Annotated in this window: 48 protein-coding genes and 2 tRNA genes; 21 read left to right on the top strand and 29 right to left on the bottom strand. The window is 57.3% G+C overall.

Features of this window, described 5'->3' with window-relative positions; all coding sequences use genetic code 11:
- Window positions 1–214 precede the first annotated feature (214 nt).
- The 3 genes from Q9R35_RS15755 to Q9R35_RS15745 all read left to right on the top strand — a co-directional run bounded on the left by Q9R35_RS15755 (window position 215) and on the right by Q9R35_RS15745 (window position 2529).
- Window positions 215–291, top strand: a tRNA-Arg gene (locus Q9R35_RS15755).
- A 214-nt stretch (window positions 292–505) separates the two neighbouring features.
- Window positions 506–814 (top strand): DUF485 domain-containing protein, encoded by a 309-nt coding sequence (locus Q9R35_RS15750; RefSeq protein WP_042483839.1) that lies wholly within the window; start codon window positions 506–508, stop codon window positions 812–814.
- Window positions 811–2529 (top strand): cation acetate symporter, encoded by a 1719-nt coding sequence (locus tag Q9R35_RS15745; protein ID WP_045931018.1) that lies wholly within the window; start codon window positions 811–813, stop codon window positions 2527–2529. Before Q9R35_RS15750 ends, Q9R35_RS15745 begins: the two co-directional genes overlap by 4 nt.
- A 124-nt stretch (window positions 2530–2653) precedes the next feature.
- Here the strand turns inward: Q9R35_RS15745 and paaX are convergent, their stop codons facing one another.
- From paaX to Q9R35_RS15725, 4 genes are all read right to left on the bottom strand, one after another.
- A complete protein-coding gene (paaX, locus tag Q9R35_RS15740; RefSeq protein ID WP_042483845.1) occupies window positions 2654–3613 on the bottom strand; it encodes a phenylacetic acid degradation operon negative regulatory protein PaaX in 960 nt (319 codons plus the stop codon).
- A gap of 159 nt (window positions 3614–3772) precedes the next feature.
- The gene (locus Q9R35_RS15735) at window positions 3773–5242 is read right to left on the bottom strand and encodes a phospholipase D-like domain-containing protein (protein ID WP_063692373.1); all 1470 of its coding nucleotides are present in this window, start codon (window positions 5240–5242) and stop codon (window positions 3773–3775) included.
- 4 nt (window positions 5243–5246) lie between these two features.
- A complete protein-coding gene (locus tag Q9R35_RS15730) occupies window positions 5247–5483 on the bottom strand; it encodes a hypothetical protein (RefSeq protein WP_042483850.1) in 237 nt (78 codons plus the stop codon).
- A 367-nt stretch (window positions 5484–5850) separates the two neighbouring features.
- Window positions 5851–5926: transfer RNA gene (locus Q9R35_RS15725), tRNA-His, on the bottom strand.
- Between the two features lie 196 nt (window positions 5927–6122).
- On the opposite strand from Q9R35_RS15725, the gene Q9R35_RS15720 reads away from it, so the two are divergent.
- The 6 genes from Q9R35_RS15720 to Q9R35_RS15695 all read left to right on the top strand — a co-directional run bounded on the left by Q9R35_RS15720 (window position 6123) and on the right by Q9R35_RS15695 (window position 10812).
- Entirely contained in the window at window positions 6123–6749 is a 627-nt protein-coding gene (locus Q9R35_RS15720; RefSeq protein WP_042483855.1) for an L-threonylcarbamoyladenylate synthase, read from the top strand.
- A 161-nt stretch (window positions 6750–6910) separates the two neighbouring features.
- Complete coding sequence (locus tag Q9R35_RS15715; protein WP_042483858.1) at window positions 6911–7561, top strand: site-2 protease family protein; 651 nt, start codon at window positions 6911–6913, stop codon at window positions 7559–7561.
- 79 nt (window positions 7562–7640) lie between these two features.
- Window positions 7641–8546 carry a 4-hydroxy-tetrahydrodipicolinate synthase gene (dapA, locus tag Q9R35_RS15710; RefSeq protein WP_009457899.1) on the top strand — a complete coding sequence of 302 codons (906 nt, stop codon included), beginning with the start codon at window positions 7641–7643 and terminating at the stop codon, window positions 8544–8546.
- A complete protein-coding gene (bamC, locus tag Q9R35_RS15705) occupies window positions 8543–9676 on the top strand; it encodes an outer membrane protein assembly factor BamC (protein ID WP_063692371.1) in 1134 nt (377 codons plus the stop codon). Before dapA ends, bamC begins: the two co-directional genes overlap by 4 nt.
- 430 nt (window positions 9677–10106) lie before the next feature.
- Window positions 10107–10427, top strand: a complete 321-nt coding sequence (locus Q9R35_RS15700) for a sigma factor-like helix-turn-helix DNA-binding protein (protein WP_063692369.1) — start codon at window positions 10107–10109, stop codon at window positions 10425–10427.
- 10 nt (window positions 10428–10437) lie between these two features.
- Window positions 10438–10812 carry a DUF4880 domain-containing protein gene (locus Q9R35_RS15695; RefSeq protein WP_063692367.1) on the top strand — a complete coding sequence of 125 codons (375 nt, stop codon included), beginning with the start codon at window positions 10438–10440 and terminating at the stop codon, window positions 10810–10812.
- A 15-nt stretch (window positions 10813–10827) separates the two neighbouring features.
- Here Q9R35_RS15695 and bioD read toward each other — a convergent pair whose 3' ends face one another.
- Genes bioD through Q9R35_RS15675 form a run of 4 tightly spaced genes read right to left on the bottom strand, consistent with a single transcriptional unit; the run spans window position 10828 to window position 15223 of the window.
- A complete protein-coding gene (bioD, locus tag Q9R35_RS15690; protein ID WP_311220108.1) occupies window positions 10828–11520 on the bottom strand; it encodes a dethiobiotin synthase in 693 nt (230 codons plus the stop codon).
- Entirely contained in the window at window positions 11517–12857 is a 1341-nt protein-coding gene (gene bioA / locus Q9R35_RS15685) for an adenosylmethionine--8-amino-7-oxononanoate transaminase (RefSeq protein WP_199265493.1), read from the bottom strand. Before bioA ends, bioD begins: the two co-directional genes overlap by 4 nt.
- Before the next feature lie 6 nt (window positions 12858–12863).
- Complete coding sequence (locus tag Q9R35_RS15680) at window positions 12864–14030, bottom strand: 8-amino-7-oxononanoate synthase (RefSeq protein WP_197313740.1); 1167 nt, start codon at window positions 14028–14030, stop codon at window positions 12864–12866.
- Window positions 14027–15223 carry a cytochrome P450 gene (locus Q9R35_RS15675; protein WP_311220107.1) on the bottom strand — a complete coding sequence of 399 codons (1197 nt, stop codon included), beginning with the start codon at window positions 15221–15223 and terminating at the stop codon, window positions 14027–14029. Before Q9R35_RS15675 ends, Q9R35_RS15680 begins: the two co-directional genes overlap by 4 nt.
- A 339-nt stretch (window positions 15224–15562) precedes the next feature.
- Here Q9R35_RS15675 and Q9R35_RS15670 point away from each other — a divergent pair, with 339 nt between their 5' ends.
- Window positions 15563–16624, top strand: coding sequence for an HNH endonuclease signature motif containing protein (locus tag Q9R35_RS15670; protein ID WP_063692356.1), 1062 nt, complete (start codon window positions 15563–15565; stop codon window positions 16622–16624).
- A gap of 56 nt (window positions 16625–16680) precedes the next feature.
- Here Q9R35_RS15670 and Q9R35_RS15665 read toward each other — a convergent pair whose 3' ends face one another.
- From Q9R35_RS15665 to mutS, 4 genes are all read right to left on the bottom strand, one after another.
- The gene (locus Q9R35_RS15665) at window positions 16681–17925 is read right to left on the bottom strand and encodes a benzoate/H(+) symporter BenE family transporter (RefSeq protein WP_311220106.1); all 1245 of its coding nucleotides are present in this window, start codon (window positions 17923–17925) and stop codon (window positions 16681–16683) included.
- Window positions 17926–18069: 144 nt separating this feature from the next.
- On the bottom strand, window positions 18070–18297 hold the full coding sequence (locus tag Q9R35_RS15660; protein ID WP_311220105.1) for a hypothetical protein: 228 nt from the start codon (window positions 18295–18297) through the stop codon (window positions 18070–18072).
- A 98-nt stretch (window positions 18298–18395) separates the two neighbouring features.
- Window positions 18396–19586 (bottom strand): JmjC domain-containing protein, encoded by a 1191-nt coding sequence (locus Q9R35_RS15655; protein ID WP_042483884.1) that lies wholly within the window; start codon window positions 19584–19586, stop codon window positions 18396–18398.
- A 238-nt stretch (window positions 19587–19824) separates the two neighbouring features.
- Entirely contained in the window at window positions 19825–22461 is a 2637-nt protein-coding gene (mutS, locus tag Q9R35_RS15650) for a DNA mismatch repair protein MutS (protein WP_311220104.1), read from the bottom strand.
- 217 nt (window positions 22462–22678) lie between these two features.
- On the opposite strand from mutS, the gene Q9R35_RS15645 reads away from it, so the two are divergent.
- The 5 genes from Q9R35_RS15645 to Q9R35_RS15625 all read left to right on the top strand — a co-directional run bounded on the left by Q9R35_RS15645 (window position 22679) and on the right by Q9R35_RS15625 (window position 30837).
- On the top strand, window positions 22679–23791 hold the full coding sequence (locus Q9R35_RS15645) for a YncE family protein (RefSeq protein ID WP_311220103.1): 1113 nt from the start codon (window positions 22679–22681) through the stop codon (window positions 23789–23791).
- Window positions 23792–23803: 12 nt separating this feature from the next.
- Window positions 23804–25999 carry a TonB-dependent siderophore receptor gene (locus Q9R35_RS15640; protein WP_197313746.1) on the top strand — a complete coding sequence of 732 codons (2196 nt, stop codon included), beginning with the start codon at window positions 23804–23806 and terminating at the stop codon, window positions 25997–25999.
- A gap of 274 nt (window positions 26000–26273) precedes the next feature.
- Window positions 26274–27452: an efflux RND transporter periplasmic adaptor subunit gene (locus Q9R35_RS15635; protein ID WP_311220102.1), complete on the top strand. Its 1179-nt coding sequence runs from the start codon at window positions 26274–26276 to the stop codon at window positions 27450–27452.
- A complete protein-coding gene (locus Q9R35_RS15630) occupies window positions 27446–29404 on the top strand; it encodes an ABC transporter permease (protein ID WP_311220101.1) in 1959 nt (652 codons plus the stop codon). The genes Q9R35_RS15635 and Q9R35_RS15630 overlap by 7 nt, the downstream gene beginning before the upstream one ends.
- Window positions 29405–29436: 32 nt before the next feature.
- Entirely contained in the window at window positions 29437–30837 is a 1401-nt protein-coding gene (locus Q9R35_RS15625; RefSeq protein WP_311220100.1) for an efflux transporter outer membrane subunit, read from the top strand.
- Here the strand turns inward: Q9R35_RS15625 and Q9R35_RS15620 are convergent.
- From Q9R35_RS15620 to Q9R35_RS15595, 6 genes are all read right to left on the bottom strand, one after another.
- Window positions 30790–31554, bottom strand: coding sequence for a glucosamine-6-phosphate deaminase (locus Q9R35_RS15620; RefSeq protein WP_197313749.1), 765 nt, complete (start codon window positions 31552–31554; stop codon window positions 30790–30792). The two genes, Q9R35_RS15625 and Q9R35_RS15620, sit on opposite strands and share 48 nt — an antisense overlap.
- Window positions 31555–31686: 132 nt before the next feature.
- Entirely contained in the window at window positions 31687–33531 is a 1845-nt protein-coding gene (locus tag Q9R35_RS15615; RefSeq protein WP_311220099.1) for an ABC transporter ATP-binding protein, read from the bottom strand.
- A 386-nt stretch (window positions 33532–33917) separates the two neighbouring features.
- The gene (locus Q9R35_RS15610) at window positions 33918–35525 is read right to left on the bottom strand and encodes a gamma-glutamyltransferase family protein (protein ID WP_042483911.1); all 1608 of its coding nucleotides are present in this window, start codon (window positions 35523–35525) and stop codon (window positions 33918–33920) included.
- Window positions 35522–36550, bottom strand: coding sequence for a tripartite tricarboxylate transporter substrate binding protein (locus Q9R35_RS15605; protein ID WP_311220098.1), 1029 nt, complete (start codon window positions 36548–36550; stop codon window positions 35522–35524). The genes Q9R35_RS15610 and Q9R35_RS15605 overlap by 4 nt, the downstream gene beginning before the upstream one ends.
- Window positions 36551–36625: 75 nt before the next feature.
- Window positions 36626–37552, bottom strand: coding sequence for a LysR substrate-binding domain-containing protein (locus Q9R35_RS15600; protein ID WP_042483917.1), 927 nt, complete (start codon window positions 37550–37552; stop codon window positions 36626–36628).
- Window positions 37549–38547 (bottom strand): LLM class flavin-dependent oxidoreductase, encoded by a 999-nt coding sequence (locus tag Q9R35_RS15595; RefSeq protein ID WP_045931039.1) that lies wholly within the window; start codon window positions 38545–38547, stop codon window positions 37549–37551. Before Q9R35_RS15595 ends, Q9R35_RS15600 begins: the two co-directional genes overlap by 4 nt.
- 88 nt (window positions 38548–38635) lie before the next feature.
- On the opposite strand from Q9R35_RS15595, the gene Q9R35_RS15590 reads away from it, so the two are divergent.
- From Q9R35_RS15590 to Q9R35_RS15580, 3 genes are all read left to right on the top strand, one after another.
- On the top strand, window positions 38636–39244 hold the full coding sequence (locus Q9R35_RS15590) for a class I SAM-dependent methyltransferase (RefSeq protein WP_042483925.1): 609 nt from the start codon (window positions 38636–38638) through the stop codon (window positions 39242–39244).
- 529 nt (window positions 39245–39773) lie between these two features.
- The gene (locus Q9R35_RS15585; RefSeq protein ID WP_063692444.1) at window positions 39774–40586 is read left to right on the top strand and encodes a mechanosensitive ion channel family protein; all 813 of its coding nucleotides are present in this window, start codon (window positions 39774–39776) and stop codon (window positions 40584–40586) included.
- A gap of 208 nt (window positions 40587–40794) precedes the next feature.
- Window positions 40795–41730 (top strand): LysR family transcriptional regulator, encoded by a 936-nt coding sequence (locus Q9R35_RS15580; protein WP_063692321.1) that lies wholly within the window; start codon window positions 40795–40797, stop codon window positions 41728–41730.
- A gap of 25 nt (window positions 41731–41755) precedes the next feature.
- Here the strand turns inward: Q9R35_RS15580 and Q9R35_RS15575 are convergent, their stop codons facing one another.
- From Q9R35_RS15575 to Q9R35_RS15525, 11 genes are all read right to left on the bottom strand, one after another.
- Window positions 41756–42685 (bottom strand): acyltransferase domain-containing protein, encoded by a 930-nt coding sequence (locus Q9R35_RS15575; RefSeq protein WP_063692319.1) that lies wholly within the window; start codon window positions 42683–42685, stop codon window positions 41756–41758.
- Window positions 42686–42687: 2 nt separating this feature from the next.
- On the bottom strand, window positions 42688–43650 hold the full coding sequence (locus Q9R35_RS15570) for a triphosphoribosyl-dephospho-CoA synthase (RefSeq protein ID WP_172805345.1): 963 nt from the start codon (window positions 43648–43650) through the stop codon (window positions 42688–42690).
- Entirely contained in the window at window positions 43640–44344 is a 705-nt protein-coding gene (gene mdcG, locus Q9R35_RS15565) for a malonate decarboxylase holo-[acyl-carrier-protein] synthase (protein ID WP_063692317.1), read from the bottom strand. The genes Q9R35_RS15570 and mdcG overlap by 11 nt, the downstream gene beginning before the upstream one ends.
- Window positions 44344–45057, bottom strand: a complete 714-nt coding sequence (gene mdcE, locus Q9R35_RS15560) for a biotin-independent malonate decarboxylase subunit gamma (RefSeq protein WP_063692315.1) — start codon at window positions 45055–45057, stop codon at window positions 44344–44346. Before mdcE ends, mdcG begins: the two co-directional genes overlap by 1 nt.
- Window positions 45054–45956 (bottom strand): biotin-independent malonate decarboxylase subunit beta, encoded by a 903-nt coding sequence (locus tag Q9R35_RS15555; protein WP_311220097.1) that lies wholly within the window; start codon window positions 45954–45956, stop codon window positions 45054–45056. Before Q9R35_RS15555 ends, mdcE begins: the two co-directional genes overlap by 4 nt.
- Window positions 45953–46303, bottom strand: a complete 351-nt coding sequence (mdcC, locus tag Q9R35_RS15550) for a malonate decarboxylase acyl carrier protein (protein WP_063692310.1) — start codon at window positions 46301–46303, stop codon at window positions 45953–45955. Before mdcC ends, Q9R35_RS15555 begins: the two co-directional genes overlap by 4 nt.
- 34 nt (window positions 46304–46337) lie before the next feature.
- Entirely contained in the window at window positions 46338–48020 is a 1683-nt protein-coding gene (gene mdcA, locus Q9R35_RS15545) for a malonate decarboxylase subunit alpha (protein WP_063692304.1), read from the bottom strand.
- Window positions 48021–48077: 57 nt separating this feature from the next.
- On the bottom strand, window positions 48078–49358 hold the full coding sequence (locus Q9R35_RS15540) for an amidase (protein WP_311220095.1): 1281 nt from the start codon (window positions 49356–49358) through the stop codon (window positions 48078–48080).
- Between the two features lie 9 nt (window positions 49359–49367).
- The gene (locus Q9R35_RS15535; protein ID WP_042483948.1) at window positions 49368–50777 is read right to left on the bottom strand and encodes a short-chain fatty acid transporter; all 1410 of its coding nucleotides are present in this window, start codon (window positions 50775–50777) and stop codon (window positions 49368–49370) included.
- Between the two features lie 558 nt (window positions 50778–51335).
- On the bottom strand, window positions 51336–52106 hold the full coding sequence (locus tag Q9R35_RS15530) for an IclR family transcriptional regulator (protein WP_042483953.1): 771 nt from the start codon (window positions 52104–52106) through the stop codon (window positions 51336–51338).
- Between the two features lie 145 nt (window positions 52107–52251).
- On the bottom strand, window positions 52252–53100 hold the full coding sequence (locus tag Q9R35_RS15525; RefSeq protein ID WP_086060130.1) for an RNA methyltransferase: 849 nt from the start codon (window positions 53098–53100) through the stop codon (window positions 52252–52254).
- Window positions 53101–53208: 108 nt separating this feature from the next.
- Between Q9R35_RS15525 and Q9R35_RS15520 the strand changes: the two genes are divergently transcribed.
- Genes Q9R35_RS15520 through Q9R35_RS15510 form a run of 3 tightly spaced genes read left to right on the top strand, consistent with a single transcriptional unit; the run spans window position 53209 to window position 56529 of the window.
- The gene (locus Q9R35_RS15520) at window positions 53209–54000 is read left to right on the top strand and encodes an inositol monophosphatase family protein (RefSeq protein ID WP_042483955.1); all 792 of its coding nucleotides are present in this window, start codon (window positions 53209–53211) and stop codon (window positions 53998–54000) included.
- A 58-nt stretch (window positions 54001–54058) separates the two neighbouring features.
- Window positions 54059–55642 (top strand): TerC family protein, encoded by a 1584-nt coding sequence (locus Q9R35_RS15515; RefSeq protein ID WP_311220094.1) that lies wholly within the window; start codon window positions 54059–54061, stop codon window positions 55640–55642.
- A gap of 26 nt (window positions 55643–55668) precedes the next feature.
- A complete protein-coding gene (locus Q9R35_RS15510) occupies window positions 55669–56529 on the top strand; it encodes an undecaprenyl-diphosphate phosphatase (protein ID WP_063692300.1) in 861 nt (286 codons plus the stop codon).
- Window positions 56530–57300 lie beyond the last annotated feature (771 nt).

Genomic DNA, 57300 nt, shown 5'->3' with positions numbered 1-57300 from the left:
AAAAATACTACCTATAATTATTTTTCTTACAGTATTGACACTCTGACCAGAGTGCTGCTTATCTAAAACAGATTTTCAGGCTAGAATATTCGATTGTCCTTTTCAGGTCTGTTTTTTTTCAAAAAATGGGCCTTGAAATCGGTCCTTATTCCGTACGGGCCGTTATCTCGGACCTTGCATTGCTTGGCAGTTTTGACGATGCCACCATCACCTGGCGGGTGTAGCTCAGTTGGATAGAGCACAGGCCTTCTAAGCCTGGGGCCGGGGGTTCGAACCCCTCCACCCGCGCCAATCTTGCTCCCATTTCCTGCACGTTTTCCTACTCCTAGGCATTACCCTGAGCCGATGCATTTAGTAAGTATGGTGTAAGTGTCGGGCTCTAATGTTCACCGCATAGACGTCGGCAGGCGTCTTCATAGCGCCGTTTTCAGCCTTTTTTGGGCTGGGCCGGTTCAATAAGATACGCCAGCAAAACAAGGCGTTCAGAACAATGCGGAGACAAACTATGCAAGACCCTCTTGTAGGTCGGATTACGGCCAATCCTCGCTATCAGAATCTGGTCAAGACCCGGTTGCGGCTGGGCTGGATGCTCACCATCGTCATGCTGGTGGCTTACTACAGTTACATCGGCATTATTGCTTTCGACAAGGAATTGTTTGCAGAGCGCTTGGGTGATGGCGTCATGACCTTGGGTATTCCTATTGGTTTTGGAGTCATTGTGTTGGCCGTCGTGATTACAGGCATTTATGTCTGGCGCGCCAATACCAAGTTTGACCAGATGGCCAAGGAAGTCCTTGAGGAGGTGCGTAAATGAAGCATTCCTATCTTCGTTCCGGCCTGGCTCTGGGCCTGATGCTGGCCAGCCCCGCCTTGCTGGCGGCTGGCGGCGACCTGGGCGAGCTGCAAAAGCAGCCGACCAACTGGACTGCGATTGGCATGTTCGCGGTCTTTGTGCTGGCGACCTTGTGGATTACCAAATGGGCGGCTGCCCGCACCAAGTCGGTCTCTGACTTCTACACGGCAGGTGGCGGTATTACGGGCTTTCAAAACGGCCTGGCCATTGCCGGTGACTATATGTCTGCGGCTTCCTTTTTGGGTATTTCGGCTGCGGTGATGATCAACGGCTACGATGGCCTGATCTATTCCATCGGCTTTTTGGTCGGCTGGCCCATCATTACGTTCCTGCTGGCAGAAAAGCTGCGTAACCTGGGCAAGTTCACCTTTGCCGACGTGGCGGCTTACCGCTTCCGCCAAGGTCCGATTCGCGCCTTTGCGGCTTCGGGTACGCTGGTTGTGGTTCTGTTCTACCTGATCGCACAGATGGTCGGTGCCGGCCAGTTGATCAAGCTGCTGTTTGGTCTGGAGTACTGGGTTGCCGTGGTGCTGGTGGGCGTGTTGATGATGGTCTACGTGCTGTTTGGCGGTATGACAGCCACGACCTGGGTGCAGATCATCAAGGCTGGTTTGCTGCTGTTCGGTGCTTCCTTCATGGCCATCATGGTATTGGCACAGTACGGTTTTTCCCCTGAAAAACTGTTTGCCGCTGCCGTGCAGGTCAAGACCGATGCCGCTATTGCTGCCGGTAAGGATGCGGTTCAGGCCTCCACGATTGGTCAAGCCATCATGGGTCCCGGCAACTTCATCAAGGACCCGATCAGCGCGATTTCCTTCGGTATGGCTCTGATGTTCGGTACGGCTGGTCTGCCACACATCCTGATGCGCTTCTTCACGGTGCCTGATGCAAAAGAAGCACGTAAATCCGTGTTCTGGGCAACCACCTGGATTGGCTACTTCTACATCCTGACCTTCATCATTGGTTTTGGCGCTATCGTGCTGGTGTCCACCAATCCCCGCTTCCTGGAAATTGGCGGCGACTTGATTGGCGGTTCCAATATGGCTGCGGTGCACCTGGCTGATGCTGTGGGTGGCGACGTGTTCCTGGGCTTCATGTCGGCAGTTGCTTTCGCCACGATTCTGGCTGTGGTGGCCGGTTTGACACTCTCCGGCACATCGGCCGTGTCTCATGACCTGTACTCCACGCTGATCAAGAAAGGCGAGGCCACAAACGAGGAAGTGATGCGTGTATCGCGCACCACCACCTTGATTCTGGGTGTGGTTGCGGTGCTGCTGGGCATTATTTTCGAGAAGCAGAACATCGCTTTCATGGTGTCCCTGGCTTTTGCGATTGCCGCTTCGGCCAACTTCCCGGTCCTGTTCCTGTCCATTCTGTGGAAAGGTTGCACGACGCGTGGTGCAACGATTGGCGGTTTCCTGGGCCTGATCGTTGCTTTGCTGCTGACCTTGCTCTCCCCATCGGTGTGGGAAGCGACGCTGGGTAATCCTGCTGGTTCGGCTCCGTTCCCTTATGCGTCGGCTGCACTGTTCTCCATGCCTTTGGCTTTCGTGGCGATCTGGTTCTTCTCGATCACCGATAAAAGCCCACGTGCCGAGATCGACCGTGCTGGTTTCGAGGCTCAGTCGGTACGTTCTGAAACGGGTGTGGGTGCAGAAGCTGCCTCTGCGCACTAATCTGCCCTGACAGGCCGGGTCTGAGCGCCCGTGCCTGACCCTGACAGCGCACAAAAAACCCCGGTGTGATTCGAATCACACCGGGGTTTTTATTTGTCCCTTCGTCAGGCTGCAAGTTCAGGCATCAGGCTTGGCTCTCGGAGGGAACGGGCAGACCGTCAAAACGCTCGTAGAAGTAAGCGGCGGCTTCCGGCGCCTGTTCATCTTCGGCACGCAGGGTGGACAGGATATAGCGCTCGGCCTTGCCGCAGACCTGACGGTACACATCCCGGCACAGCTCATAGGCCTGTTTTCCTGCCCAGCCTGCGGGCAGCAGTTCAATGGGCAGTTGCGGGTCATGGAGCTGAATCCGGCGGAACTCGTGAATCAGCAGCGTGCGAATCACAAAGGCCAGCTCGTCGTTGTAGTCGTGGCCTGCGTCCAGCATGGCCAGGGCAGGAGCAAAGCGCTGGATGAACTGCCCATAGCCGCTGGCCACCTGGGCCAGATCCCAGCTGTCCTGAATCAGTTGAGACAGGGGGCGGGTCTGAGGCAGCTGAGACGGCTCCAGCTTGCCGACATACACCTGCGACTGCGCCTGTGTGGCCTGCAGGATGTAGTCCAGAATCGTGTGATCCGGATTGGGGTGCAGAAAAGCGGTGGGTGACAAGGCACAAAAACCTTCCCACAGCAGTTCCTTGCGCAGGTCGGCCCGTTGCTTGGAGTTCATCATCAGGCTGGGCATGCTGAAGATCAGCGTCCATTGACCATCCCAGGCCAGATAGGTAGGTGTGTAGATGCGTTGATACGCGTGCTCGAAGCGCTGGCTGGCTTCGGGGCGCAGGGTGTACTGGCTGCGTCGCCCCTCGCGTTGCGCGCTTAGCCAGCCCTCCTCGGCCAGCCTGTAGACGCTGGTGCGCACCAGCCGGTCGCTGATCCCGAAGGGAGCCAGCAACTGAATCAAACTACCCAGCCAGAGTTTACCGCCATGCGGGCGAATCACGTCGCCAAACAAGGTCATGACCAGGGACTTGGCACGGGGAGGGCGGTTTTCCAGATGGTGGGCGGCCCATTGGGCCAGGTCGGAATAAGGAAGCTCGGACATTGTTTTTTTAAAGGCGCTCAAGGCTGTATGGGAACGGCACGCCTGTCTGTGTAGACCGTTTAAGCGCTTGATTATAAAGGGTGGGTGCGCAAGCGGATTGAAAGATTGTGCAAGCCAAGGGCTTTCTTGAAGCTTGCAGCAGTTTTATGGGCGCACACACTACAGGTAGGGGCTGGCCAGCCAGATCAGGCGGTTGCGCAAGCGCTTGCCAAAGCCAATGGAACTTAAGGATTCCAGGCTGACGGCTTCGGCCTCTTCAATTTCCAGATCAATCAGGTTCTGAATTTGGCGGGCCGTGTCGCGACTGTAGATTTCTACATCCAGCTCGAAGTTCAGACGCAAGCTGCGCGGGTCCAGATTGGACGAGCCAATATAAGACCAGACGCCGTCGATCGTCATGAGCTTGGAGTGGTTAAAGGGGCCGCGAGCGCGCCAGACACGGCAACCCGCGCGCAGCACCTGATCCAGCTGGGCTGTCATGGCGTAATTGACCAGGCGCAGATTGTTTTGTCCAGGAATCACGATATCGACCTGAATGCCGCGACGGGCGGCGGTATTCAAGGCTCCCAGCAAGATCTGGTCAGGTAGAAAGTAGGGCGATTGAATACGGATATGGCGCTGGGCAATGGCAAACGCACCTTGCAGCATGTGATGCGTGCTGGCCATGAAACGATCCGGGCCGGAGGCGATGCATCGGGCAGGAACGTGGGGTCTGGGTGCTGGCGAGGGGCTGGCATGCCAATAGATCGGGGACAAGTCCTCGCGGGTGGTGAATTGCCAGTCATGGCGGAAAGAGGCCAGCAATTGCATGACAGCCGGGCCTTCCAGGCGAAAGTGCGTGTCCTGGGACGGCTTGCCATCGCTGTACTCCGCCATAAAGGACTCACGCAGATTCATGCCGCCGGTAAAGCCGATCGTGCCGTCTACAATCAGCAGCTTGCGATGGCTGCGAAGATTGGCGTAGGGCATGCGCAAAAAACCCAGCGGATTGGTCATGAACAAAGCGCAGCGTATGCCTTCCCGGCGCAGCAATCGCACAATAGGCGTACGCGAGTATTTCGCCCCGATGGCATCGACCAGGACACGAATCTGCACGCCACGCTGATGGGCACGAGACAGGGCGCTGACAAACTCACGTCCCAGGCGGTCGCTGTCGAAAATATAGCTTTGCAGGGCAATGGTGCTGTGGGCCTGATCAATGGCTTCCAGCATGGCTGGGTAGGTTTGATCGCCGCCGACCAGAACGCGCACATTATTGCCATTGCGCAGCTGGCTGCGGCTGACGCGGTCACCCAGAATTTGCAAAGAGCGAAAGGGAGCGCCTACCAGGGCGCCAATGTCCGAGACGGGGGGATGCAGATACGTGACCTGTTCATAGAACACGTCCGCACTTTGTTCCAGAAGGCTTTGCCTGCGTACGCGATTGATCCCCGCAATCAAATACAGAAACGGTCCTAGCAGGGGCGACATGATGATGACGCCCACCCAGCTGATGGCTGCACGGACATCATTTTTGGTCATGGCGGCATGAATCGCCGCCGAAGCGCCCAGTATCACGCTGAGTGCCAGGGCTAGATGCGGCCAGTAATCGTGCAGCAGGGAGCGCAGGTGTATCAGATGCTCTTGCATGGGTTCAGGTGTTACGTTGCTTGTCGGGCAGGTCCGGACGTTGGTAGAGGCTGTGCATCCAGGATGGATTCGGCTCACCGCGGGCGGCAAATTGCTGCAGGCGGGAAGGGGAGCGCCATACGCCACCACCGATGCCGGGGGAGGGCTGGACGCCGTACCAAAACCATTGGCCGTCTTCGTCTTGTGCAAGCCAGTCCCAATTGGCGGGTGCCTGATCCCAGCAGGGGAAACCGAGTGTCATCAGCAAACTTCCAGAAAATGGGACAGATTAGAGTATAAGAAAGCGTGGTTTTGTGCCAGTTTCTATTACAGAACGCGCGGGCTGAAAAGTAGGGTGGACGATGGGGGAGAGGCTTGTGAGCGGCAGGCCCGGCAATTTTGCGGGCTGGGGCGAAGGCTGAGGTGGGCATTGGCCTGGGTTTCACAATCGAACACAGTTTATTGTCCTGTCCGAACTTGTGCGGGGGTGTGCGAAGGCGCCAAACTTGCTACGATGAACAAACGCAAAAAAGCCCGCTACGTGGCGGGCTTTCAAGTATGTTCTTGTCCAGTTCCTGGTCTTGTCACCATTTAAGGAGATCTGCAAAACCTTGGAAGCGGTAAATTTCTGGGGTGACCGATGGGGCTCGAACCCACGACAACCGGAATCACAATCCGGGACTCTACCAACTGAGCTACGGTCACCACTGTGTACTGCTTTTTTTGCTTCTGGCCTACATCAAGGTGGGCTGCGAAGTAAAAAATGTATTCTAGCATGCTTTTTTCAAATAGTGCAACACTCGTGCAAGAATACTTCGACCCTGAGTCTTGCTCCGGTCTTGCCGGTCACGGCGTGACTCAGGTTTAATGATTTCCCCTCGTAATAGCAAGGAAGCGCGAAATGTCTCAATTATTCGTCGTTCATCCCGAAAACCCCCAACCCCGCGCATTGGCTCAAGCAGCCGAACTATTGGCTAAAGGAGGGCTGCTCGCCATTCCTACCGATTCCAGTTATGCCGTTGTCGCTCGTCTGGACGACAAGTCCGCCGCTGACAATCTGCGTCGTTTGCGTGGCTTGGATGATCGTCATCATCTGACCTTGCTGTGTCGTGATCTGGCCGAGATCAGCCACTTTGCCAAAGTGGACAATCCGCAGTATCGCTTGTTGAAAATGGCCACCCCCGGCCCCTGGACCTTTATTCTGGAAGCCACCAAGGAAGTGCCGCGCCGCGTGTCGCACCCTTCGCGCAAAACCATTGGTATTCGGGTGCCCGACCAGAAAGTGGCCCTGGCCCTGATGGAACAAGTCGGCAGCCCCTTGATTTCCACCACTCTGATTCCTGACGGCGAAGACGAACCTTTGAACGACGCCCAGGAAATTCTGGACCGTTATGCCCACCAGTTGGCGGCGGTTGTCGATGGTGGGCCTTGCCCCTTGCAGGCCACTACCGTGATTGATCTGACCGGCCCCACGCCGGAAGTGCAACGTCGTGGCTCGGGTGATCCTGCCACGCTGGGCCTGTCCTGATCCCCCGGACTTGCACAAAACTCGCGTCCAGGTGCCTATCCGTGTTTCAATTCTGAACCTTGGGGCAGCACTCGCTGTCCCAATCAGACAGGCTGATTGCAGGCGGCTTATCGTCCTGACAGAGTAGGGGGACAAGTCCCCGGCCTGGACCAAGGATCACCATGGACTCTTTTATACAGACCTTGACGGTCTATGCTTTGCCAGTCATTTTCGGTATTACGCTGCATGAAGCCGCCCACGGCTACGTCGCCCGCATGTTTGGCGACCCGACGGCCATGCTGGCCGGTCGCATCAGCCTGAATCCACTGCGTCATATCGACCCTATTGGCACGATTGTGGTGCCGGCGGTTCTGTTGCTGTCCAGCGCCATGATGGGCATGGGTGGCATCCTGTTTGGCTGGGCCAAGCCCGTCCCTGTGGATTGGGGGCGCTTGCGCAACCCCAAGCGCGACATGCTCTGGGTGGCCTTGGCAGGACCGGCCTCCAATATGGTGATGGCTATTTTGTGGGTTCTGTATGCCCATTTGATGGTCAAGATCGGGCAGGGCGACAGCCGCTTCTGGATGGGCATGGCAGTGGCAGGCGTACAGGTCAACCTGGTTCTGATGGCGCTGAATCTGCTGCCTTTGCCGCCTTTGGACGGCGGACGCATTGTATTTAGTCTATTGCCTAATCGTTTGGCCTATCATTATTCTCGTATCGAGCCTTATGGCATGGTCATTCTGATCCTGCTGATGTTCACCGGCGTGCTGTGGACCCTGATGAGTCCTCTGATTGCGCTGGGCGAAGGCATATTGAAATGGTTCTTATGATTTAACGGCTTATCCGTTAAACTTGTGAGTCATATTTTTTTTCGGCTATAGGGCCTTAAACCCGGAGATTCATCTCATCATGGCAAGTTCGGACTCTGCTATTTCCAATTTTCAGGGCAGCATGGTTGCCCTTGTTACACCCATGGATCCCAATGGGGGTCTGGATTTTGCCGCTTACCGAAAGCTGATCGACTGGCACATTCAGGAAGGAACGCGTGTGCTGGTGGTCGTTGGAACCTCGGGCGAATCGCCCACGGTGTCGGTGGATGAACACGCTGAACTGATCAAGGTAGCCGTTGAACACGCGGCTGGCCGTGTACCCGTGATTGCTGGTGTGGGTGGCAACTCCACTCGCGAGGCCATCGAACTGTCGCGTCACGCCCAGGAAGTGGGTGCAGACGCCGGTTTGTCGGTGGTGCCTTACTACAACCGTCCTACCCAGGAAGGTATGTATCAGCATTTCCGCGCCATTGCGGAAGCGGTGGATCTGCCTCAGTTCCTGTACAACGTGCCTGGTCGCACGGTAGCCGATCTGCAGAACGACACCGTGCTGCGTCTGGCTCAAATCCCCAACATCATCGGTATCAAGGATGCAACGGGCGACCTGGCTCGTGGTGGCCTGCTGCTGCGTGATGCGCCGGAAGACTTCATTGTGGTCAGTGGTGATGATCCTACCGCTGCTTCGTATATCTTGCTGGGCGCCAAAGGCAATATCTCCGTGACGGCCAACGTGGCCCCACGCCTGATGAGCCAGTTGTGTCAGGCCGCTCTGGATATGGACGTACCTACCGTACGTCGTTTGAATGCCTATCTGGCAGGTCTGAACAAGAACCTGTTTGTTGAGGCTAACCCCATCCCCGTGAAATGGGCAGTTGCAGAAATGGGCCTTACTCAGCTGGGATATCGTTTACCATTGACGCCGTTAAATGCACAGCATCACGAGTTGCTGCGTCAATCTTTGAAACTTGCGGATCTTCTTCCATGATTGCAAAGCCAGTTAATAAAAGCCTGATCGGGCTGTCTTTGAGCCTGTTGGTGCTGTCGGGCTGCTCGACAATGGACCAGATTATGGGCCAGGGCGAGTCGGTGAATTACAAGAGTACGGTTGCAGGCGATCCCTTGAGCATTCCGCCGGATCTGACCCAGGCCAACCGCGACGCGCATTACCGTGCGCCAGAAGGTGCCACGTCCTACTCGGTCTACTCGCAAGGTCAAAATGCGCAGCAGGTCAAAGGCGGGGCGGACGATATCTTGCCTCAGTCCGATGCCATCAAAGTGATGCGTGACGGCGATTTGCGCTGGTTGGTCGTAGACCGCCCCGTGGAAGACCTGTTCCCCCGCATTATTGAATTCTGGGGTGATCACGGGTTTACCATCCAGTCGCAGGATCCACGCGCTGGTTTGATCCAGACCGACTGGGCTGAAAACCGTGCCAAGATTCCGGAAAGCTGGATACGCAGCGCCCTGGGCTCCATCATTGACCAGGTCTTTGACAGCGGCGAACGTGACCGCTTCCGTACCCGCTTTGAGCGCGTCGGCAACAAAACCGAAATCTATGTGTCCCACCAGCACATGGAAGAAACACCGACGGCAGACGGAGCCGCCTTTAAATGGGTGTTCGCCAAAGAGGATCCAGGTCTGAACGCAGCCATGCTGGCTCGCATGATGGTCTTCCTGGGTTCGGATATTGAAACCGCACGTGAACAAGTGGCCAATGCCACCAAAGATCCTGCTGGCGTTCAAGTCCAGGCTTCGGACAAGGGCGATCAGGCCGAGTTGATGCTGAACGAGTCCTTTGACCGTGCATGGCGTCGTGTTGGCGTAGCCATCGACTCCGCCGGTTTCTCGGTTGAAGATCGTGACCGTTCTGCTGGTGAGTTCTTCATCCGCTATCTGGATTCGGATACTGGCGAGAAGATCGAGCAGCAAAACATCATTGGCCGCATCTTCGGCAGCCGCAACACCGCCGAAGCCACACCATTCCGCATCAAGCTGAGCGCCCAAGGTGCTGGCACGCGCGTCACGGTGCTGGATCAGCAGGGTCAGGAACAGACCACGGCGACAGCCAAGCGCATCATCAATGTGCTGTCCACCAATCTGCGCCCCGGCAACTGATTGTTTTGAGTCGGCCTGCGGGCCGTCTGGAAAAAGCCCTGGTTTCATGCCAGGGCTTTTTTTATGTCTTTGCCCCGTACTGCGTGACCTTGCGCTTTTTCTCTTATCGAAGAAGAGCTAACAGGGGCAAGGAATACTATGAGGGCAAGGTGATTAGCGCTTGTTTTCCCTTTACAGAAGAAGAGGCACTTGACGGCTTTTTCCTGAAAGGACGCAGTACTTTTTTCAGGCTACGCCGGGCTTTGTTGGTAGTGTCCGTATTGCTGTTGTCCCTGAAAGTGGCGCAAGGCCTTTTTCTGGCAGGGGCTTGAGAGAGAGCACCTTTTATTTTGTGAGGAGAGTTAATCTTTCTTGAGCAGGGCTGGACTTTCTCTAAAACAGTAAAGATAATAGGAACCATTATCATTTGATATGTTTTAGGGAGTGGCCCATGCTGAAATCGTTTTGCCGTAACGGTTTAAGTTTTTGCCTGCGTATGCTGCGTGGCACACAAGCCTCTGCTCACGCTCCTTCAGAACCGGGTGCCCATGTGCTGGCCATGATCGAGGCCTTGCCTCGTCGTCGTCGTGAAGCCTTTGTGCTGCATCGCTTCGAGGGCCTGAACTACAAAGAAATTGCGACACACATGGGCACCAGCCCCCGAGTGGTTGAGCACTATATCCGCATGGCCATGCTGGCGTGCCGTCATAATCCAGCACCGGTCAATCGGGCGGACGGGGCAGTGCCGCGTCCGGCTGGTTCGTATGTCTAAGGACGAGCACATGCAGCACATTGATGAGCAGGCCTTGAGCTGGCTGCTCAAACAGCACGACCCCACACATCAGAACGATGCCCGCAGCCAGTCTGCTTTCCGGGCCTGGTTGTCCATTGATCCCGAGCATCAGGCCGCCTTCTTGCGCTGGAAGCTGGAGTGGGAAGCCATGGATGGAATCAGCGAGGAGCATCTGAGTCGTTTGCGTGCAAACTCCCGGCAAGCTGCAGGCGCGGCAGGGTCGGGGACATGGCGTCAACGTTTGCTAAATAGCTGTTTGGACGCCTGGTCCACCAACCCGGCCTTGCGCTTTGCCTTGGGTGGCGCAGTGTGTCTGCTGTTGGGAGTGGCATTTTTGGGTAGCGTAGGTAGCTACTTTCTATAAGTCCTGTCCAAAGGCCTATTCTCTATCTTCCCAAGGCGTGCGTAGATATTGCGCAGCTTGCTGGATACGCTCATCCAGTGTTGTGGCTTCCAGTCTTGGAATGACACCCAGGCAAGGGCCCGGCAGATAGTCATGCAGCGTTTGCAGATTTTCCTGGGCATAACTCATCTCCGGCGCTATGTGGTTGGCGACCCAGCCCAGTAAGGGCAAGCCGCTGGCGCGTATGGCTTGAACCGTCAGCAAAGTATGATTCAATGCACCCAGACGTAAGCCGATAACCAGTACCACGGGCAACTGCAAAGCCTGCGCCAAATCTGCGCCTGTCCGTCCTTGACCCAGAGGCAGCATGAAGCCTCCCACTCCTTCAACGATTGCATAGTCGGCTTGTTCTGCCGCTGCTTGAACTGACTTTTGGATCAGGGCCGGGTCTAATTCGATTCCTGCTTGCTCAGCCAGAATGTGGGGTGCCGCAGCGGGCTTAAACAAGTACGGTGTCAGTGTTTCCGGATCAAGTTTCAGTCTGGAGTGCCGGGCCAGCGCGTCCACATCTTCGTTATGCAGACGGCCCTCTATTTCTTCGGCTCCCGACGCAATAGGCTTGATCCCCAGCGTGCGAGCGCCGCTTTGGCTTAGCAAATGAAGCAAGGCTGAGCTGACCAGCGTTTTGCCAATTTCCGTATCAGTGCCCGTCACAAAGCAGGCCCTCATGCGTATTCCTTCAGCAGACGACCCAGGCCATGCAGGAAATGCTCCACCTCTTTCGTACCCCATAGATAGCCGGGCATCAGGTACACCGTATTGCCGATAGGGCGCAGCATCAGCCCCTGTTGCAGGGCAGAGCGGTAAAAGCGTCGAGCAAAGCCCTGGTGGTCGTAGCGAGCCGGGCCTGTATCCAGCTCGAAGGCCCAGATCACCCCGCAGCGGCGCAGATGCTGCATCTTGGGATAGTGTTGCCTCAGTTTGTGCAAACCCTCGTCTAGCGCTTGTCCCAGCGTTTTTTGCAGCTCATAGACGGGGTATTGCTGGAACAAGTCCAGAGTAGCCAGCGCTGCGCGGCAGGCCAGGGGATTGCCGGTATAAGAATGGGAATGCAGAAAACCCCGGCGCAAGTCCTGATCATAAAACCCTTGATAAATCGTGGGGCCGGAGAGCACCACGGACAAGGGCAGCGTGCCGCCGGTAATTCCCTTGGACAGGCACAGCAGATCAGGCCAGATACCCGCCTGCTCGCAGGCGAAGAAGGTGCCGGTACGCCCGCAACCCACGGCAATCTCGTCCAGAATCAAATGCACCTGATGGCGGTCGCACAGCTCGCGCGCACCGCGCAGATAATCGGGGGAGTGCATGTGCATGCCTGCCGCACATTGCACCAGCGGCTCCAGAATCACGGCGGCAATGTCCTGATGGCTCTCCAGAATCTGTTCCAGCGATTGCAGTGCGTTTGTGGTGACCTGGCTGTATTCGTCTGGGCTATGGGCCTGGCGCAGATCGGGACTGGCTGCGGTGTATTGCTGGCCCAGTTGCGAGCCGTAGCTTTCCCGGAACAAGGGCACATCGGTTACGGCCAGAGCACCCAGCGTTTCGCCGTGGTATCCCTGTGCAATGCCTACAAAACGATGCTTGTGCTCCTGGCCCTGGTTGCGCCAGTAGTGCACGCTCAGTTTCAGCGCAATTTCCACGGCAGAAGCGCCGTCGCTGGCATAAAAAGCATGGCCTAAACGATGGCTGCTCAAGACGACCAATCGTTCGGAAAGCTGCACAACTGGCTCATGGGTCAGGCCGCAGAGCATGATGTGATCCAGTTGCTGAACCTGATCGCTAATTGCCTGCACCAGATGCGGATGGCTATGTCCAAACAGATTCACCCACCAGGAGCTGATGGCATCCAGATAGGCGTTGCCGTCGGCATCATACAGCCAGGCGCCCTGGGCGCGTTTGATCGCTAACAGCGGCACGCCTTGATCGTGATGCTGCATTTGAGTGCAGGGATGCCAGACCGCTTGCAAGCTGCGTTGGGCCAAAGGGGGAAAGGAGTTTGAGTTCATGGCAAATCACCGTAAAGAGTGGGCGGCTTCATGTAGTGCCTGGACCAGTTTTTCAATATCCTGATGCCGATGGGCGGCAGACAGGGAAATGCGTAATCGGGCTTGGTGGCGGGGAACAGTAGGCGGGCGTATGGCCGGCGCCCAAATCCCTTTTTGCAGGAGAATGTCGGACAGTTGCAAGGCAGGGTCCACCTCGCCCATCAGCAGGCTTTGCACCGGCGTGTCGGACGGCGCCAGACGCCAGGGCAGATCCTGGCTGAAGGTTTGCAGCGCTTGGATGTGTTTTTTCAGCAAGGCTCGCTGAGGTTGGGCTTGTTTGATCAGCTGCAGACAGGCCAGCAAGGAAGCGCAATGCGCTGGAGCCAGCCCAGTGCTGTACACATAGCTGCGGGCGGATTGAGTGAACCAGTCTGCCAGACTGTGGGAGCAGGCAATAAAAGCCCCGCCTTGCCCGGCTGCCTTGCCAAAAGTCCCCAGATAAACCAGGCGCTGACGTTGCGTGGTATTGAGCAGGAAATGCTCTGGCGCTCCTCGCCCGTTTTCGCCCAAAACCCCCAGGCCATGTGCATCGTCCAGATACAACAAGGCATCGTGGCGTTCGCATAAGGTGATCAGCTCATCGACCGGGGCAACTGTCCCGTCCATACTGAACAGGCTGTCCGAGATTACCAGCTTGAATCCCGTCGTTGGCCTGCCGAGCAAATCATCCAGGCGCGCCATGTCTCTATGGGGATACACACGTAAACGGGCGCCGGATAGACGGCTGGCATCAATCAGGCTGGCGTGGTTCAGCCTGTCACAGAAGATCGTGTCGCCAGTGCCGACCAGCGCGGGAATGACACCCAAGCTGGCTTGGTAACCACTGACAAAAAGACGGCTGGCCTCAAAGCCACTCCAGTCAGCCAGCTCCTGCTCCAGTTGATGAGCCAGCGCATGATGCCCGCAAATCAGCGGGGAGGCCGTGGCTCCGGCTACATCTTGTGCTGCCAGTAGTTTGAGTTGTGGATGCTGACTAAGGCCCAGATAGTCATTGCCGGCGAAGTTCAGCAAGACCTGACCATTGCGTTCGATATGCGCGTCCGGCAAGGGGCGGCTGATTGCTCTTTTCCTCCACAGCTTCCGGGCCTTCAAAGCCCCCAGTTGCTGATCCAGATGAGCGAGAAAAGCACTCATGACTGCGTAGCCCGGTATTGAACCGGCAAGCGGTTCCAGCCCCGATAGGCGGGGAGCTGAATACGCTCACCTTGAGCCAATTGCAGGCGAGGTAGCAAAGGCAGGAACTGCTCAAGCACCAGTTTTGCCTCCAACTGAACCAAACCGGCACCCAGACAATGGTGAATCCCGTGGCCCATGGACAGCTCAGCCTGATTGTCACGGCTGAAGTCCAGTTCATCGGGATTGGCAAAAACCTCTGGATCCCGGTTGGCAGCGCCCAATAGCAAGAGCAGCAACTGCCCTTTACGCAAATGCTGACCGTGCCAGTGCTGGTCCTGCATCAAACGTCTGGCTGTGTATTGAATCGGGCTGTCGTGGCGCAGCACCTCTTTGATCGCAGCAGGAATCTTCTGCGGATTCGATAGCAAGTGCTGCAGCTTTACGGAGTCGCCAAGCAGAGTCTGAAACAGGGAGCTGAGCAGGTGCCGGGAGGTTTCATAGCCCGCAAAGAGCAACATACAGGACTGCGCCAAACGCTCGCGCCTGCCTTGAAGAGAGAGTTGCTCGTCATGCAAAAGCCGCCAGGCCAGCCCACCTTCTTGCAGATTGGTGCTGTTCCCCAGAAAGCCAGCCATATCCAGCAAGGCGTCCTGCGTATCCATCAATAAAGGCAGAGCCGGCGTGGCTTGGCCAATGAAACGTGCCAGTTGCTCTGACCAGGCCTGAAAAACAGATAAGGGTAGCTGCTGCAAACCGAGTACATCCATCATGACCAAGGCGGGGAGCGGGCGACAGACCTCATCAACCAGATCTGCAGGACCATGCCGCAGCTTGTCTTCCAAACCAAGATGGATTTGCGTAACGCGCTTTTCAATCGTGCCGTGCAGGGCTTCCAAAGCCTTCGCACTAAACGCCGCATTGACCACCCGCCTGACTCGTGTGTGACGGGGGCGATCCAGAAAAACCAGCGTCCGGGCCATCAAGCCCTTGAAGGCTTGCAGACGTGGGGAGGGAGCAGCGCCCGCCTGAGCCACCCACCCGCCTACACGCCGCACACTTAAATCAGGATTACGCAGGGCGGCTTGTACATCGCTATGTCTATGAACCAGCCAAGCCCCTCCGCAGAAATCCGCATCCCACACCAAAGGCGACCCCTGCCGAAGGCGGGCATAAGCCGCATAGGGAGACGCAAGATTGAAATCGTCAAACATGACACCGTTTCCTGAAGATCAAAGCCAGCGCAGGCTAGCACTTGAGCCGAAAAGAGGCAGTCAGGAGATTGTGTCTATTAATTCTTTCTGGGTGTTTTTTATGGGGTAGAGAGAAAATAGGCGAAGAAGAGAGGGGTTGGTCTATGGATTGTGTCTATTTTTTACAATAAAGTATGGGCTGAAAAAGAGCCTTGAGTCTGTCGTTGCCTTTTAGGTGTGCTTGATTGCAGCAGTTGTTGTGGTTCGAGACGGCAGACGAGAGTCGGAGATACCCGGTGCTCTTATGTTGTAATCCCACTTAAAACAATATGTGTTTGAAGCTGTTCGAACGGAGATCTAATGACGCCTATTCAGGAAGCTCGCCTTTATATTCGAAATCATGTCCTGACCCCCGCACGAGAGCATCCTTTATTGGATACAAAAATAAAGAATAAAGTGCGTAGCGTGGATATTTGGGTGGAGCGGTTTGAGAGGGTCGGAGATCTTCTGAGCTATTTAAACCGTTTTCGAATTGGCTCGAATGATCCCGTCTATCAGGCTTTGCACGAACAGGGCCTAAAGACTTTTGAGGATATTGTTCCCGAGTTTGAGAAACGTTTTTCTTTTTGGGCTCATGATCGAGTGCGGCCCTCAGATTTTATTGTTGGCTCGCAATATACCTCTCATCAGATCCTCATTTTTGCGCGTAACTACGACACACGTGCAGGAGGAATGTTCGTTTTGACCTCAGATGGGATTCCATCTGCAGTGATTATCAAAGCGACCTTGTCTGGAGGGCAGTATGCCAATCAATGGATACAGGAACCTTCGAGACTTAAGTACTACTTAAAAAGTATCAACGGGAAATTTAGTGAGAAGTTCAAAGCTAATGCATCGATCATTAGTAATCCCAATATCCCGATTCTTACCTTTGTAAGACGTGGGGAAAAAGATATATTCAGTTATCAAGGCGTTTTTAAATACGTGGGTTTGGTTGGGGAAGCTGATGGGTCTAAGTGGTTTGATCTGGCTAAAGACGACGAGAGGGCTGAGGTTGTAGAAAACTCCACGTATGCAAAGGAGGAGTTAGCTAAGCAGGTGGAGGTTGCGCGTCGCTCTACGCCTGAGCAACGCAAAGCACGACTTAGAAATGCCAGTAAGAAACCTTCGAAAATATGGGTACTATCTGCAGAGTTTAGGCGTAATCCTGATGTGGTGGCAGAGGTTCTAGAGCGGGCGTCGGGGAGCTGTGAAGCGTGTAAAGAGCCAGCCCCATTTAAGCGAAAATCAGATGGAACGCCTTACTTAGAGGTGCACCATAGGATTCAGTTGGCACATGGAGGGGAGGATACCGTGGAGAACGCGATTGCTCTATGTCCGAACTGTCATAGAAAAGCGCACTTTGGTCCTGGATTAGATTGAGTTGGATACAAGCTAAAAGCTGGGTAAGGCTACCCAGCTTTTTTAGATATTCAGACTTAACGAGCGTTTGTGCCTATAGATAAACCTTCTGCAGGCACTCCCTTTTTTTGTCGCTGCGGCAACTTCCCATTCAAAATGAAGTACACCAGCAGACCGATTACCAGTCCCCAGAAAGCCCCGCCAATCCCGAACAGCGTGATATTGGCTGCCGAAGCCAGGAAGGTGATCAAGGCTGCTTCCCGCGACTTGATGTCTGCCATGGCCCCCGCCAGGCTGCCGCCAATGGTGCCCAGCAGCGCCAAGCCCGCCAGTGTGGTGATAAATGTTGCGGGGAAGGCCATGAATACAGCGGCCAGCGTGACCCCAAAGACTCCCACCAGAATGTAGAACACACCGGCGGCAATCCCGGCAACCCAGCGTTTGGACGGATCCTGGTGCGCCTCCGGCCCGGTGCAGATGGCGGCGGTGATGGCGGCCACGTTCATGGCGTGGGAGCCGAATGGGGCCATGACCAGTGAACCCAGGCCGGTCACCCACACAATCGGGTTGGCGCTGGTACGGAAGCCGTCGTTACGCAGGACCAGCATACCGGGCATGTATTGGCCAGTCAGCGTGATCAAAAACAAGGGCAAGGCCACGCTTAGCAAGGCATTCAGGGTGAAGACCGGCATGGTGAACACCGGCGCGGCCAGCTCCAGTTTCAGGCCACTCAGGTCCACGCGATGCTCCAGCAGCAGGAAGCTCAGGCCCAGGATCAGAATGCCCACTACAGCGTAACGTGCGGAAAAGCGTTTGATGATCAGGTAGGCCAGAATCAGCAAGCCGGCCAGCTTCGGGTCCAGTGTCATGCTGCCAAAGGCTCCAATGCCAAATTGCAGCAGAATCCCGGCCAGCAGACCTGCGGCGATGCCGTTGGGAATCAGGCGGATCAGGCGCTCGAAGTAGGAGGACAGGCCCAGGACCACAAAGGCCGCTGCCGAAATCAGGTAGGCGCCGACGGCTTCTTCATATGGCGTGGTAGCCAGAGCCGTAACCAGAAATGCAGCGGCGGGCGTGGACCAAGCGGTGATGATGGGTTCGCGCGAGACCCAGCTCAAGAGCAGACCCGTAACACCCACACCAATGGAAATCGACCAGACCCAGGATGCTGTCAGCTCGGGGCTGAGGCCGGCGACTTTGGCGGCCTGGAAAACCAGAATAAAGGTGCCGCCGTAGTTGACGATAACCGAGATCAAACCGGCCACGATAGGCGGGATCAGGTCGCTGACTAAATAGGATGAGGACGATCGAGAGGTAGACATAGTGCTCTGCGCTTTCCAAAAGGAGAGATGACAAACGAGCACTATTTATAGCGATTAAATGGACTGTCCAGATAGGACGCTTTCTTGATGTAGGGCAGACCACTTTTGAGTTGGGTAGGTGCCTGACTAGATTGCGTGGGGTGGCTACGTGATTTTGAGTGTGGCCCGAGCTGGATTGAAGCTGGGCTGCAAAGCCAATAATGGTGGCTTTATGACGAGTTGCTCGTCTTGTGAATCGCGTTTTGCATGATAGTACTTTTTCTTGCTGTACGGCGTGAATAATACTGCTGCAACTGCAACTGCAACTGCAACTGCAACTGCAACTGCAACTGCAACTGCAACTGCAACTGCAACCGCAATCAGCAAATACATCGGGCTTTCGATTCCTGGGGGGCTAGAAATAAAAAAGCGAGGCAGCCTGCAAGCTGCCCCGTTTTTTTTCTGAGCTCGCCAGAGCTAATGGCTCGTGCTCAGTTTTCCTTGAACTGCAACCAGCCGTCATCCAGCCAGGCATTCAGCATTTCGCGTTCATCTTCATCCAGGGCTTCAAAACTGTCACCGGGAATCAGGAGTTCACGCTGGTCAGCCAACAATTTCAGCGTTGGGCTGGCAGGGCAGGGGGCGACCTCACCGTTGATATACAGCTCATCGCCGCGGTACATCATGCGTGAGCAGCGGTCCAAAGCCAAGCGGCCTTCAGGCAGCTCGGGGTCGTGTAGATCAACTGGGTCTTCGGCAATGTCGAACCAGCTATTGCTGGGCAATTCGGTCAGCCAGACGCCCAGAAAACGTGAGGCCAGCGCTTCGTCAAAACGAATGGCGTTCAAGGCATCCAGCGACTTCTGAATCAGGTTTTCCGGCAAGGCGGCAGGCGTGGTGCTGGCCTGTGCGTCCGGGTCGGTGTAGCGTTGCTGCATGGCCTCGGGCATGGACATCGGTGGGTCGGCGTACAAGCCAAAACCTTCACCACTGGCAGCAGCCAGTTGATCCGATGCGGCATCCATCAAACCACGGGCCAGCGTTGCCTGGGTGGGCGAGCGAAAGCCGATGGAAATCGTCATGCAGTCGCCAATCGCAATTCCGTCATGTGCCACGTGCGGGGGCAGATATAGCATGTCGCCGGGTTCCAGGATGAACTCTTCTTCTACCTGGAAATCGCGCAAAATCTTCAAGGGCAGGTCAGGCACCAGGCTCAGGTCTTTTTGCTGGCTGATGCGCCAGTGACGCTTGCCGTGGGCTTGCAGCAGGAATACGTCGTAGCTGTCGAAGTGCGGGCCTACGCCACCGCCGTCAGAAGCAATGCTGATCATGGCGTCGTCCAGACGGGCATCGCCAATGAAGCGGAACTGACGCATCAGGGCTGCGGTGTTGTCGTCGTGCAGATCCACGCTTTGTGCCAGGGCGGTCCAGTTGGGCTGCGAGGCGGGCGGCAGCTCGTCAAAAGGCCCAGTTTCCATTTCCCAATCTTCGCCGTCATGGATGATCAGGCGCGACTCGACCTCTTCACGCGTTACCAGCTCGCGGATATTGTCTATGCTCAGCGAGTGCTTGAAATTAGGGATGGCGCCGCGTATCAATAAAGGTTTGCGTTGCCAGTAGGTTTGCATGAACTCATGCGCGCTGATGCCGCCCAAAAGGGTCAATGGCTGGTCGATATTCATGGACTGCCCGAACAAGAATTAAATTAGCCCGTAGCTTAACTGATCCGGCTTGTCCCGGTGTATGGCTAGCCTGCGTATCAGGCGTATCCAGCGCAAAGAATCCAGAGAAATACTCACGAAATAGAGTGATTGATTCACGATGGGGGGGGCTAAAAATGATTGATTGTCGATCTGCTCGCCAACGGCCCTCGGAAAACTGCATAAAAAAGGGAGCCTCTTGGGCTCCCTTCTGGACTGTTTAACCCGTCGCCTTCATCTCTTTTTTCCAGCGATACAGCAGATCCAGAGCATCGCGTGCGCTTAGGTCATCTACATCCAGTTGCTTGAACTGATCCAGCAAGTCCAGTGCTTTTTCTGTGGTCGGATCAGGCTCGGCGACCGTGGTTTCCGGAGCGCTGCCTGCATTGAACAAGTCCAGTTGTGCGCTAGGATCATTCTGGGCTTCCAGGCGGCTTAGCTCGCGGCTGGCCTGGCGGATAACCGCAGAGGGAATGCCGGCACGCTGTGCAACCTGAATCCCGTAACTGCGGCTGGCCGGGCCTTCCTGAACTTCGTGCAGGAACACAATGCCTGAAGCCGATTCTGCGGCGGCCAAGTGCACGTTGGCTGCGGCAGGCAGCTCGTTGGGCAGGCGTGTGATCTCGAAATAGTGCGTGGCAAACAGGGTCAGTGCCTGATTGTGGCTGAGCAGGCGATGCGCGATGGACCAGGCCAGGGCCAGACCATCATAGGTGGAGGTGCCACGGCCAATTTCGTCCATCAGCACCAGGCTGTAAGGGGTGGCGCCGGCCAGAATGGCTGCTGCTTCAGTCATTTCCATCATGAAGGTGGAGCGGCCACCGGCCAGGTCATCAGCCGCACCGATACGGGTAAAGATGCGGTCGATCTGGCCAATACGGGCTGTGCTTGCCGGTACAAAACTGCCAATGCGGGCCAGCAAGGCAATCAGGGCAACCTGACGCATATAGGTGGACTTACCGCCCATATTCGGGCCGGTAATCAGCAACATGCGACGCTGTGCGTGCATTTCGCAGTGGTTGGGCGTGAAGCGCTCGATGCTATGTTCCACCACCGGGTGACGGCCTGCCTCAATCCAGATGCCGGCCTGTTCGGTCAGCTCGGGGGCGACCCAGTTATTGTCCAGCGCATGCAGCGCCAGGGAGGACAGGGTATCCAGTTCAGCCAGGGCACTGGAGCACAAGGCCAAGGGCCCTGCATAGCTTTGCAGCTTGTCCAGCAGTTCATCGAACAGGAACTTCTCGCGGCTCAGGCTGCGGTCCTTGGCGGACAGGACTTTGTCTTCCCACTCTTTCAGTTCAGGCGTGATGAAGCGCTCGGCATTTTTCAGTGTCTGGCGTCGGCGGTAGTCGTCGGGAACTTTGTCGGCCTGACCGCGGCTGACTTCAATAAAGAAACCGTGCACCCGGTTGTATTCGACGCGCAGGGTGGCAATGCCGGTGCGCTCGCGTTCGCGGGCTTCGATCTTGACCAGCACATCACCGCTGTCACTGGCCAGGCTGCGCAGCTCGTCCAGATCGGCGTCGTAGCCGTCGGCAATGACACCGCCATCGCGTATCAGCAAGGCAGGCTCGGAGGCGATGGCAGACTGCAGCAAGCAGGCCAGTTCCGGGTCCAGAGCCAGGCTTAACAAATGCCCATGCAAATGCTCGGACTGGCCAAAGTTTTGTTCCAGCTCCTGACGCAGTTCAGGTAGTGTTACCAGCGCATCGCGCAAGCTGGCCAGTTCCCGAGGACGTACGCTGCGCAGGGAAATACGCGTGGCAATACGCTCCAGGTCCGGGAAGCGGCGCAGGGCATGGCGTAGCACACCCAAAGGATCGCCTGCATTCAGGCTGGCGCTTTGCTGGGTTTGGAAAAACAGCGATACCACATCCTGGCGCTGCTGAACGGCATGGTTCAGACGCAAGGGGTGGTGCAGCCAACGGCGCAGCAAACGACTGCCCATGGGGGTCTGGCAATGATCCAGCGTGGAGAACAGGGTTGGGCTGGTTTCACCGCTAATGGTTTCGGTAATTTCCAGGTTCTTGCGTGTGACAGCATCCAGCACCAGAAAGTCCGAGCTGTGCTGAACGCGGATAGCGGTAATGTGAACCAGGGACTGGGACTGCGTGCTGCCTACATAGCGCAGCAAGGCTCCGGCTGCCGCCGTTGCCGCAGGCAGATCGTCCAGGCCAAAGCTGGCCAAGGAAACCAGATCAAAATGGTCCAGCAGGGTTTCGCGCGAGCCATCCTGCGCAAAGTGCCAGTCCGGCAAGGTGTGGCAACTGGCTTGTGGCAGTTCCGGGGCAGGGCGCAGCGATTCGGGGTAGACCAGTTCTACAGGGCCGATACGGTTCAGTTCCGTATCCAGCATGTCCGGCTCGCACTGGCTGACCAGAAACTCGCCACTGGCCAGGTTCATCCAGGCCAGCCCCACCATTTCCTGACGTTGCACCTTGATCAGAGTGCAGGCGGCGATCAGGCGGTCTGCCTTGGGAGGCAACAAGGCGTCATCCGTCAGTGTGCCGGGGGTGACCACACGCATGATCTTGCGTTCGACCGGGCCTTTGCCGGCAGCAGGGTCACCGACTTGCTCACAGATGGCGACGGACTCGCCCAAGGCCACCAGACGCGCCAGATAACCTTCCATGGCATGAAAAGGCACACCCGCCATTGGGATAGGCTCGCCGTTGGAGGAACCACGCTTGGTCAACGTCAGGTTCAGCAGGCGTGCGCCACGTTCGGCATCGGCGTAGAACATCTCATAGAAGTCCCCCATCCGATAGAACAACAGATGCGAGCCAGCCTCCGCTTTGAGCTGAAGGTATTGACGCATCATGGGCGTGTGGGCGGACAGATCGGCAGCAGAAGTCATAGCGCAGTACAGGTCAGGGAATTCAACAACAAGGCCGCCCAGAAGGCGGCTGAGTCGATATTGTAGCGAGCGCAGTCAAGTGGGGGATAGGGAGCGGGCTGATTTAGTCCCGCGTATTTCCCCTTAAAAAGAAGGGATATCCCGATTTTGAGCATGGAAGTACTTGATGTAATAATACAAATGATAATTACTTCCATTTCGAAAATAGGATATCGTCATGTTCACACGTCGCCTTGCCTTGTCTGTCTTGTCTGCCGCTTTGCTCAGCGCAGGATCGCTTGCCCACGCTCAAACGTCCGAAGCGGTCCCGCTGCCCCTGACGCCGGAGCTGGCACAAACGACCTCGATTACGTCAGAAGGAGCCTTGCGCAAGGATCTGGCCTACGGGATTTACCAAACGGTTTACAGCCCCTTTGACAATTCCTTGTATGTAGCCTCGGCAGAGCGGGCACCCTCGGTTCGTGGTGGTGTGATCTATAAGCTGGACCCCATCACCCTGGATGTGAAGGGGACGATTTATACCGACGAGAGCAACTTCGGCCTGGCAAGGAACGCGTCGGGCGACACACTGTATGTCACCAATAGTCTGGCCGCGGCCGCCTCCAAAGTGGAGTTGAAGGAGGACGGGGGCATAGAGCGCGTCCGTTTCAGCAACAAGAGCTTTGATGACACCAAAATGGGGCCGCGCACGATTCGTCACGATCCCCAGCAAGGCCGTGTGTATGTGGGCGCCGTAGGCGCGCCTGCCGTGATCTGGGTATTGGATGATCGTAATCTGGAGCTGATCGATACCATTGAAAACGCAGGCAAATGGGTGACCGGCCTGCTGGTGGATTCGCCCTCGCATCGTTTGTATGCCGCCAATGGCGATGGCGAAGTGATGGTGGTGAACACCCAAACCAACAAGATCGAACAGCGCTGGAAACCGGCTGGCGTCAAACCCGCCTTGCTCTTGAATTTCGCGCTGGACTCGGCCCGCAATCGTCTGTATGTGACTGAAACCAAAGACCAGAAGACCGTGTATGTGCTGGATGCCCGCGACGGTAAATTGCTGCAGGAACTGCCGGTGGGCGATGCCTTGGACGTGTTGTACAACGCCGATCGTGACGAGCTGTATTTGACTCACCGCGAGCAAGGCAAGTTGTCTGTACTGGATGGAGCCAGCTATGCGATCAAGGCGCAATACAACTTGCCCGATAACCCCAACAGCCTGGAGCTGGGCCCGGATAGTCAGTTGTACGTCACTGTTAAAGCACCTTCCACCCCTCAGTACAAAGCCAGCAAGCGCGAAAGCGTGGTGCGTATTGACCTGAAGAACATCAAGGGTTGATAGGTAATCGTGATGACACGTCTATTTAAACCTTGCCTGGGCCGCTCCCTTGTCTTATCCCTGCTTGCTCTCCATGTACAGGCTCAGGCGCAAGACCAGGCGAATGTTGCCCAGGCGCAGGAGTTGTCCACCATTACCGTCAATGCCAGTGCGGATGCTTCGCGTCAGGGTTTGTTGCCCGAGTATGCGGGCGGCCAGGTCGCCAGTGGTGGTCGGGTGGGGATATTGGGTTCTCTGGATAATATGGACTCGCCCTTTAGCGTCAACAGCTATACCAGCCGCTATATCGAGCAATTGCAGGCATCCACGGTAGCCGATGTGGTGCGCCATGATCCTTCCGTGCGGGTGGCGCGTGGTTTTGGCAACTTCCAGGAAAGCTTTTTCATTCGGGGCTTTTTGACGGCTTCCGATGATATTGCCTACAACGGTTTGTTTGGTTTGCTGCCCCGGCAAGCGACCGCGGCCGAACTGGCCGAGCGTATTGAAGTGCTGCATGGAGCTGGTGGCTTTCTGTACGGTGCGGCACCTTCTGGCGGTGGCATTGGAGGCACGATTAATGTGCTGCCCAAACGGGCCGGCGAGAACCCGCTGACCAAGGTTGGTGTGGGTTATGGCAGTGGCGGGCAAAGCCAGATCAAGGCGGATATTTCGCGCCGCTTTGCGGATGATGCGGCAGGTATTCGCATCAATGCCATCAAGCGCAGCGGTGATACGGCGGTCGACAATGAACATACCCGTCTGGACCTGTATACCGTTGGGATGGATTGGCGTGGTGAGCGTGTACGCTTGTCTGCCGACCTGGGCTATCAGGAGCACAAGCTGCGCGAAGTCCGGCCCAATGTCACCTTGCAGGCCGGCTTGTCGGCCTTGCCGGAGCTGCCCTCTCACAAGCGTAACTTTGCTCAGCCCTGGACTTATTCCAATGAGAAAACTGTCTTTGGCACCGTGCGTGGGGAATATGATCTGAATGATTCCATCACGCTGTGGGCGGCCTTTGGCATGAAAAATGGCAAGGAAGAAAACCAGCTGGCGGGCCTGACAGTGACCGATGCGGTTTCGGGTAAATCTACCTTTTCGCGTTTCGATAACTCCCGACGAGATGATGTGAAAACGGGCGAGCTGGGCTTGCGAGCCAGTTTTGAAACCGGCCCTGTGCTGCATGAGCTGGTTGCTGCGGCTTCTCTGTATGACCACAAGGAGAAAAACGCCTGGGCCATGGGCAGCGTGCAGGACAGCAATCTCTATGACCCTGTGAACTATGCCTTGCCGCCCATTGCCTTTTCGGGCGGGAATCTGGGCTCGCCAGCCTTGGTGGGTCGCACCAAATTGAGCAGCTACACCCTGGGCGACTTGATGTACCTCTGGGATGACAGGCTGGAAGTCATGCTGGGTGTACGCCATCAAATTATGGAAACGCGCAGTTATGACTATGGCACCCAGGCCCTGCAGCGTAAAGACCGTCAGCAACACACCAGCCCTGCGGCGGGCGTGGTGTTCAAGCTGACTGATGAATGGGCCTTGTACGGCAACTACACGGAAAGCCTGGCGCAAGGTGATCTGGCACCGACCCGTTTTAATAATCAACCCGTTCAGAACGCGGGGCAGCGCTTGTCGGCCTTTGTGGCCAAGCAAAAAGAGCTGGGCATCAAGTACGACAATGGCTCTATGGGCGGTGGTTTGACTTTCTTCACCACGACCAAACCGCGGGGTGTCGTGAACGACGATCTGCGTTTTGTTGAGTCGGGCAAGGATAGGCATAACGGGCTGGAGCTGAGCTTCTATGGTCAGCTGACGGACTCCCTGCGTATTCTGGGTGGTGTGACTGCCCTGGATACCAAGCAGAAAAACACGGGTGATCCGTTGAGCGAAGGTCAGCGCGTGATTGGTGTGCCGCGCTGGCAGGGCAGTCTGGGCTTGACCTGGGATGTGCCGCAGGTGACCGGCTTGTCGCTGGATACCCAGTTGCTGGCTACCGGCGCCCGTTATGCGGATTCGGCCAATGCGATCCGTGTGCCAGGTTGGGTACGTTGGGATCTGGGAGCCAGCTATCAGCGCAAGGTCTCCGGTGTACCCATGACATTCAGGGCCAGCGTTGAGAACGTGGCCGATACGACTTACTGGGCTTCAGTTGGCGGTTATCCCAATAATGGCTATCTGGTCTTGTCGCAGCCACGCACGTTCATGTTGAGTGTCTCGGCGGAGTTTTAAGGAAGGGAGCAGGCAGGGGATCAAAACCCTGCCTGATTCGACCCCTCCACCCCTACTTCCAGCCCATCGCTATAACTTTTACAAAATAAATGTCCGGAAAGTGGGCTCTCAAACGTCTTTATAAGGAAGGCCTGAAAAAGAACCTCTTGCCCTGTCCGCTTGATTGCGTTGGATGGGTAAGCAAGCCTCTGCCTTCTTGACCACTATTACTTTTTTGATCACCTGCCAGGCATGATGCGGCGGGTGCAGATCTACGGTTTTAACGGAATTATTTATGAAGTCCAAAGCAGTGAAGCGCCGCTGGGCGTTGGCCCTGGTGGCGGTGCTGGTACTGGGGGCGCTGGCCGCACAGGCCGGGCGTTCTTCAGAGCAGTTTGAAACGGTGGCCGTGGAGCAAAGCGATATACGCGCTACCGTTGCTGCGGTGGGGACTTTGAAGCCCAGTCGCTATGTGGATGTGGGGGCACAGGTGTCGGGGCAGATTACGGCTTTGCCGGTTGCTCCGGGCGATCAGGTCGAGCAGGGCCAGTTGCTGGTGGAAATTGACCCCAGCGTACAGCAGGCCACGGTCGATGCAGGCTGCGCTTCGCTGGCGGCATTTCGCGCTCAGTTGGCTGAGCAACAGGCCCAGCTTTTGTTGGCGCGCCAGCAGTTGACACGTCAGCGCCAATTGGAGCGCCAGCAGGCCAGTCGTCAGGAAGATATACAGATTGCCCAGGCGAATCTGGCGACGGCTCAGGCGCGTGTCGCCCATGTGCAAGCGCAGATGGAGCAGACCCAGGCCACGCTGAAAGCTGATGAGGCGCGATTGGGCTACACGCGCATTTACGCGCCCATGAGTGGCACCGTGATTGGTGTGCAGGCCCGTGAAGGCCAGACCTTGAATGCCACGTACCAAACCCCCAATATTTTGCGCATTGCAGACCTGAGCACCATGACGGTGTGGACCAGTGTGTCCGAGGCGGATATTCGCCGCATCAAACCCGGCATGACGGTGACGTTTACAACCTTGGGCGAACAGGGCGAAACACAGGCGCGTCAATGGCAGGCCAAGGTGCGGCAGATCATGCCGGCACCCGAAGGCAGCACGCAGGAAGAGACCACCGCCACGGCGCCAACAGCTACACAGGCCATCATGTATACGGTGCTGTTTGATGTGGACAATGACGACGGTGAATTGATGCCGCAGATGACCGCGCAGGTGCTGTTTGAAATTGATCGTGCCGATCGGGCTTTGCTGGTGCCTCTGGTGGCCTTGCGTCCTGACCCGCAGCGCGGTCCCGATGCCTTCAAGGTGCCGGTGCTGGAGCAAGGCAAGCTGCAGGAAAAGCCGGTCAGCCTGGGGGTGCGCAATCGACACCAGGTGCAGGTTCTGGATGGGCTGGCCAAGGGTGAGCAGGTGGTGCTGGCCGTGGTGGCGGCTGAGCGTGGCTGGCGGTGGTTGCAATGGTAGGGTCCGCTCCTGCCTTGATTGAGCTGCGCGACATCTGCCGTATTTATGGTGGCCCGCCCAGCACGAAACCGGCTGTGCAGGTCTTGTTCGATGTCAGCCTGAGCATTGAGCCGGGCGAGTTTGTGGCCATTGTGGGCGCATCGGGCTCGGGCAAGTCTACCTTGATGAACTTGCTCGGTTGTCTGGACAAGCCCAGCAGCGGCACCTATCTGTTTCAGGGTCGGGATGTTGCACAGTTAAGCGCGGATGAGCTGGCTGCCTTGCGTCGGGAAACGTTTGGTTTTGTGTTTCAGGGCTATCACTTGATCCCTACCGAAACGGCCAGTGAAAACGTGCAGATGCCCGCGATTTATGCGGGCATGGACGAGGCCAGCCGGGCTGAGCGTGCCGCGCATTTATTAAGCAGTCTGGGCTTGGCGGACAAGCTGGACAATCGACCCAATCAACTGTCTGGCGGTCAGCAGCAGCGCGTGTCCATTGCCCGTGCCCTGATGAATGGCGGCCGGGTCATTCTGGCTGACGAGCCTACGGGTGCACTGGATTCGCGCAGCGGTGCGGAGGTCATGGCCTTGCTGCGCGAGCTGTCGGACTCGGGGCATACGATCATTCTGATTACCCACGATCACCAGGTGGCCGCGATGGCAGACCGGGTGATCGAGATTCGTGACGGCTGCATCCTGTCTGATAGCCGCTCGGATGCGGCCCAGGAAACAAGGGCCAAGCCGCCTTTGATGGAGTCGGAAAATCGTCGCTCGCCCTGGCTCTCGGAAATCAAGGACGCCGCACGCAGTGCCTTGCGCAGCATGTTCATTAATCGGCATCGCACGGCATTGACCTTGCTGGGCGTGATTATTGGGGTGGCCTCGGTCATTGTCATGCTGGCGGTGGGCGAGGGCGCACGCCAGCGCGTGATGGATCAGATGGGCACGATGGGCACCACCATCATGTACTTGAGCAGCTCCTCGCCACCCAATGGTTTGCCCAAAGGCCAACTGACGGATGAGGACCTGGAAGCGATTGGAGAGCTGCCTCTTATACGGCGTGTGATGCCCGTGATTGGGGACCCGATTACTGTGCGGCGTGGCAGCGTGGACCGTCAGGTGTACGTGTTTGCCGCCAATGAAACCATGCCGGATATTCACCGCTGGAAGCTGGCACAAGGCCGTTACTACACCGATGCCGAGGACCGGGACCTGGCTCCTCTGGTTGTGCTGGGACACCGTGCCGCCAGGCATTTCTTCCCCGATATGGATGTGCCGTTGGGGCAGCAGCTCCTGATCGGTAATTCGCCTTTTGAGGTGATCGGGGTGATGCAGGAACGGGGTGCCGATTCGGGTGCACAGGACTACGACGACATGGTGTTTGTGCCCTATCACGCGGCGCGTGCCCGTGTGTATCAGGCCCAGACGCAGCCCGACTATGTGGTGATTGATGCGCAGGACAGTTCCACCGTTCTGGAAGCGGAACAAGACATGCGTCAGTTGCTGACACAGCGTCATGGTGGGCGAGAAGACTTTTCAATCGGGAATGCAGCGGCTCGCTTGCAGACTGAAGCGTCCACGCGTCAGGCCATGAGCATGATGCTGGGCCTGATTGCCGCCGTGTCTTTGGTGGTAGGCGGCATCGGGGTCATGAATGTGATGTTGATGACGGTGCGTGAACGTACACGGGAAATTGGCATACGCATGGCAACAGGTGCACGGCAAAGTGACATCATGCGCCAGTTTCTGACCGAGGCGGTTTTGTTGACGATTACAGGCGGTTGCCTGGGCGTGCTGGCTGGTGCTGTGGTGGGTATCGGCCTGATTTTTGGTGGGGTGGATGTGGTGTTTTCCTTGCGGGCAGCCTTGGGCGCCTTTGGCTGCGCCGTGGTGACGGGCATGGTTTTTGGCTATATGCCAGCACGAACGGCGGCTGCGCTGGACCCCGTTCAGGCTTTGGCAGGGGAGTAAGCATGGCTCATTACCGATGGATAGCAGGGGCCATGAGCACGCTTGTGCTGCAAGCGTGCGGCTCCTTGTCCTCTGATCTGGACAAGAGCCCGCCGACGCTGCCCCAGGCGTATCAACAGCAAGTCAAGGCGACACCCAGTCCTGTACTGACCCAGGTAGAGCCGGGGTGGTGGCGTGCCTATAACAGCCCCGGCTTGAACAGCCTGATGCAGGAAGCCTTGAAGGATGTGGCGGTGCTGCGTCAGGCACAGGCCCGGATCTTGCAGGCGCAGGCCCAGGCACGCATGGCCGGGGCCAGTTTGCTGCCGGAATTGCAGGGCAATGTCTCTGCTCAACGAGATGCGCCGTTTTCTTCGTCGCATGGTGATTCCCGCTCGCAATATGTGGCCGGTGTGTTCATGAGCTACGAACTGGATGTGTGGGGACGCCATCGTGCTCAGGCCGATAGTGCCGTGTTCCTGGCCCAGGCGGCGAATTACGAGCTGGATGTGCTGCGTGTCAGCGTGCAGGCGCAGGTGGTGCATTTAAGCCTGCAAGCCTTGGGCGATAAACAGCGTGTCGCCATTGCTCGTCAAAACCTGGTCGTTGCACAACGCTTGTTGAGTTTGCTGGAAGCGCGCTTGCAGGCGGGAGCGGCTTCGCCTTTGGAACTGGCACAGCAACGTCAATTGCTGGCTTCGCAACAGCGCAAATTGTTTGTGATTGAAGAGCAGGCCATTCGCACGCGGGTAGAGTTGGCGACCTTGTTGGGCCGTACTGAAATCATGCCTGAGCCGCAGGAAGATATTGCCAGTTTGCAGGTGCCGGAGCTGGAGGCAGGTTTGCCTTCACAGCTACTGTCGCAACGTCCTGATATTGCGCGCATCGAGGCTCAATTGTCAGCCGCTCATGCAGATGTGCATGTGGCTCGCGCTGCCATGTATCCCAGTCTGACTTTGGGAACCAGGGCTGGGGCATCGGGTAGTCGTTGGGAAGAAAGCTTGCGCCATCCGGTCTACAGCCTGATCAGTGGGCTGGTGGCGCCCATCTTCAATGCTGGTCGTCTGCAGGCAGGCAAGGATTTGAGCGACGCTCGTTTGCAGGAATGGCTGGCGCAGTATCGTCAGACCATTGTGCAGGCTTATATGGATGTGGAAGGCGTGCTGGCACAACTGCATAGCCTGGATGCTCAGGCGCAGACCATGGAACTGGAGTGGGAGCAAGCCAGGCTGGCGTTTCAACTGGCCGAAGCACGTTATCGCTCTGGCTCGGAAACCTTGTTGTCTTTACTGGATGCGCAGCGTACCTTGTACGCCGCTCAGGATGTGCGCGTCAGCTTGATGCAGTCGCGTTTGCAGTCCCGCGCGGCGCTCTTCCGAGCGCTGGGCGGGGGCTGGCAAGCTGGCTCAGGCAGCTTGGCTGATCAGGGGACGGTGGCAGAGGCTGGGGTCTAGCAGGCTGGCAGCCGCCTCGTCCAGCAGGATGTGGGTGTTGGCGTGCTGCTTCAAGGCCGTGAAAGGCAACTCGGGCGTGACACCGCCTTCCTGATAATTGAGCATGGTGCGAGCCTTGTGCTCGCCGGTGACCACTAGGGCAATTTCACGGGCGCTCAGAATATCGGCAATCCCCATGGTGATGGCCGATGCGGGCACTTCGTCCATGGAGTCAAAAAAGCGGCTGTTGTCGATACGGGTGCGCTCGGACAGGGCAACCACATGCGTGCGGCTGTCAAAAGGGGTACCCGGTTCGTTAAAGCCAATGTGGCCGTTGGTGCCGACGCCCAGCAGTTGCAAGGCGACACCACCGCTGGCAGCAATCGCAGCGGAGTAGTCCTGGCAGTGCTGTTCCAGTTCTTTGGTCAGGCCATTGGGCAGATGCAAACGTGCAGCATCAAAAGGCAATTGGCCGAACAGGTGCTGGCGCATGTAGTAGGCGTAGCTTTGTTCGTGCTCTGCCGACAGGCCCACATACTCATCCAGATTGAAGCTGTTGATTTGGGAGACATCCAGCCCATTGGCACGCACGTCCTGCACGAAACGGGCGTAAACGGGTTCCATGGTCCCCCCGGTTGCCAGACCCAGAGTCGCTTGTGGATCCTGACGAATAATGTCCTGAAGACGGGCGCTCAGGTGTGCCGCAATGGCGGCAGAATCGGGGAAGACTAAAAACATAATCTTGTTCTATGTATGGGCTGAATAAGTTGAAAAAAAACTTCGCCGCAAGCACGGCGAAGTTTGATCTTCCGAAATTCTAATGGGACAAAGATGTAACGTCAGTTTTTTTTTGCAAGCAAGTGACACGTTTTAACCATCTTGTTTGCCGGTCTCTCCCAGGAATCCGCCACTTTGACGTGCCCACAAGCGAGCATACAACCCACCTTTTTCCAGCAATTCCTGGTGGCTGCCTTGCTCGATGATGCGGCCCTGATCCAGCACAATCAAGCGGTCCAGTGCCGCAATGGTGGACAGGCGGTGGGCAATGGCAATTACCGTCTTGCCGTGCATCAGGGTGTTGAGGCTTTCCTGGATGGCGGCTTCCACTTCAGAGTCCAGCGCGCTGGTGGCTTCATCCAGTAACAGGATGGGGGCGTCTTTCAGCATGACGCGGGCAATTGCCACACGCTGACGCTGGCCGCCAGACAGTTTCACACCGCGCTCGCCTACATGCGCCTCCAGGCCCTCACGGCCCTGGCGGTCATGCAGCTGCGGGATGAAGTCGGCAGCGGCGGCACGCTCAACGGCCATATGCAGCAGCTCGTCGTTGGCATCCGGGCGGCCATACAGAATGTTGTCGCGCATGGAACGGTGCAGCAAGGAGGTATCCTGCGTCACCATGCCAATGGCGGCACGCAAACTGTCTTGCGTGACATGGGCAATGTCCTGGCCATCAATGCGGATGGTGCCGCTATCCACATCATGGAAACGCAGCAGCAGGTTGACCAACGTGGACTTGCCCGCGCCAGAACGGCCAATCAGACCAACACGCTCGCCCGGTTTGATCACCAGATTGAGCTTGTCGATCACCTGACGGCTTTTATCGCGGTAGGCAAAGCTCACGTCCTGGAATTCGATGCGACCTTGTTCGATTTGCAGGGGCTTGGCATCGGGCGCATCCACCACGGTGGGTTCTTGCGTCAAGGTGTTGATGCCGTCCTGAATCGTGCCCACGTTCTCGAACAGATTGGTCAACTCCCACATCAGCCAATGGGAATGGCCGGACAGGCGCAGTGCCATCGCAATGACAGCTGCCACCACACCGGCGGTGGATTGGTCAATCGACCACAGGTACAAGGCCAGGCCCGCCGAGCTGATCAGCAAGAGGGTGGCCAGCACATGGTTGGCCACTTCAAACATGCTGATCAGACGCATCTGGACATGGCCCGTTTCCTGGAAGCGGCGCATGGCGTTCTTGGCATGGTCTGCCTCACGGCGTGTGTGGGCAAACAGCTTGACCGTATTGATATTGGTGTAGGCGTCGGTAATGCGGCCCGTCATCAGCGCACGAGCATCGGCCTGTTCAGCGCCGACTTTGCCCAGACGAGGCACAAAGTACACGCAGGCCAAGGCGTAGCCCACCAGCCAGAGCAGAAAGGGCAGGATCAGCAGGCGGTCAAAGCTGCCGGCCAGAATCAGAATACCGATCAGGTAGGCGCTCATGCCCACGACCACTTCCACGGCCATGAACAGGGTTTCACGCACCGCCAGAGCGGTTTGCATGATCTTGGTGGTGATGCGGCCGGCAAACTCGTCCGCGTAAAAGGACATGCTCTGGTTCAGCATCAGCTTGTGAAACAGCCAGCGCAGGCGCATGGGGAAGTTGATGGCCAGCACCTGGTGCATGACCAGCGTATGCAGGCTGATCAGGACCACGCTGCCCAGCAGAACAGCGGCAATAGTCAGGAGCGTGCCACCCTGCTGGCTCCAGAATAAAGCAGGTTCAATCGAGGGCAGCCAGTCCACGATATAGCTGAGCAGGGCAAACAGCATGGCCTCGTAGGCCGACAGGCCAATCGAGGTCACGGTCATCAGGCCAATCCAGCCGCGTGAATTTTTCGTACAGGCCCAGATGAAGGGGAAAAATCCTTTGGGAGGAGTGGCGACGTGTTGTTCGGGATAGGGATCTAATCGACGTTCAAAGAATGACAGCACCGAATGGGCTCCAGCGGACGGCCCCGAGGATGGCAGGGCCGTTTAGACAAATAGAAAACCGCTTCCGGGGTATGAAGCGGCAATTTTTGATGGTACAGCAGTCATTCTGTCTGGCTGAAGAAAACCTGATAAAAACACAGTCTTTGTGTATGGAAAGTGTCAGATATTGACCACGGTGTACGTTTAGTGAGCCAAGCTAATGTTGGCGTCTGCTTTGGCAGAGCATTGAAGGAGGCTGAAGGGATAGGGCCTTGGTACGCGTGTCTTTGTTCCGTTGAGCGGTTTGTCTACATAGAGATAGGGAGGCCCAAAGGTATTTGGGGTCTGGATAAGGATATCCAGACCCCAATCAGAGAGCGGCAGTGATCTCTTAAAGGTAAACAGGCTTAGTACGCCACCACCTGCCCATCTTTACGCGGGTCAGAGCCACCCACGTAATGATTGCCCTGGCGCAGAATCAGTTGTGCACCGCCAAAGGCGAACACACCACTGCCAGGTTCAACGACGACTTCATGACCGCGCTCGCGCAGGGCCTGAACCAGAGCGGGATCGAAAGTAGGCTCTACCGCCACGCCACGGCCACCCGTCACGCGCCAGCGTGGGGCATCGGCAGCGGCTTGCGGGTTCTGACCATACAGCAGAACACGCAGCGCCATTTGCATATGGCCTTGGGACTGGAAGGGGCCACCCATCACACCAAACGACATTTGCGGCGTGCCATTGGCATTCATGGCAAAGGCGGGAATGATGGTGTGCGAGGGGCGCTTGCCACCGGCCACTTCATTCACATGACCAGGCCGCAGGGTAAAGCCATGACCGCGGTTCTGCATGCTGATGCCGGTGCCGGGAACGACCACGCCGGAACCAAAACCCATGTAGTTGGACTGGATCAGGGACACCATCATGCCGCTGGAATCGGCGGCTGTGACATAGACCGTGCCGGAGGGGCCGGGCAGGCCATGTTTGGGGTCGCCTGCCTCGTTCATTTGAATCAGGGCAGCGCGCTCGCGCAGATAGGCCGGGTCCAGCAGATGCTCGGGATGATGAATCATGTGCTCCAGATCTGCGTGGTGTTCGTACAGATCGGCAAAGGCCAGCTTCATCGCTTCAATGCTCAAATGCACTGTATCGATATGGTCCAGCGGCTGTTGGCCTACACCCGCCTGCTCCATGATGCCCAGTGCCATCAAGGCGGCCAGACCCTGACCATTCGGGGGGATTTCATGAATGACCGATTGCGCAAAAGGATGGCTGATGGTGCCGCACCAGTTCGCGCGATGCTCGGCCAGATCCTGCTCGTCCATGGCGCCGCCATGCTGGCGGGAGAAGTCGGCAATGCGTTTGGCCAGCTCGCCGGTATAAAAGTCCTGACCCTGGGTCGCCGCAATGCGTTCCAGCGTATTGGCCTGGTCCGGGTTCTGGTACCACTGACCAGCTACGGGCGCTTTGCCATCACGTAAAAAGGCTTCGGCAAAACCGGGCTGATCGCCCAGGCGCTGACGACCCAGTTCCCATAAACGTGCGATCACGGGTGAGACCGGGAAACCTTCTCGGGCGTAATGAATCGCGGGGGCGGCGACTTGTTCCAGACTCAGGCGGCCCAGCTTGCTGGACAGCTCGGCCCAGGCAGAGACCGCACCAGGAACGGAGACACTTTCCCAACCTTTGTCGGGGACGGCGTCGTGACCTTTGAATCGGTCCGGCGACCAGCCACGAGGCGAGCGCCCGGAGGCGTTCAAGCCATGTAGCTCTTTGCCGTCCCAGACGATGGCAAAGGCATCACTGCCTATGCCGCAACCCGTGGGTTCAAGCACCGTCAAGGCGATGGCGGCAGCCAGCGCCGCATCGACGGCATTGCCACCGGCCTGCAACATGCGCAGGCCCGCTTGTGCGGCCAAGGGGTGGGAGGTGCTGACCATGTTTTGGCCAAGCACCGCAGAACGGGCGGACGGGTAGGGGTTGTTCCAGTCCATACAGGTGTCAGTCTTGTTCATTGAATCTGTATTCCAGTCAGTTGGATCAGGCCTTGCCAACGTGCGCTGTCCTCGCGGACCAAGGAGATAAACTCTTCTCGGCTGGTGCTGCGGGGTTGGTCCACGCCCAAGGTTTGCAGGCGTGAGCGTACTTTGGGGTCCTGAACGGCATGGGTAAAAGCCTCATAAGCCTTGTCACGAATTTCGTCGGGCAAGCCTGCGGGAGCGTACAGGCCAAACCAGGTCACCGATTCATAGCCCGGCAGGCCGGACTCCTGAAAGGTGGGCAAATCGGGAGCCAGTGGCGAGCGCTGTTGGCCTGTCACCGCCAGGGCACGCAACTGGCCGCTGTTCACATACGGCATCCCGGTGGGGATGGCATCCAGTAAAACATGGATGGAGCCGCCCAGCATATCGTTAATGGCCTGACCGGTTCCGCGGTATGGAACGTGGGACATGACGATATTGGCCTGATTCAAAAAGGCTTCGGTGCCCAGGTGCACGATGGTGCCATTGCCACTGCTGGCGTAGTTCAACTCATCGGGATGGGCGCGCGCGTATTCAATCAGTTCCGGCAGAGTTTGCGCGGGTACGGACGGGTTCACCAGCAAGACGCTGGCGGCATCGCCCAAGTGAGCGATAGGGGTGAAGTCTTTTTCTGCATCGTAGGGCAGGGATTTGTACAGGTGCGGGGCAATCGCGTGGGTGCTGCTGGTGGTGAACAGGAGGGTGTAGCCATCGGGCTTGCTGCGAGCGACTTCGCCCGAACCAATCGTGCCGCCTGCGCCCGTGCGGTTGTCCACAATGATGTTGGCGTTCATCGCTTTGGCGGCGCTTTCGGCAATCAGCCGGCTGATGACGTCGGTGGCTCCGCCAGTGGGGAAAGGCACGATCAGGCGAATGGGGCGATCAGGCCAATCGCCGGCATGGGCCGCCATGCTGCTGACGGCCAGAACAGCACCTAATAAGGTTTGGGCAAGACGTCGCCAGGGGCGACGGGTCGATAGGGTCTGCGCGGTGCTTGGGGCGTTGCTGGGTCTGGTCATGGCTCTCTCCTCAATCAAGAGATGATAGGAAAGGCGATGATGCCGAACCAGCAACAAATAAGCAGATCAGCGTTGCTATTTTGGCAAGGCCTGCGGATCGATTTCAAGTTGCGGTAACAACTCGTCCAGAAAGCGGCGAACAATAGAGGGCAAGCGGCGGCCAGCCAGGGCCTGCACTTCAATCTGGCGGTTCAGCAAGCCGCGTTCGTGGATGAAGCTGGCCTGCAGCAAACCTTGCTCAATCAGATGACGAGCCGAGAGCAAGGCTGACACGGTCACGCCAGCACCGGATAAGGCAAATTGATGCAGGGACTGCATGTGGTTGCTGCTGAAAACCGGGTCCAGACTCAGGTTTTGCGCACTGCAAGCTACATCCATCATTTGTCGTACCGTGGTGTCGGGGCCAGGCAAGGCCAGGGGATGCGCCAGAAGGCTTTTCAGGCTGATGCGTTCGGTACGGGTTACCGGGTGACCGGGAACGGCCAGAGCCATGACGGGCGCATCGCGGCGGAACAAGGTCTTGATATCTTTTTCAGCCGTTTGCGTGAATTTGATGCCTATATCAATCTGGCCGCTCAACAGCAGCATGGTGATACGGTGTGGCGGCAGCACATCCAGCTGAAAGCGTATGCCCTGATGTTTTTCTCGAAACTGCGCAATGCATTGGGGGAGCAACTGGGCTGCCAAACCTTCAGAGGAGGCAATGCGTATCAGGCCGGTTTGCAGCCCTTGCAGGGCGGCAATATCGTGCAAGGTGCGTTCGGCATCCATGGCACTGCGGCGGGCATGGGCCAGCAGCAGTTCGCCCGCGGCGGTCAGGTTCATGCCACGGGCATGGCGCTCGAACAAGGCCATGCCCAGGTTTTCTTCCAGACCGCTGATCTGACGGCTGATGGCCGATGTGGCCACATGCAGATTGCTGGCCGCCTGCGAGATAGAGCCACAACGCGCTACTTCTTGGAAGTAGCGCAGTGCCGTCTCTTGAAGATGGCGTGGGTTCATACCAGACTGCCGCGCAGCTCGGCGGCAATCTCGTAGGAGCGCAAGCGCTTGTTGTGGTCAAAAATATTGGCGTTCAGCATCAGCTCGTTGGCGCCTGTCAGTGCAATGAAACCCTTCATCTGTTCAAGCACTTGCTCCGGATTGCCAATGGCCGTACAGCTGAGCAGGGAGTCCAGCAGATGCTGGGCGGGTGGGCTACATTGTTCGTAGTAGTCGCGTACGGGCGGTGGCAGTTGGCCGGGACGACCGCTGCGCAGGTTCACAAAAGACTGTTGCCAGGAGGAGGCCAGTAGTTTGGCTTCGTCTTCCGTGTCGGCGGCAAAGACGTTGTAGCCCAGCATGACGTACGGTTTTTCCAGATGCACGGAAGGCTGGAACTGACGGCGATAAACCTCAATAGCATCCATTAACTGAGCAGGCGCAAAATGCGAAGCAAAGGCATAGGGCAAGCCCAGCGCGGCGGCCAGTTGAGCACCAAACAGGCTGGAGCCCAGAATCCAGACCGGCACATTCAGACCACGACCGGGTACGGCCATGATGCGGTTGCGCGGCTCGTCGGACATATAGTCCATCAGCTCCAGTACATCGCGTGGAAACTGGTCGGGATCGCTGTTCAGATTGCGGCGCAAGGCGCGGGCCGTTTCGGGGTCGGAACCAGGAGCACGCCCCAGACCCAGGTCGATACGGCCGGGGTACAGGGAGGCCAGTGTCCCAAACTGCTCGGCAATTACCAGCGGGGAGTGGTTGGGCAACATGATGCCGCCTGCACCCACGCGAATGCGGCTGGTTTGACCGGCAATGTGCCCGATCAGGACCGAGGTGGCTGCACTGGCAATACCGGGCATGCCGTGGTGTTCGGCCAGCCAGTAACGGTGATAGCCCCACTGCTCGGCATGACGGGCAATGTCCGCCGAACAGCGAAAGGACTGGGCCGGGGTAGAGCCCTGAACAATAGGGGACAGGTCTAGGACGGAGAGCGGATAGCTTGGCTTCATGGCATCAGATTCAAATTGGACTCAGGATATAGTCGATCCATCGTTAGGCAGCGTCAAGTAAACCCATAGCATAGGCAAGGATGTTCAGATGAAAGAAACCAGTCGTCGCACCGTCAATCATTACCAGGACCATGCGCAGGCTTATCGGGACGGCACGTGGGACCATGATGTCAGCCAGAATCGTGATGCGTTGCTGGCGGCCATCGGCTTGCCGGGGCCTGTGGATATTCTGGATCTGGGCTGTGGACCGGGGCGGGATCTGGTCGCGTTTCAGGCCATGGGTCACCGCCCGGTGGGCCTGGATGGCTGTGCGGCTTTCGTGGAGATGGCTCGTCAGCAAACTGGCTTGCCGGTGCTGCATCAGGACTTTCTGGATTTGAATTTGCCCGCTGCGGCTTTTGATGGTGTGTTTGCCAATGCGGTTCTATTCCATATACCCAGCGCGGAGCTGCCTGCAGTTTTGACCGCTTTGCGGCACAGTCTGCGACCGGGCGGCGTGCTGTTCTCCTCCAATCCGCGCGGTCAGGGGCAAGAAGGCTGGAATGGTCAGCGCTATGGTTGCTACTACAGTTGGGAGCAGTGGTCAGAGCGTCTGGAGCAAGCGGGCTTTGAATATATAGAGCACTTTTATCGCCCCACAGACAGGCCACCGCAGGAGCAACATTGGCTGGCGTCCTTGTGGCGTGTACCGGCCTGATCAGCAGCAAAATGGTGAATCCCTGACCTGGCTACTTAGGTGATTGTTTTATAAGCCTATTTTTTGATAATGCAGGGGTTTTCCCTATTTTTATGCACATCTTTTGTGGATAAGCCGGTTTTCAACAAGCAGAGGCTTGCGCGAGGAAAAAAATGGTAAAGAATTGTCGATTCTCTGCTCGCCATTTCTAAGTGTTTGATTGCACGGGGATAAGTGCAGTGATTCACGGTTTATCCTGTGACTTGTCCACATTTTATGGGGATAAGCTGGCGTCTGTATCCGGATTTGGCTGTTTTCTGTTCGCGGTTTTCAAGTCGCTGATACTACGGAAGGTTTTTCTGATTTGCCCAGTTTTTCCTATGAGCTATCCACAGTTTTCGGGGATAAGATGGAGGGCTTGCTCAACTTGGGTTCAGGCCCCTCTCAAGGCTATGATGCGCACTAGCAATGTTTACCCTTAGCGGCCAGTCCCTTCGGTGCTTTGCCTTTTAATTGAGGAGATTGAAACGTGGAAAAATTGCAAGCCTGGATGACAGAGTTTCCAGCCGTTGTCGCGATTGCGCTCAACGTCGTGATCGCTTTGTTGATTCTGATTATTGGCTGGTGGCTATCGGCCGTCGCTGGTCGTGCCATCAAGCGGATGGCGGCCCGTTCCCCCCGAGTGGATCCGACGATTGTACCCATGGCCCAGTCCGTGACGGTCTGGACGATTCGCATCTTTGTGCTGATCGCTGTACTGGCTCGTTTTGGCGTACAGACCGCCAGCATTATTGCGGTATTGGGTGCTGCCGGCTTGGCCGTTGGTCTGGCCTTGCAGAACACACTGCAAAATATCGCGGCTGGCATCATGTTGCTGATGCTGCGTCCCTTGCGTGCGGGCGAGTTTGTATCGGTCGTTGGTAAAGGCGACGGGACCGTGCAGGAAGTGGGTTTGTTCCTGACCCGCTTTGAGCAAGTGGATGGCATTCAATTCACGTTGCCCAATAGCCTGATCTGGGGCAACCCTATCATCAACTACAGCCGCAACACCACTCGTCGTTTGGACTTTGGTGTGGGCGTACGCTATGGCGATGATCTGGACCTGGCCATCAAGCTGCTGCAAGACCTGCTCAATGAACATCCTCAGGTGCTGAAAGACCCGGCTCCTGTGGTTATGGTCATGGAGTACAAGGACAGCGTAATCACCGTCAATCTGCGTGCGTGGATCAATGCTGCTGACTTCTGGGATGCCCGTTTTGATCTGTTCCGCCGTGCGGTCCAAGTGCTGAATCAGGCTGGTTTGCAGACGCCCGTTCCAGTACGTGAAATCGTGCAAACGGGTGGTGAGAAAAAGGCTGCTTAAGCCTTGGGTTCAGGGCCTGGTTTCCAGATCCTGAACACGATCTTGCCGGGTTCAGGCCCGTGCTGTCCTGACCTGACATGGAAATGCCCCAAGCCTTGCTTTTAGCGGCTTGGGGCATTTTTTTCGGGTTAGCCTGCATTGGACTTAGTTTCGGTTTCTCCCATACTGTACTCTTTGCTCTCGCGCTGTTTTTCTACCTGCCTCCACGATGTTTCTGATCGACGAAAAAATCACGGTACGACGCCTGGAAGTTTTGCTGGCTTTTCTGGAAGCCGGCACGATTGCCCGTGCCGCTGAACAATTGGGTACCAGTGCGGTCAGTGTGCATCGAGCATTGAAAAGTCTGGAAGAAGGCTTGCGCTGCCCCTTGTTCCTGCAGGAAGGGCGCAACCTGGTGCCGCAAGAGTCGGCACGCGAGCTGGCTGAAGCCGCCCAGGAAACCATCCGTACCTTGCAGCATGGCATTGATAATGCTCGCGCAGCAGGGGGGTATTCCTCGGATCAGTTGCGCATTGGCTCCATGTATTCGCTGACGATACGTCTGGTGCCGCGTCTGTTGGTGGAGCTGAAAGTCCACAAACCGTTAATGCAGATTGATCTGGTGCTGGACTCCAACGAGAAGCTGCTGCAAAAGCTGCGGGGCGGTCATATCGATGCAGCCTTGATCGAGTTGCCGCAAGAGCAGCCGGATGACCTGGAAATGCTCCCCATTTTTGATGATGAACTGATGTTTGCGGCCCCCATGGATTGGCAAGGTTCGGATTCATCCGTAGTGGATCTGGAGCGTTGCTCCAAGGAACGCTTTGTGTCGCTGACCGATGACTTCGCGACAGGCCGGGACATGCAACGCATGCTGGCCAAAGCCGGATTCGATGCCGATATTGTGATGCGCACCGGGGATATCTTTTCCTTGATGAGCCTGGTCAGTGGCGGGGTGGGGTGTTCTCTTTTGCCGGCCCGTGCCAAAGAGGTTTTCTCTGACAAGATTCAATGGCTTGGCCTGGAGCACAAGTATCGACACTCACAGCGTATCGGTCTGGTCTGCATGAAGTCACGCGAGCGTAGCCCGAATGTGTTGAGCCTGTTACGGGCCTGCCGGATCGTGCGCACTCAGCTGGAAAAAGAAGGGCTGAAATCGGCCTGATGTTGGACGGCTTGCGGATGTCTCCCTATCCCGCCCAGCGTGACAACCAGCGCTGCAAACCATCCAAGGTTTGGAACTCATCCACACTACGCGCAGGAATTTCGGAATAGCGCTGATTCCACATGGTCGCCAGACTGCGTCCCGGTCCAATCTCCAGCACCACATTAGGCTGTCGTTCTTCAATTTGTTCCATGCAGGAATCCCATTGCATGGTTTGCATGATCTGTGCCGATAAAGCCTGCGCTGCGGTGGCGGCGTTATGCACCCATACACCGGCATTGGTCGGCCACGGCACGTTCGGGACAGCCAGTTCGCTTTGATTCAGTTGCTCCTGAAAGGCTTGAGCTGCGCTGCTCATCCAATGAGTATGGGACGCAATATTCACAGCCAAGGGTGTGCAACGTGCCCCTTGCTCTTGAGAAAACTTTTCCAGGGCAGCCAGCTTGTCACGCGGGCCCGCACACACGGCACTATCGGGGCCATTGCGTATGGCCAGGGCAGCGCCCTGTACCTGACACCATTGCTCAATCGTCCGAATTGAAACACCGCTTACCGCCAGCATGCTGCTGTCTTGTCCGGCCCCCGCCTGATCCATCAAGGCGGCTCTTTGTCCTGCCAGTTTGACGGTATCGCTGGTGGATAAGACACCCGCTACACAAGCGGCTGCCAGTTCACCAATGCTGTAGCCCGCCACGGCGGCCAAAGATTGACTGGAGGACTGCAGGGCAGGGACTTGCTCCTGCAATTGCTGCCAGGCGGCCAGTGCGCATGCCGTCAGCACGACTTGGGCATGGGCATTGGTGCTGGCCCAACTGCTATCGCGCATGGCAGCGCGCCAGTCGGGAACATGCAATTGCTCCTGCATTTGCAGCAGCAGGGGATGGGCCGGGTTCATCCAGGGCAGCATGTCTGCGTATTGCATGCCTTGCCCGGAAAACAGCAGGGCGATTTTCATGGTCAGGCTCCAGTAGGGCGACGCTGGCTGGCACCACCGGGTGCATAGGCTTGCAAGCGGTCCAGCCAGCAGCAGGCCGACAGGGTATCGGCAGCGCCTCCGGGGGACAGGCGGCGTTTCATGAAGGCTTGATGCAAGGCCTGGGCGCGCTGCACTGCATCCGGGGTAAACGCACTGCCTGCCTGCAAGTATTGCGCGGCGCAGCGGCGCGCGTAGTGTAGCCCCTCCAGTCCGCCACGATGGGCCAGATTACTATCGTCAAGGACCGCCATGACAGAAAAGAAGGTATGCAAACCCACGGTCTGCAACTGCTGTTCTGCCACTGGTGTGCTGTGCGGAGACAAAGTGTTGACAGCGACTTGCCAGGCGGGCCAGGCCGTTTCAAACAAGGTGGGAAAGCCCTGGGCGGCTTCCTGGTTCGCTCCTTGCAAGCCATAGCGGCGTACCGCCCGTCCGCCCGGCAGTGCGGACGATGCTTGCAGGCTGCGGGCCTGTAAAGCCGCCCCCCATAATGTTTGAAGTTGGTCCCGAATCGTGGCGGGAGTCAGGGTGCGAAAAGGAAGGCAGGCGCCTGCGGCTGCGCACAACAGGCCCAGCATGAAAATGGCACCACGGTGGGTATTGATGCCCCCCGTGGCGGCCTGCATGCGAGCCTCCGCTGCAATCCCGCGAGTTTGCAGCTGGCTGAATGGAACACGCTGTTGGCCCAGGGCCGCCATGTCAGAAAAATAATGGCGCAGAGCAAACAGGCTGCGATAAAAAGTGCTGGCATCCATATCGTCATGGCTGCCGCTGTCGATCAGGGAAACCAGCCCCGGTTTGGGGGCCAGAATCAGCTCGTCATACAGCGCCAGAACGGCTGCCCGGCCTATGGCCGTGCAACTCCAGGAACGAGATGGGTCCATGGAGTCGGGGGCAGTGGGTAGCTGCGCCAATGCCCTTGTTTCAATTGCATCAAGCAGCATGAGAAGACTCCAGGCTAGGGGCGTGCTCGGGCCAGTCCGAGTGCGCCTGAATACGTAAACCATGCGTGTGTTTGATCATGACTTTGTTGCTGGCACCGCTGCGCCATTGCTGCCATTCACGCCAGGCGATGGCGGCGTCATCCGGAAACAGCAGCTCGCCATCCAGACGGGGCAAATCGGGCAATTCGCTGGCCGCACGTAATAGCTGCACCAGACGATCGGCCTGCGTGGCGCACTGCACGGGTAGCAGCAAATCCAGGTCCGAGCCTTCACGCACATAGCCTTGTCCGGTGATCAGTTCCCAGCCATAACTGCCATAAACCTGAGCGGTGCAGCTGTGTGCCTGCATCTGCTGGCATAAGCTCAGCCAGCTTTGTGCCAAGGAAACCGGCAGCAAGGTTTGGGCTTCATGGGCGGGAGGGAAACGGCCCCAGGCCAGGCTCCGCGCCTGGGGAACGATCAGGGACAGCCTTTGCCGTCCCCAATCGGTCGGCAAAGGAATGCCCACTTGCAGCTGCCCGCTACGCAGCTCGCCTGGCTGACGGCTGACGACCAGCGGCCAGTCACGGGCCTGCCATCTGCGCAGGCACTGATGGGCGTGGCTGGTCGGCTCCAGATCAGCCAGCACCTGATCCCAGGCTGTACTGTCCAGCGTGATCAGGTGGTGACGGCGAGCGGGCAGTGGGGCTGTCATCAGGACGCCTGCAAGACCTGTTCAATGATCTGGGCAGCCAGACGGCGGCCACCGCGTTCGGCCCCATCGCTGGCACGGCGGTCCTGATCATTGGATTGGGCCAGCGCTGCACGCAAGGATGCACGCAGTTGCTCTGGCGAACTGCTGTCCCAAACAGACTGAATGCCTCCCATGGCCACGTAATTGCCTACGCCGGGCGCAAAGACCGGATTGGATTGCGCCAGTTCTTCCAGCATGGATTCGGGCAGTTTGGTGACGCGGGCCATGGCAGGAATGCGCATGACGCGGATCTCGGCTTCAGGCAAGGCATAGCAGGCATCGGCAATCAGACCGGAGGTGATGAAACCACCGGACAAGGCCTGGTCATACACCAGGCCAATAACCTTGTGACCTTTGCATCGCGCCAGATCCAGGCACATGCCCAAGTGAGCCATGGCGCGGTTGATGCCCAACAGCTCATCGCGGCGGCGCAGTTGCTGACCTTGGGTATCGACCAAAAGCAGCAGACTGCGGCCAGGATGGTTCTTGATGGTGTCCAGCACGGCCTGTGCCTGGGTCAAGGCCAGGGCCACGCCGATGGGGGCGTGTTCAGTGGTTCCGATAACGGCTAAGGTCTGGCCATCAAACTCGGCATCGCCCTGCAAGAACAAATCCTGTTCGCTAATGCTGTGCTGCGTATCGAACAGCGATTGCACCAGAGTTTCCCATTTCATGACAGCGCCTCCTGGCTGCGTAATGCTTTGACGGCTGCAGCGTCCATCTGCCCGACTTGATCGCTTTGTTCCAGCCCCAGCGCTTGCCACAAGGTCTGGGCTTGATTCTCGGTGTGATCCCATTGCTCTACAGGCAGCAGGGCCGCGCGTTGTGCCAGCAACTGATGTTCCTGTTCCAGCTCTTCCAGGGTCACCGGGCCACGCGCCGGATTCTTCAAACCTTGTACGGCTGCGTCGCGGAAAGCGGCCACGGTGTCAGGTACGAGGTCATCGCAATCGGCGGTCAGCCAGCGGTGTTTCCCACCGCTGGTTTGCCAGACCAAAGCACGATCTTTGGAGTCGTATTCTTCGACTCCGTGGGAGGCTTCAATCACTTCCGGGCCGGACATGGCCAGACGGCCCACGTCACTCATGATCAGGTGGTTGGTGCAGCGGGCCACAATACCCATGCCACCAAAGCAACCGTTTTGCCCGCCGACCAAAGCAATCACCGGCACACCGGCATTGCGCGTATCCAGCAAGGCGCGCATCACTTCGGAGACAGCAATCAAACCGGCATTGGCTTCGTGCAAGCGCACACCACCGGACTCCAGCAGCAGCACCACCCCAGCAGGGCGGTCGATCATGGCGCGGCGCAGCAGTCCCACCAGCTTGGCGCCGTGAACTTCGCCCACACCACCGCCCATGAATTCGCCTTCTTGCGCGGCCACATAAACCGTCTGCCCTTCCAGCAAGGCATGGCCGATAGCTACACCATCATCAAAGGAAGAGGGCACACCCAATTGGGCCAGATGGGGGCTGCTCAAGCGTTGGGCAGGGGGCAGCCATTCGTGAAAGCTGTTGGCGTCAAACAAAGCCTGGACGCGCTGGCGGGCAGAACATTCCAGATAACTGCTCATGACTGGGTTCCTTGTGCTTGGCTACGCGCCAGTGCTTCGCTGGCGGCCTGGTCCAGACGCAGGCTGACCACGGCAGGGGTGGCCCCCATATCGTTGATGTCAAAGTGGATACCGGCCAGCGGGTGGCGTTGGTGAAAGTCCCGCACCACCGCATCCCAGATCGTGGAGAACCCACGTGCCGAGGTGTGAATGTGGATAGTACATTCGGGGCTGTCCTTGGGCTCGGCCAGCACTTCCAGATTGCCCGAACCCACGACGCCCACCAGCACAGGCTGGAAGGGGCCAATGGGCTCTTGTCCTTTGAAACTGTAGGCCAGGGTTTCCAGGCCGTGAGGAATGTTTGTCATCGTGATCTCCTAATGCAAATAGCGTGGCGGGCCATTACCAGTTACGGAAGCGTGCCGGGGGTTGATACAGCCCGCCGGAGGCTTGAACCAGATCCCGCATACTGCGTGCGGCCAATAGGTTGCGTGTGGCCTGACGTGGGTCTATGCCCAGATCCTGGGGGCGACGGATGATGCCGCGATCGCGCAGGTTCTCCACCATGCGCGCATCTCGGCCCAGGCCCACTTGCGTGTAGCCGGCAACGCCGCGTATGGCCTGCTCGCGTTCTTCGTCGGTACGGCATAGCAAGAGATTGGCAATGCCTTCTTCAGTCAGGATGTGGGTGACATCGTCGCCATACACCATGATGGGAGGCAGATCCATGCCGGTCTGTTCTTGCAGGGTCCAGGCATCCAGGGTGTCCACAAAAGCGGGGGTCATGTGCTCGCGAAAGGTTTCCACAATCTGCACCACCAGCTTCTGGCCACGCGGCGTACCGGCTGCGCCCTGGCGTCCTTGACGAGCCTCTTGCCCGGCTTTCAACCAAGCGGGGCTGGCATGGCGACGACCGCGTGCATCCGCGCCCATATTCGGTGCGCCCCCAAAACCGGCAATACGGCCCAGCGTGGCGGTGGAGCTATTACCATGCAGGTCGATCTGCAAGGTGGAGCCAATGAACAGATCGCAGGCATAGTGGCCCGCGGCCTGGCAGAAAGCGCGGTTGCTGCGCATGCTGCCATCTGGCCCGGTGAAGAACACATCGGAGCGAGCGCGCAGATAGTTTTCCATGCCCAGCTCGGAGCCGAAGGAATGCACCGACTGCACCCAACCGGCTTCAATGGCCGGGATCAGGGCAGGGTGAGGATTCAGGGCCCAGTGTTGGCAAATCTTGCCTTTCAGGCCCAGCGACTCCCCGTAAGTGGGCAGCAGCAATTCGATGGCGGCGGTGTCAAAACCGATGCCGTGGTTCAGGCGTTGCACGCCGTATTCCGCGTAGATACCCTTGATGGCCATCATGGCCATCAGGACCTGTATTTCGCTGATCTGGGCGGGGTCGCGGGTAAACAGCGGTTCAATAAAGTGCGGGCGTGGAGCGGGTACCACGAAGTTCACCCAGTCGGCGGGAATGTCCACGCGTGGCAGGCGGGTGGTCTTGCTGTCGACCAGCTCGTTGACCTGGGCGATGACAATACCGCCCGAAAACGCGGTGGCTTCCACAATGGCCGGGGTGTCCTCGGTATTGGGGCCGGTGTACAGATTGCCGTGCTCATCGGCGGCCTGGGCCGCGATGAGCGCGACATTCGGGGTCAAGTCTACAAAGTAACGGGCAAACAACTCCAGATAGGTATGAATGGCACCGATGTTCAGCCGTCCTGCCGAGGCCAGCCTGGCCAGGCGCGCACCTTGCGGGCCGGAAAAGCTGAAGTCCAGGCGATTGGCAATGCCTTTTTCAAATACATCCAGATGCTGGGGCAAAGCCAGCACGGATTGCACCATGTGCAGGTCATGAATCTGCGCTGGGTCGACTCCTACCAGTGCATCGGCCAGAAAGTCGGCCTGCTTCTGGTTGTTGCCTTCCAGACATACTCGATCTCCTACTTGTAATACGGCTTCCAGCAAGGTGCTGGCTTTATCCGTGCTGCATATTTTGCCTTGCAAAGAGTCTCCCAGTGCGCGGCTGGCACGTTGCAGTCTTTGCTGGCGGGCTTGATTCTTAAGATTCCAGTTGCTGTCCGTCATTGGGTTTCCCTGTGATACCTCTGTCGATGTGATCCGTTAAACAAGCTGCCTGACCCTTCAGGATCGGAGTTCAGGCAACGCGATAGTTAATGTGCCCAGGCGATGGGCAATACGGGCGGCCGCTTCCAGCAGCAGATCGTCCTGCCCGGGGCGGGCGGCCACTTGCAGTCCCAAAGGAAGCCCGTGATTGCCAAAGCCGATGGGCAGGTTGATGCATGGAATGCCCAGCGCCGTCCAGGCACGACACAGCACCGGATCGCCGGTGGTGTCGCGTGTGGGGGCCTCGCCCAAGGCGGCGGCGCTCAGGATCAGGTCCGCGTCGCCGAAGATCAGCTCGGGATGGCGCTTGACCTGATTGATCAGACCTTGGGCCTGGATCAGTTCGGCGGGCTGGGTCTGCGCGCACTTGTCCAGATAGGTCTGCAAAGCAGGCGAGAGCAGCTCCAGGTGTTGTTGGCGTTCATGGCTTAAATGGATTAGCACTTCAGCCCCCATGACGGCTTGCTGCGCGTGGGTCAGTTCGCCAAACAGGCTGTCCTTGTCACTAAGCTGAACTTCAAACTGGCCGTCATCCGTTTCCAGGAGGCTGATGCTCGCTTCCAGCCGGTCACGCAGATCCTTGGCAATATCCTCCCACCAGGGCGTGTGCAAAAAGCTCAGGCGCAAAGGGGCTTGCAGCAGGACTTGCGATACTTCTGGCGTGCTGCGCAGTGCATTGAAAACGCTGCGCACATCGTCCAGGCGTTGGCCAAGAATTCCCACGGTATCCAAAGAGGGGCTGATGGTTTTCAAGCCGCTGCTGGGCAGGGCGCCGAAGCTGGGTTTGAAGCCATAAATCCCGCAGAAGGTGGCAGGGCGTACCACGGACCCCGCTGTCTGGGTGCCCAAGGCCACCGGCACCACATTGGCGGCCACCGCGGCGGCCGAGCCGGACGAGGACCCGCCTGGTGTGTGCTCCAGATTCCAAGGGTTGCAGGTCTTGGGCGGGCTGAATAAGGCAAATTCCGTGGTAACGGTTTTGCCAAATGGCACGGCACCGGCCGCACACAGGGCCTGCACAATGGCGGCGTCCTGAGTGGGGCGGTTATCACGATAAATAGGCGAACCATAGGTGGTCGGAGCGTCCGCCGTATTGATCAAATCCTTGATGCCGATGACTAGCCCCTTCAAGGGGCCGGTGTTGTTCTCCTGCTCCTGGGCGACACGCCGTACCTGCTCCTTGTCCAGATGGGCAAAGGCCTGAATCAGCTCCTCGGTTTGCTCGTAGCGGGCAATCGCCGCTTCAGCCGCCTCCTGGCTGGATGTCGTGTTTCGGGTAGCGAAATCATTCACAGACATGGCTCGTCCTTAGAGCGTGAAGGGTGCGATAAGAATAGCAATCGTCAAAATGACGGTGCCAATCAGAAAGGCCACGACGGTAAAGCCCATGACCTGTCGTACATTCAGGCGCGCAATGGCCAGAACAGGCAGGAGCCAGAAGGGCTGGATCATATTGGCCACCGCTTCACCAAAAGCCACGGCCATGGACATCAGGCCCAGATAGGCGGGGCTGTCCTGACCAATGGCCAGGGCCGACTGCACGGCGATGGGGCCTTGCACACCCCAGTGTCCGCCACCGGAAGGCACAAACAGCGAGATGATGATGGAGGCAATAAAGGTCAGGAAGGGCAGGGTGTATTCATTGGCCCCGGTCACCAGCGCGGAGGACAGAATTTCTTCCAGCGCGTGGCCGCCTTCCATGGGGATATAGGCCAGCAAGCCCATGATGCCGCCGTACAGCGGGTACTGCAGAATCAGCGGGCCTGCCGTTTTGGCGGACTCGACAAAGGACTTGATAAAGCGGATAGGCGTCCAGTGCAGCAGGGCACCGGTGACGGTAAACAGCATGATCATGGATGAGATGTTCAGCGCAAAACCGCTGCGCACGAAGTAGTACATACCCGCGGCAAAGAACAGCACGTTCAGAATCCACAGGTTTTCCAGCTTTTCGGCCGGAGTGCTGGGCTTGGTTTTGGGCAGGTCTTTCTCAATGTCCGCAAAGACGGCCGGGTCGGGCGGCAAGGCGTAGTCCGGCTCCATGCGCCAGATCGTCAGAAACAGCAGGATGATCAGAGCCACAACCGGAATCCAGCTATAGGGCTGAAAAATGGTCAGGCTGAAAGGCACCGTCATGCTGGTCAGTTGATGGATGACGTTGATGGGGCTGTTGGGGTCGGTATTGGCCAGGGCAATCGAGCTGGACAGACCTTGAGTCCAGAGCAGGTAGCCCATATAGCCCGAGGCAATCAGATAACCAAAGTGCACATTGGGCAGACGGCGGGCAACCTGGCGCGCGACCAGGGCACCAGCCACTAGACCCAGGCCCCAGTTCAACAGGCAAAAGATCGAGCCCACGGCAAAGCACAGCAGGGCTCCTTCAACCTGGGTGCGGGCACGGGAAGCCAACCAGATGATGGCGCGTTTCAAGGGTGGTGCTTCGGCCAGGGTGTAGCCCGTCACCAGAATCAACACCATTTGCAGGGCAAAGGTGAAAATGCTTTTGGGTCCCCATACCCCGCGATACCAGGCGTCCACCATTCCTCCGGGGGTGGCGCCATCAACAAACAGGGTAATCAGTCCTACAACCAGCAAGCTCAGGATGACGGCGAACAGATACGGGTCCGGCATCCACTTTTCTACGTAACGCACGCAGATATTGGTAAAGCGGGTCAGCAAGTTTGGCCTGGGTTTGGCCGCGATGGTAGCAGTGGTGTTCATGATGAACTTATCCTTGTTTTTGTCTCCCCGACCTGGCTAGTGGGTCGGCTTATGGTGTTCCCCCTTAGGGGGCTTATCGTTGTGCCCACAAGATAGCGACAGGCTAGTGCGTGGATCAATAAAGCAAATGTCGTTTTATTTACGCGGGGCGAAACGATGAGGCGTTAACCCTAGGGAAAGAGGGGGGGAGCGTGTGGACAGGCTGCTGCGGCTATAAGGCCGGCTGTTTTTTCTGGTGTGGAGATATTTAGCTAAAACGAACTGATTAGAGGATCAATTTGAATGGCGGATAGGGCGCTGTTTGAAATGGGACTACGTTTTCCAACGGGGGGACTGTGAGGGCAAAGAGCGAAGGGGGATAGGCAAGGCTTTTACTCAGGTTCTGACCGTCAGAGCTAAGAGCTTGATTCCAGTTGCACGGCAGAAGTGGGTGATTAAAGGAAGAGGAGAAAGAGTGGGAGTACTGGTTGAGACATAAAAAAAGCACACAGAATGCTCTGTGTGCTTTCAAGGAGTTTTAACGGTGCTGGACCGAAGAGATAGGACGCTTGCGGGGACCTAAAACTTGTCCGCCACTGAATCCAGGGCCTCGCGCAGTAGACCGGCAATCTCTTTTTGACGCGGCGCAGGCATGCGTTCGGTAATAGCTGTGACACTCATGGCCAGAATGGGGCGGCCTTTGTGGTCACACAGAGCGCAGCCCACACCCAAGGCACCGCGCACAGCGTAATTACCTACAACCGAGTAGCCACGAATGCGGGTATTGGTGACCAGCTGACGCATCTCGCGTTGGGTCATGCCGCCGTACTGGTCCAGCTGATTGGCATTGCGCTCGATAATCTGTTCGATGGCCTCATCGCCCAAGGTCGCCAGATAGGCCATGCCACCGGAACCCACGCCTAAAGGCTGACGCTTGCCCACATAAGTAGCCAGAATCTGTACTGGGTAGGGGCCGATTTCGCGCCACAGGCTGACGGAGTCGTCGCCATCGCGGCCCACCAGAAAGACCGCATCGCCGGTAAGCTGGGCCAGCTCCTGCATGATGGGCTGCATGATGGTGACGCGCGGGTCCAGCCCAAACAGGCCCTGATCCTGGCGCGTGGCGCTGTAGCGACGGCTATGGCTGCTGTTCTGGACCAGACCGTGATCGATCAGGGCGGCCAGCAGCCGGTAGATGGTGGGGCGTTGCAGTTGCGTGGCGCGCGACAGGTCAGTGACGCTCAGCCCTTTGCCTTGATGATTCTGCAAAGTCTTGAGCACCAGCAGGCCGCGTTGCAAGGTACGCGGCCCGGCCTGATCCTGCGGTTCTACGGTCTCGGGAGTGTTCATGCTTGAAAACAGCTATTGCTTACCGAAAAAGTAACTCAGTAAGAATATACGCCAGCCAAGAAAGTGTCCACTGTGTGATCGCTCATAAAAGACAATGCCCGCTGGCTGCAGCGGGCAAGCGGGGCAGAGCGTTTGAATGCGGGTTTTAGCGCTGTTCCGGGCCAGCCGATTCGTCCTTGCGCTGTTCGGGGATGGGGTGGCCCGCTGTTTTCGCAGTCTTGATCATGGCGGTACACAGGCCACGCAACATATCCACTTCGTCCAGACTCAGCTGGGCGCGCCCGAACAGGTGCTGCATGCGGGGCACCAGTTTTTTGGGGTGCTTGGGGTCCAGGAATTTGACGCTTTCAATGGCCTGTTCCCAGTGTTGCAGCAAGGCTTGCACCTTGGCTTGAGGCGCCAGCTCCTTGCCGGGGTCTGCCTTGCCCTCCGTATTGGGCAGCAGGCTGGCACCACTTTCAGCCAGCAGGGCGTAGCGCAATTCCCAGGCGGCCAGTTGCAAAGCCTGGGCGACATTCAGGGAGCTGTATTCAGGATTGGCCGGAATATGGCAGACGTACTGGCACTGACTGATGTGCTCGTTGGTCAGTCCGACGCGCTCAGTACCCAGCACAATGGCGACGGTTCCGGCGTGCTGGCGCAGATGCTCACGGCTCAGTTCGGCTGTCTGGCGTATATCAGCAGCCGGTGGTCCCAAGTAGCGAGGGCGGGCCGTCAGAGCAAAAGCCAGGGTGACGGGTTCCAGCGCATGCGCCAGGGTGGGAACAATTGTTGCTTGCTCCAAAACGTCCACGGCACCGCTGGCCAGCGAGATTGCCTGAGGGTTTTGTGCAACGTCCGGGTCCAGCGGGTCGACCAGACATAAATCGCCAAAGCCCATGGTTTTGATCGCTCGCGCTGCTGCGCCCACGTTTCCAGGGTGGCTGGGTTGCACCATAATGAAGCGAACCCGGTGAAAATTATCATCAAATGCCGATGCTTGCGTCTGAGTCATTTAAAATAGCTACTTTGAAGCTACGCTTCCTGTGTCTGCTCACGCGATTTTGCCCTGCAACAGGGCACGCCAGGCAGGCTCAATTATTGTTAAAAAAACGGAATTTCCATGCACCCGATGCTCAATACCGCCATCAAGGCGGCTCGCCGTGCCGGCACCATTATCTCTCGCGCCAGTCTAGACCTCCAGCACCTGTCGGTTGCGCGTAAAGGCCCTAAAGATTATGTCACGGAAGTGGATCGCGCAGCAGAGGAAGCCATCATTGAAGTGTTGAGCGAAGCCTACCCCGATCACGGCTTTATCGGAGAGGAAACGGGCGAGCGTCCACCGCTGGAACCCGCAGGCGAAGGCACTCCTGAATACCAGTGGGTCATTGATCCGCTGGATGGCACCACCAACTTTATCCACGGCTTTCCGTGCTACGCGATTTCGATTGCGCTGATGCATCGAGGCCAGGCTGCCCATGCCGTTATTTACGACACCAACCGCAATGAAATGTTCACGGCCAGCCGTGGCGGTGGTGCCTTCCTGAACGACCGCCGTATTCGTGTGTCGGGCCAGACCCGTTACCACGATGCCTTGATTGGCGCGCACGTACCGGATTCGGGTGCAGGTGTGAAATCCACCTCCCCATTTGCCGATATGCTGGCCGAATGTGCGGCCGTGCGTCGCGTGGGTGCAACGGTTTTGGATCTGGCTTATGTGGCCGCCGGTCGTCTGGATGGTTTCTGCGCCGTCAACCTGAAACCCTGGGATCTGGCTGCCGGCACTTTGCTGGTGACTGAAGCCGGTGGTCTGGTGGGCGACTTTGAAGGCGAGCAAACCTGGAAAGAAACCGGCAACGTGATTGCGGCCAGCCCGAAGATCTTTATTCAGATGTTGTCGCACCTGCAAGATTAAGAACCTGGACCCCGGCATTGCCGGGGTGTTCTTTTAGTCACAGCGCCAAGGAGCAAAGATGGAGTGGTTGATGGACCCGACCGCCTGGGTCGGGTTACTCACACTGGTAGTTCTGGAAATTGTGCTGGGCATCGATAATCTGGTGTTCATTGCAATTTTGGTCGACAAGCTGCCTCCGGCGCAGCGCGACCGGGCTCGTGTGCTGGGCCTGTCACTGGCCTTGCTGATGCGCCTTGGCTTGCTCACGGTCATGTCCCATCTGGTGCAGCTGACCGATCCCTTGATCTCCATATTTAGTCTGGATTTTTCAGGCCGTGATCTGATCATGATCGTGGGTGGTTTTTTCCTGCTGTTCAAGGGCACACTGGAGCTGCACGAACGTATTGAGAACCGCAGTGCTCATGCCTCCGGCTCGCGCATGTATGCCAGCTTCTGGGTGATCGTGGCGCAGATTGTGGTCCTGGATGCCGTGTTCTCCATCGATGCGGTCATTACCGCGGTGGGCATGGTCGAGCATCTGCCCATCATGATGGCGGCGGTGGTCATTGCCATTGGCATCATGCTGGTGGCCTCCAAGCCGTTGACTGCCTATATCAACAGCCGGCCTACGGTAGTGATCCTGTGCCTGGGCTTTTTGTTGATGATTGGCTTCTCCTTGCTGGTCGAAGGCTTTGGTGTACATGTACCCAAGGGTTACCTGTATGCGGCCATTTCTTTCTCCATCCTGATCGAGATGTTCAACCAGCTGGCGCGTCGCAAGTTGCGCATGTTGCAGGCGGGCCGGCCCATGCGTGAGCGTACGGCCGAGGCCGTGCTGCGCATGTTGGGCAAGCGTCCTGCCTCGGGAGAGGCTGCCATCGGGCCGGATCTGCCCGGCGCATCGGCGCAAATGGTGTTTGGTCAGGAAGAGCGCAATATGGTCAGCGGTGTGCTGACTTTGTCCGAGCGTACCGTGCATTCGGTGATGACGCCGCGCAATGCCATTACCTGGGTGAATATTCAGGACTCTGCGGAAGTGCTGCGCGAAAAAATGACGCGGGAACCTCATAGCATGGTGCCGGTCTGTCGCGGTTCGCTCGATGAGGTTATTGGCATTGGTCGAAGCAAAGAGTTACTGGCAGACCTGCTGATTCATGGTCATATCCGTGTGGACCAGTTGCGTCAGCCGGTCTTTGTGTATGAGTCCATCGGGATTTTGGATCTGATGGAAACCATCAAGCAAAGCCGCGGTCAGTTGGTCATGGTGACGGACGAGTTCGGCACCATTGAAGGGCTGGTGACGCCTTTGGATATTTTCGAGGCGATTGCGGGCGACTTTCCCAGCGAGGACGAGACACCCGATATTGTTCAGGAATCTCAAGACCATTGGCTGTTGGATGGTTCGACGGACTTGCACCATCTTGAACAGATGCTGGGTGTGGATGGTTTGGTCGATGAGGACGAAGAATATGCAACGTTGGCGGGCTATCTTCTGACGCGTTTCGGACAGTTGCCCAAGGTGGGGGATGTGTGTGTTCTTGAGCAGAGCGATGCGGTATATCGCTTCAAGGTGGAAGAACTGGAAGGGCGTCGTATTTCCCAGGTCAGTCTGGAACGTGCGCCCTATGATGATGAACAAATCGATCCCTTCCTTGCGTCTTAATTTTTATTGGCTTTGATTCACACAACATGACCGAGCAAACCATTTATTTGTTGAAGGCCCTGTTCCTGGGGATTGTCGAAGGTATTACGGAGTTTATTCCTGTCTCCAGTACGGCACATTTGCTGATTCTGGGTTCGTGGATCGATTTTTCCTCGGGCGATGCCAAGGTGTTCGAAGTCGTGATTCAGTTCGGTTCGATTCTGGCCGTGGTCTGGATTTTCCGTGCCCGCCTGATTCAGCTGATCATGGGAACCTTGCGCGGTGACCGTACCGAGATGATGTTCACGCGCAATTTGCTGATCGCCTTTTTGCCCGCTGCTGTCATTGGTGCCTTGACGATTCAGTATGTGAAAGCCTTGTTTCATCACCAGATTGTGTTTGTGTTCACGCTGGTGTTGGGGGGGCTGTTGATGTTGTGGGTAGAGCGCAAGCCACAGTATGCGAAGCACACGGCAGATAGCGACCAGGGTGAAACCGTCACTTCGCAAAAGGCTACGGCCTTCGCGTTGGAAGAAATTACCTGGAAGCAGGCATTGGTCGTGGGTTTTGCCCAGTGCGTGGCCATGGTGCCCGGCACCTCACGTTCAGGGGCGACGATTATTGGCGGCATGCTGGCCGGTATTCAGCGCAAGACGGCCACGGAGTTTTCTTTCTTTCTGGCCATGCCCACCATGCTGGCCGCCACGGTTTATGACCTGTATCGCAACGGTGCGTCCTTAAGCTCTGATCAGAGTACCGCGATTATTGTGGGTTTTGTCGCTGCCTTTTTTAGCGCACTGTTCCTGGTGAAGGCCGTGCTGCGCTTTGTGTCCAGCCGCACCTATCGTCCTTTTGCCTGGTATCGGATTGCCTTGGGTGGAGTACTGTTTGTGTGGTTGATGACTTAGATCTTCGCCGCCTTGGCTGGTTCGAAATCCCCGCTTGGTTTATCTGCCAGCGGGGATTTTTCTTTGCAGTGGGGCTTGGTAAATAGCTTCCATGCAGACATGCCTTTTTCTTTCTCTCCACCCATCTATCTATCTGTTTAGCTATGTACTAACTTGCTTGGCATTTTTTTGTGGCTGTTGTGCTCAGGGATTTATGAGCAAATAGCGGGGGTGTAGTCTGTTATTTGATTTGATTTGATTTGATTTGATTTGATTTGATTTGATTTGGTTTGGCTTTGAGGCGTTGCTGCGCTTCATTGAAGGGAACTTGTTCTCAGCAAGACGCCTCTCGGTTCGTCTGCCCCGGTATCCGGGCTGACTACTTGCCGGTGCTGCGCACCGGTACCCTTGTCGGTGTTCGGATACGGGCGTGCCCTTAACTCGCGGGGTGTCTTGTCCCGTGGACAAGACACAAGCGCCCCGCTCAAACAGAAGGGCACTTGCATCCCGTATCCGAACACCGCCTGCGGCAAGCAGTCTGAACCGCTCCGGATACCGGGGCAGACGAACCGAGAGGCTCACAGTGAGGTGGGGACAAGCAGCCTTGCATTGCTCATGGGGTAGTTTTTAGCAGGGCTCCAGTTGTTGACTGTTACGTGATAGGGAGCAGGAAAAGACATTTTGGCCGCAAGAAATACGGTCTCTTTTGCGTTTTTGAGGGGGCAGCTGGGCTCGACGGGCGAGTCAGGGCTCTGGCCGCAGGCTCTTGCAGCATCCAGGATGCAAGCCCTG

The sequence above is a fragment of the Alcaligenes sp. AB3 genome (assembly GCF_031844565.1).
Lineage (GTDB): Bacteria > Pseudomonadota > Gammaproteobacteria > Burkholderiales > Burkholderiaceae_B > Alcaligenes > Alcaligenes faecalis.
The sequence above is the reverse complement of the archived record's forward strand: the minus strand, read 5'-3'. Positions and strand labels throughout refer to the sequence as shown.

Excerpts from the sequence above, each read along its gene's own strand:
- Q9R35_RS15750 (WP_042483839.1), top strand. The coding sequence starts at position 506 with ATGCAAGACCCTCTTGTAGGTCGGATTACGGCCAATCCTCGCTATCAG.
- Q9R35_RS15745 (WP_045931018.1), top strand. The coding sequence starts at position 811 with ATGAAGCATTCCTATCTTCGTTCCGGCCTGGCTCTGGGCCTGATGCTG.
- paaX (WP_042483845.1), bottom strand. The coding sequence starts at position 3,613 with ATGTCCGAGCTTCCTTATTCCGACCTGGCCCAATGGGCCGCCCACCAT.
- Q9R35_RS15735 (WP_063692373.1), bottom strand. The coding sequence starts at position 5,242 with ATGCAAGAGCATCTGATACACCTGCGCTCCCTGCTGCACGATTACTGG.
- Q9R35_RS15730 (WP_042483850.1), bottom strand. The coding sequence starts at position 5,483 with ATGACACTCGGTTTCCCCTGCTGGGATCAGGCACCCGCCAATTGGGAC.
- Q9R35_RS15720 (WP_042483855.1), top strand. The coding sequence starts at position 6,123 with ATGTCTCAATTATTCGTCGTTCATCCCGAAAACCCCCAACCCCGCGCA.
- Q9R35_RS15715 (WP_042483858.1), top strand. The coding sequence starts at position 6,911 with ATGGACTCTTTTATACAGACCTTGACGGTCTATGCTTTGCCAGTCATT.
- dapA (WP_009457899.1), top strand. The coding sequence starts at position 7,641 with ATGGCAAGTTCGGACTCTGCTATTTCCAATTTTCAGGGCAGCATGGTT.
- bamC (WP_063692371.1), top strand. The coding sequence starts at position 8,543 with ATGATTGCAAAGCCAGTTAATAAAAGCCTGATCGGGCTGTCTTTGAGC.
- Q9R35_RS15700 (WP_063692369.1), top strand. The coding sequence starts at position 10,107 with ATGCTGAAATCGTTTTGCCGTAACGGTTTAAGTTTTTGCCTGCGTATG.
- Q9R35_RS15695 (WP_063692367.1), top strand. The coding sequence starts at position 10,438 with ATGCAGCACATTGATGAGCAGGCCTTGAGCTGGCTGCTCAAACAGCAC.
- bioD (WP_311220108.1), bottom strand. The coding sequence starts at position 11,520 with ATGAGGGCCTGCTTTGTGACGGGCACTGATACGGAAATTGGCAAAACG.
- bioA (WP_199265493.1), bottom strand. The coding sequence starts at position 12,857 with ATGAACTCAAACTCCTTTCCCCCTTTGGCCCAACGCAGCTTGCAAGCG.
- Q9R35_RS15680 (WP_197313740.1), bottom strand. The coding sequence starts at position 14,030 with ATGAGTGCTTTTCTCGCTCATCTGGATCAGCAACTGGGGGCTTTGAAG.
- Q9R35_RS15675 (WP_311220107.1), bottom strand. The coding sequence starts at position 15,223 with ATGTTTGACGATTTCAATCTTGCGTCTCCCTATGCGGCTTATGCCCGC.
- Q9R35_RS15670 (WP_063692356.1), top strand. The coding sequence starts at position 15,563 with ATGACGCCTATTCAGGAAGCTCGCCTTTATATTCGAAATCATGTCCTG.
- Q9R35_RS15665 (WP_311220106.1), bottom strand. The coding sequence starts at position 17,925 with ATGTCTACCTCTCGATCGTCCTCATCCTATTTAGTCAGCGACCTGATC.
- Q9R35_RS15660 (WP_311220105.1), bottom strand. The coding sequence starts at position 18,297 with ATGTATTTGCTGATTGCGGTTGCAGTTGCAGTTGCAGTTGCAGTTGCA.
- Q9R35_RS15655 (WP_042483884.1), bottom strand. The coding sequence starts at position 19,586 with ATGAATATCGACCAGCCATTGACCCTTTTGGGCGGCATCAGCGCGCAT.
- mutS (WP_311220104.1), bottom strand. The coding sequence starts at position 22,461 with ATGACTTCTGCTGCCGATCTGTCCGCCCACACGCCCATGATGCGTCAA.
- Q9R35_RS15645 (WP_311220103.1), top strand. The coding sequence starts at position 22,679 with ATGTTCACACGTCGCCTTGCCTTGTCTGTCTTGTCTGCCGCTTTGCTC.
- Q9R35_RS15640 (WP_197313746.1), top strand. The coding sequence starts at position 23,804 with ATGACACGTCTATTTAAACCTTGCCTGGGCCGCTCCCTTGTCTTATCC.
- Q9R35_RS15635 (WP_311220102.1), top strand. The coding sequence starts at position 26,274 with ATGAAGTCCAAAGCAGTGAAGCGCCGCTGGGCGTTGGCCCTGGTGGCG.
- Q9R35_RS15630 (WP_311220101.1), top strand. The coding sequence starts at position 27,446 with ATGGTAGGGTCCGCTCCTGCCTTGATTGAGCTGCGCGACATCTGCCGT.
- Q9R35_RS15625 (WP_311220100.1), top strand. The coding sequence starts at position 29,437 with ATGAGCACGCTTGTGCTGCAAGCGTGCGGCTCCTTGTCCTCTGATCTG.
- Q9R35_RS15620 (WP_197313749.1), bottom strand. The coding sequence starts at position 31,554 with ATGTTTTTAGTCTTCCCCGATTCTGCCGCCATTGCGGCACACCTGAGC.
- Q9R35_RS15610 (WP_042483911.1), bottom strand. The coding sequence starts at position 35,525 with ATGAACAAGACTGACACCTGTATGGACTGGAACAACCCCTACCCGTCC.
- Q9R35_RS15605 (WP_311220098.1), bottom strand. The coding sequence starts at position 36,550 with ATGACCAGACCCAGCAACGCCCCAAGCACCGCGCAGACCCTATCGACC.
- Q9R35_RS15600 (WP_042483917.1), bottom strand. The coding sequence starts at position 37,552 with ATGAACCCACGCCATCTTCAAGAGACGGCACTGCGCTACTTCCAAGAA.
- Q9R35_RS15595 (WP_045931039.1), bottom strand. The coding sequence starts at position 38,547 with ATGAAGCCAAGCTATCCGCTCTCCGTCCTAGACCTGTCCCCTATTGTT.
- Q9R35_RS15590 (WP_042483925.1), top strand. The coding sequence starts at position 38,636 with ATGAAAGAAACCAGTCGTCGCACCGTCAATCATTACCAGGACCATGCG.
- Q9R35_RS15585 (WP_063692444.1), top strand. The coding sequence starts at position 39,774 with ATGACAGAGTTTCCAGCCGTTGTCGCGATTGCGCTCAACGTCGTGATC.
- Q9R35_RS15580 (WP_063692321.1), top strand. The coding sequence starts at position 40,795 with ATGTTTCTGATCGACGAAAAAATCACGGTACGACGCCTGGAAGTTTTG.
- Q9R35_RS15575 (WP_063692319.1), bottom strand. The coding sequence starts at position 42,685 with ATGAAAATCGCCCTGCTGTTTTCCGGGCAAGGCATGCAATACGCAGAC.
- Q9R35_RS15570 (WP_172805345.1), bottom strand. The coding sequence starts at position 43,650 with ATGCTGCTTGATGCAATTGAAACAAGGGCATTGGCGCAGCTACCCACT.
- mdcG (WP_063692317.1), bottom strand. The coding sequence starts at position 44,344 with ATGACAGCCCCACTGCCCGCTCGCCGTCACCACCTGATCACGCTGGAC.
- mdcE (WP_063692315.1), bottom strand. The coding sequence starts at position 45,057 with ATGAAATGGGAAACTCTGGTGCAATCGCTGTTCGATACGCAGCACAGC.
- Q9R35_RS15555 (WP_311220097.1), bottom strand. The coding sequence starts at position 45,956 with ATGAGCAGTTATCTGGAATGTTCTGCCCGCCAGCGCGTCCAGGCTTTG.
- mdcC (WP_063692310.1), bottom strand. The coding sequence starts at position 46,303 with ATGACAAACATTCCTCACGGCCTGGAAACCCTGGCCTACAGTTTCAAA.
- mdcA (WP_063692304.1), bottom strand. The coding sequence starts at position 48,020 with ATGACGGACAGCAACTGGAATCTTAAGAATCAAGCCCGCCAGCAAAGA.
- Q9R35_RS15540 (WP_311220095.1), bottom strand. The coding sequence starts at position 49,358 with ATGTCTGTGAATGATTTCGCTACCCGAAACACGACATCCAGCCAGGAG.
- Q9R35_RS15535 (WP_042483948.1), bottom strand. The coding sequence starts at position 50,777 with ATGAACACCACTGCTACCATCGCGGCCAAACCCAGGCCAAACTTGCTG.
- Q9R35_RS15530 (WP_042483953.1), bottom strand. The coding sequence starts at position 52,106 with ATGAACACTCCCGAGACCGTAGAACCGCAGGATCAGGCCGGGCCGCGT.
- Q9R35_RS15525 (WP_086060130.1), bottom strand. The coding sequence starts at position 53,100 with ATGACTCAGACGCAAGCATCGGCATTTGATGATAATTTTCACCGGGTT.
- Q9R35_RS15520 (WP_042483955.1), top strand. The coding sequence starts at position 53,209 with ATGCACCCGATGCTCAATACCGCCATCAAGGCGGCTCGCCGTGCCGGC.
- Q9R35_RS15515 (WP_311220094.1), top strand. The coding sequence starts at position 54,059 with ATGGAGTGGTTGATGGACCCGACCGCCTGGGTCGGGTTACTCACACTG.
- Q9R35_RS15510 (WP_063692300.1), top strand. The coding sequence starts at position 55,669 with ATGACCGAGCAAACCATTTATTTGTTGAAGGCCCTGTTCCTGGGGATT.